The organism is Methylobacterium nigriterrae, assembly GCF_037106235.1.
GTDB classification, from domain to species: Bacteria; Pseudomonadota; Alphaproteobacteria; order Rhizobiales; family Beijerinckiaceae; genus Methylobacterium; species Methylobacterium nigriterrae.
In genome coordinates, this window is the sequence record NZ_JBAWTG010000018.1 from 1 (window position 1) to 53,230 (window position 53,230).

Annotated in this window: 57 protein-coding genes (1 of these 57 cut by a window edge); 37 read left to right on the top strand and 20 right to left on the bottom strand. The window is 71.9% G+C overall.

What is annotated here, in order from left to right; all coding sequences use genetic code 11:
- The 3 genes from WDW90_RS11975 to WDW90_RS11985 all read left to right on the top strand — a co-directional run.
- Positions 1–340 (top strand): hypothetical protein (locus tag WDW90_RS11975; RefSeq protein WP_336487611.1); only part of this gene is annotated, 340 nt, incomplete at its 5' end.
- Between the two features lie 147 nt (positions 341–487).
- Entirely contained in the window at positions 488–754 is a 267-nt protein-coding gene (locus WDW90_RS11980) for a hypothetical protein (RefSeq protein ID WP_336487612.1), read from the top strand.
- A 55-nt stretch (positions 755–809) separates the two neighbouring features.
- Positions 810–2,639 (top strand): DEAD/DEAH box helicase family protein, encoded by a 1,830-nt coding sequence (locus tag WDW90_RS11985; protein WP_336487613.1) that lies wholly within the window; start codon positions 810–812, stop codon positions 2,637–2,639.
- A 4-nt stretch (positions 2,640–2,643) separates the two neighbouring features.
- Here WDW90_RS11985 and WDW90_RS11990 read toward each other — a convergent pair whose 3' ends face one another.
- Positions 2,644–2,949, bottom strand: coding sequence for a hypothetical protein (locus tag WDW90_RS11990; protein WP_336487614.1), 306 nt, complete (start codon positions 2,947–2,949; stop codon positions 2,644–2,646).
- 137 nt (positions 2,950–3,086) lie between these two features.
- Here WDW90_RS11990 and WDW90_RS11995 point away from each other — a divergent pair, with 137 nt between their 5' ends.
- From WDW90_RS11995 to WDW90_RS12010, 4 genes are all read left to right on the top strand, one after another.
- On the top strand, positions 3,087–3,509 hold the full coding sequence (locus WDW90_RS11995) for an FKBP-type peptidyl-prolyl cis-trans isomerase (RefSeq protein WP_336487615.1): 423 nt from the start codon (positions 3,087–3,089) through the stop codon (positions 3,507–3,509).
- A 68-nt stretch (positions 3,510–3,577) separates the two neighbouring features.
- Positions 3,578–4,954 (top strand): Wadjet anti-phage system protein JetA family protein, encoded by a 1,377-nt coding sequence (locus tag WDW90_RS12000; RefSeq protein ID WP_336487616.1) that lies wholly within the window; start codon positions 3,578–3,580, stop codon positions 4,952–4,954.
- Positions 4,947–5,573, top strand: a complete 627-nt coding sequence (locus WDW90_RS12005; protein WP_336487617.1) for a DUF4194 domain-containing protein — start codon at positions 4,947–4,949, stop codon at positions 5,571–5,573. Before WDW90_RS12000 ends, WDW90_RS12005 begins: the two co-directional genes overlap by 8 nt.
- Positions 5,574–5,805: 232 nt before the next feature.
- Entirely contained in the window at positions 5,806–9,246 is a 3,441-nt protein-coding gene (locus WDW90_RS12010; protein WP_336487618.1) for an SbcC/MukB-like Walker B domain-containing protein, read from the top strand.
- A 200-nt stretch (positions 9,247–9,446) separates the two neighbouring features.
- Here the strand turns inward: WDW90_RS12010 and WDW90_RS12015 are convergent, their stop codons facing one another.
- Positions 9,447–10,193: a Crp/Fnr family transcriptional regulator gene (locus WDW90_RS12015; RefSeq protein WP_336487619.1), complete on the bottom strand. Its 747-nt coding sequence runs from the start codon at positions 10,191–10,193 to the stop codon at positions 9,447–9,449.
- 135 nt (positions 10,194–10,328) lie between these two features.
- Between WDW90_RS12015 and WDW90_RS12020 the strand changes: the two genes are divergently transcribed.
- Positions 10,329–10,724: a response regulator gene (locus WDW90_RS12020; RefSeq protein ID WP_336487620.1), complete on the top strand. Its 396-nt coding sequence runs from the start codon at positions 10,329–10,331 to the stop codon at positions 10,722–10,724.
- Between the two features lie 11 nt (positions 10,725–10,735).
- Here WDW90_RS12020 and WDW90_RS12025 read toward each other — a convergent pair whose 3' ends face one another.
- The gene (locus WDW90_RS12025) at positions 10,736–10,999 is read right to left on the bottom strand and encodes a DUF6894 family protein (RefSeq protein ID WP_336487621.1); all 264 of its coding nucleotides are present in this window, start codon (positions 10,997–10,999) and stop codon (positions 10,736–10,738) included.
- Positions 11,000–11,452: 453 nt separating this feature from the next.
- Positions 11,453–11,668, bottom strand: coding sequence for a hypothetical protein (locus tag WDW90_RS12030; RefSeq protein WP_336487622.1), 216 nt, complete (start codon positions 11,666–11,668; stop codon positions 11,453–11,455).
- 448 nt (positions 11,669–12,116) lie between these two features.
- Between WDW90_RS12030 and WDW90_RS12035 the strand changes: the two genes are divergently transcribed.
- From WDW90_RS12035 to WDW90_RS12045, 3 genes are read left to right on the top strand one after another with little or no spacing between them, the layout of a single operon-like run.
- Complete coding sequence (locus WDW90_RS12035; protein ID WP_336487623.1) at positions 12,117–13,256, top strand: S1C family serine protease; 1,140 nt, start codon at positions 12,117–12,119, stop codon at positions 13,254–13,256.
- A 59-nt stretch (positions 13,257–13,315) separates the two neighbouring features.
- Positions 13,316–13,561, top strand: coding sequence for a hypothetical protein (locus WDW90_RS12040; protein WP_336487624.1), 246 nt, complete (start codon positions 13,316–13,318; stop codon positions 13,559–13,561).
- 4 nt (positions 13,562–13,565) lie between these two features.
- Entirely contained in the window at positions 13,566–14,273 is a 708-nt protein-coding gene (locus tag WDW90_RS12045; RefSeq protein WP_336487625.1) for a DnaJ domain-containing protein, read from the top strand.
- A 145-nt stretch (positions 14,274–14,418) separates the two neighbouring features.
- Here WDW90_RS12045 and WDW90_RS12050 read toward each other — a convergent pair whose 3' ends face one another.
- On the bottom strand, positions 14,419–15,918 hold the full coding sequence (locus tag WDW90_RS12050; protein WP_336487700.1) for a serine hydrolase: 1,500 nt from the start codon (positions 15,916–15,918) through the stop codon (positions 14,419–14,421).
- A gap of 299 nt (positions 15,919–16,217) precedes the next feature.
- Between WDW90_RS12050 and WDW90_RS12055 the strand changes: the two genes are divergently transcribed.
- The 5 genes from WDW90_RS12055 (at position 16,218) to WDW90_RS12075 (ending at position 21,612) form a co-directional block, all read left to right on the top strand.
- Positions 16,218–16,550, top strand: a complete 333-nt coding sequence (locus tag WDW90_RS12055) for a phasin family protein (RefSeq protein WP_336487626.1) — start codon at positions 16,218–16,220, stop codon at positions 16,548–16,550.
- Between the two features lie 480 nt (positions 16,551–17,030).
- Complete coding sequence (clpS, locus tag WDW90_RS12060; protein WP_336487701.1) at positions 17,031–17,366, top strand: ATP-dependent Clp protease adapter ClpS; 336 nt, start codon at positions 17,031–17,033, stop codon at positions 17,364–17,366.
- Between the two features lie 24 nt (positions 17,367–17,390).
- Positions 17,391–19,877, top strand: coding sequence for an ATP-dependent Clp protease ATP-binding subunit ClpA (gene clpA / locus WDW90_RS12065; protein ID WP_336487627.1), 2,487 nt, complete (start codon positions 17,391–17,393; stop codon positions 19,875–19,877).
- A gap of 99 nt (positions 19,878–19,976) precedes the next feature.
- Positions 19,977–20,246 (top strand): hypothetical protein, encoded by a 270-nt coding sequence (locus WDW90_RS12070; protein ID WP_336487628.1) that lies wholly within the window; start codon positions 19,977–19,979, stop codon positions 20,244–20,246.
- A gap of 52 nt (positions 20,247–20,298) precedes the next feature.
- Positions 20,299–21,612: a flavin monoamine oxidase family protein gene (locus tag WDW90_RS12075; protein WP_336487629.1), complete on the top strand. Its 1,314-nt coding sequence runs from the start codon at positions 20,299–20,301 to the stop codon at positions 21,610–21,612.
- A gap of 87 nt (positions 21,613–21,699) precedes the next feature.
- On the opposite strand, the gene egtD is transcribed toward WDW90_RS12075, so the two are convergent.
- Together egtD and egtB are read right to left on the bottom strand one after the other, a co-directional pair.
- Entirely contained in the window at positions 21,700–22,638 is a 939-nt protein-coding gene (gene egtD / locus WDW90_RS12080) for an L-histidine N(alpha)-methyltransferase (protein ID WP_431311026.1), read from the bottom strand.
- Positions 22,639–22,719: 81 nt separating this feature from the next.
- On the bottom strand, positions 22,720–24,003 hold the full coding sequence (gene egtB / locus WDW90_RS12085) for an ergothioneine biosynthesis protein EgtB (protein ID WP_336487631.1): 1,284 nt from the start codon (positions 24,001–24,003) through the stop codon (positions 22,720–22,722).
- A 316-nt stretch (positions 24,004–24,319) separates the two neighbouring features.
- Here egtB and murI point away from each other — a divergent pair, with 316 nt between their 5' ends.
- On the top strand, positions 24,320–25,198 hold the full coding sequence (murI, locus tag WDW90_RS12090; protein ID WP_336487632.1) for a glutamate racemase: 879 nt from the start codon (positions 24,320–24,322) through the stop codon (positions 25,196–25,198).
- Between the two features lie 6 nt (positions 25,199–25,204).
- Here the strand turns inward: murI and WDW90_RS12095 are convergent, their stop codons facing one another.
- Positions 25,205–25,438: a hypothetical protein gene (locus tag WDW90_RS12095; RefSeq protein ID WP_336487633.1), complete on the bottom strand. Its 234-nt coding sequence runs from the start codon at positions 25,436–25,438 to the stop codon at positions 25,205–25,207.
- A gap of 277 nt (positions 25,439–25,715) precedes the next feature.
- Here WDW90_RS12095 and rpsD point away from each other — a divergent pair, with 277 nt between their 5' ends.
- Positions 25,716–26,333, top strand: a complete 618-nt coding sequence (rpsD, locus tag WDW90_RS12100; protein ID WP_336487634.1) for a 30S ribosomal protein S4 — start codon at positions 25,716–25,718, stop codon at positions 26,331–26,333.
- A gap of 172 nt (positions 26,334–26,505) precedes the next feature.
- Here the strand turns inward: rpsD and WDW90_RS12105 are convergent, their stop codons facing one another.
- A complete protein-coding gene (locus tag WDW90_RS12105; RefSeq protein WP_336487635.1) occupies positions 26,506–26,799 on the bottom strand; it encodes a hypothetical protein in 294 nt (97 codons plus the stop codon).
- A gap of 180 nt (positions 26,800–26,979) precedes the next feature.
- On the opposite strand from WDW90_RS12105, the gene WDW90_RS12110 reads away from it, so the two are divergent.
- The 9 genes from WDW90_RS12110 to WDW90_RS12150 all read left to right on the top strand — a co-directional run bounded on the left by WDW90_RS12110 (position 26,980) and on the right by WDW90_RS12150 (position 33,103).
- A complete protein-coding gene (locus WDW90_RS12110) occupies positions 26,980–27,327 on the top strand; it encodes a DUF2293 domain-containing protein (protein ID WP_336487636.1) in 348 nt (115 codons plus the stop codon).
- A 97-nt stretch (positions 27,328–27,424) separates the two neighbouring features.
- Positions 27,425–27,634 carry a TOBE domain-containing protein gene (locus WDW90_RS12115; protein ID WP_336487637.1) on the top strand — a complete coding sequence of 70 codons (210 nt, stop codon included), beginning with the start codon at positions 27,425–27,427 and terminating at the stop codon, positions 27,632–27,634.
- Between the two features lie 5 nt (positions 27,635–27,639).
- A complete protein-coding gene (locus WDW90_RS12120) occupies positions 27,640–28,167 on the top strand; it encodes a hypothetical protein (protein ID WP_336487638.1) in 528 nt (175 codons plus the stop codon).
- A gap of 116 nt (positions 28,168–28,283) precedes the next feature.
- Positions 28,284–29,324, top strand: coding sequence for a tRNA (adenosine(37)-N6)-threonylcarbamoyltransferase complex transferase subunit TsaD (tsaD, locus tag WDW90_RS12125; RefSeq protein ID WP_336487702.1), 1,041 nt, complete (start codon positions 28,284–28,286; stop codon positions 29,322–29,324).
- A gap of 71 nt (positions 29,325–29,395) precedes the next feature.
- Positions 29,396–30,313 (top strand): GNAT family N-acetyltransferase, encoded by a 918-nt coding sequence (locus WDW90_RS12130; protein WP_336487703.1) that lies wholly within the window; start codon positions 29,396–29,398, stop codon positions 30,311–30,313.
- A gap of 10 nt (positions 30,314–30,323) precedes the next feature.
- Positions 30,324–31,325, top strand: a complete 1,002-nt coding sequence (locus WDW90_RS12135; protein ID WP_336487639.1) for an NAD(P)H-dependent glycerol-3-phosphate dehydrogenase — start codon at positions 30,324–30,326, stop codon at positions 31,323–31,325.
- Positions 31,322–31,786, top strand: coding sequence for a hypothetical protein (locus WDW90_RS12140; protein ID WP_336487640.1), 465 nt, complete (start codon positions 31,322–31,324; stop codon positions 31,784–31,786). Before WDW90_RS12135 ends, WDW90_RS12140 begins: the two co-directional genes overlap by 4 nt.
- Positions 31,787–31,969: 183 nt before the next feature.
- Entirely contained in the window at positions 31,970–32,386 is a 417-nt protein-coding gene (locus tag WDW90_RS12145) for an EVE domain-containing protein (RefSeq protein ID WP_336487641.1), read from the top strand.
- Between the two features lie 102 nt (positions 32,387–32,488).
- Positions 32,489–33,103 carry a ParB-like protein gene (locus tag WDW90_RS12150; RefSeq protein WP_336487642.1) on the top strand — a complete coding sequence of 205 codons (615 nt, stop codon included), beginning with the start codon at positions 32,489–32,491 and terminating at the stop codon, positions 33,101–33,103.
- 3 nt (positions 33,104–33,106) lie between these two features.
- On the opposite strand, the gene WDW90_RS12155 is transcribed toward WDW90_RS12150, so the two are convergent.
- Entirely contained in the window at positions 33,107–33,484 is a 378-nt protein-coding gene (locus tag WDW90_RS12155; protein WP_336487643.1) for a PRC-barrel domain-containing protein, read from the bottom strand.
- Positions 33,485–33,649: 165 nt separating this feature from the next.
- On the opposite strand from WDW90_RS12155, the gene mepA reads away from it, so the two are divergent.
- On the top strand, positions 33,650–34,582 hold the full coding sequence (mepA, locus tag WDW90_RS12160; protein ID WP_336487644.1) for a penicillin-insensitive murein endopeptidase: 933 nt from the start codon (positions 33,650–33,652) through the stop codon (positions 34,580–34,582).
- Between the two features lie 7 nt (positions 34,583–34,589).
- Here the strand turns inward: mepA and WDW90_RS12165 are convergent, their stop codons facing one another.
- A complete protein-coding gene (locus tag WDW90_RS12165) occupies positions 34,590–35,093 on the bottom strand; it encodes a TIGR00645 family protein (protein WP_336487645.1) in 504 nt (167 codons plus the stop codon).
- Between the two features lie 254 nt (positions 35,094–35,347).
- On the opposite strand from WDW90_RS12165, the gene WDW90_RS12170 reads away from it, so the two are divergent.
- Entirely contained in the window at positions 35,348–36,541 is a 1,194-nt protein-coding gene (locus WDW90_RS12170) for a GGDEF domain-containing protein (protein WP_336487646.1), read from the top strand.
- Positions 36,542–36,563: 22 nt separating this feature from the next.
- On the opposite strand, the gene msrA is transcribed toward WDW90_RS12170, so the two are convergent.
- Positions 36,564–37,220 (bottom strand): peptide-methionine (S)-S-oxide reductase MsrA, encoded by a 657-nt coding sequence (gene msrA, locus WDW90_RS12175; RefSeq protein ID WP_336487647.1) that lies wholly within the window; start codon positions 37,218–37,220, stop codon positions 36,564–36,566.
- 87 nt (positions 37,221–37,307) lie between these two features.
- On the bottom strand, positions 37,308–37,628 hold the full coding sequence (locus WDW90_RS12180; protein ID WP_336487648.1) for a PetM family of cytochrome b6f complex subunit 7: 321 nt from the start codon (positions 37,626–37,628) through the stop codon (positions 37,308–37,310).
- Between the two features lie 170 nt (positions 37,629–37,798).
- On the opposite strand from WDW90_RS12180, the gene WDW90_RS12185 reads away from it, so the two are divergent.
- Both WDW90_RS12185 and WDW90_RS12190 read left to right on the top strand, forming a co-directional pair.
- Positions 37,799–38,497, top strand: a complete 699-nt coding sequence (locus tag WDW90_RS12185; protein WP_336487649.1) for an HAD family hydrolase — start codon at positions 37,799–37,801, stop codon at positions 38,495–38,497.
- A gap of 407 nt (positions 38,498–38,904) precedes the next feature.
- A complete protein-coding gene (locus WDW90_RS12190) occupies positions 38,905–39,246 on the top strand; it encodes a hypothetical protein (protein WP_336487650.1) in 342 nt (113 codons plus the stop codon).
- 14 nt (positions 39,247–39,260) lie between these two features.
- On the opposite strand, the gene WDW90_RS12195 is transcribed toward WDW90_RS12190, so the two are convergent.
- Complete coding sequence (locus tag WDW90_RS12195; RefSeq protein WP_336487651.1) at positions 39,261–39,971, bottom strand: invasion associated locus b family protein; 711 nt, start codon at positions 39,969–39,971, stop codon at positions 39,261–39,263.
- Positions 39,972–40,321: 350 nt separating this feature from the next.
- Positions 40,322–41,239, bottom strand: a complete 918-nt coding sequence (locus WDW90_RS12200) for a hypothetical protein (RefSeq protein ID WP_336487652.1) — start codon at positions 41,237–41,239, stop codon at positions 40,322–40,324.
- A gap of 379 nt (positions 41,240–41,618) precedes the next feature.
- Between WDW90_RS12200 and WDW90_RS12205 the strand changes: the two genes are divergently transcribed.
- The 4 genes from WDW90_RS12205 to WDW90_RS12220 all read left to right on the top strand — a co-directional run bounded on the left by WDW90_RS12205 (position 41,619) and on the right by WDW90_RS12220 (position 45,378).
- Positions 41,619–42,218, top strand: coding sequence for a superoxide dismutase (locus WDW90_RS12205; RefSeq protein WP_336487653.1), 600 nt, complete (start codon positions 41,619–41,621; stop codon positions 42,216–42,218).
- A 405-nt stretch (positions 42,219–42,623) separates the two neighbouring features.
- Entirely contained in the window at positions 42,624–44,153 is a 1,530-nt protein-coding gene (murJ, locus tag WDW90_RS12210) for a murein biosynthesis integral membrane protein MurJ (RefSeq protein WP_336487654.1), read from the top strand.
- A 59-nt stretch (positions 44,154–44,212) separates the two neighbouring features.
- Positions 44,213–44,887, top strand: coding sequence for a haloacid dehalogenase type II (locus WDW90_RS12215; RefSeq protein WP_336487655.1), 675 nt, complete (start codon positions 44,213–44,215; stop codon positions 44,885–44,887).
- A gap of 143 nt (positions 44,888–45,030) precedes the next feature.
- Entirely contained in the window at positions 45,031–45,378 is a 348-nt protein-coding gene (locus tag WDW90_RS12220; protein WP_431311024.1) for a hypothetical protein, read from the top strand.
- A 6-nt stretch (positions 45,379–45,384) separates the two neighbouring features.
- On the opposite strand, the gene WDW90_RS12225 is transcribed toward WDW90_RS12220, so the two are convergent.
- From WDW90_RS12225 to tlpA, 3 genes are all read right to left on the bottom strand, one after another.
- On the bottom strand, positions 45,385–47,139 hold the full coding sequence (locus WDW90_RS12225) for a carbamoyltransferase family protein (protein WP_336487656.1): 1,755 nt from the start codon (positions 47,137–47,139) through the stop codon (positions 45,385–45,387).
- Positions 47,140–47,202: 63 nt separating this feature from the next.
- A complete protein-coding gene (gene nhaA, locus WDW90_RS12230; protein WP_336487657.1) occupies positions 47,203–48,390 on the bottom strand; it encodes a Na+/H+ antiporter NhaA in 1,188 nt (395 codons plus the stop codon).
- A 130-nt stretch (positions 48,391–48,520) separates the two neighbouring features.
- Positions 48,521–49,171, bottom strand: a complete 651-nt coding sequence (tlpA, locus tag WDW90_RS12235; RefSeq protein WP_336487658.1) for a thiol:disulfide interchange protein TlpA — start codon at positions 49,169–49,171, stop codon at positions 48,521–48,523.
- Positions 49,172–49,219: 48 nt separating this feature from the next.
- On the opposite strand from tlpA, the gene argH reads away from it, so the two are divergent.
- Both argH and WDW90_RS12245 read left to right on the top strand, forming a co-directional pair.
- Positions 49,220–50,611 (top strand): argininosuccinate lyase, encoded by a 1,392-nt coding sequence (argH, locus tag WDW90_RS12240; protein ID WP_336487659.1) that lies wholly within the window; start codon positions 49,220–49,222, stop codon positions 50,609–50,611.
- A 95-nt stretch (positions 50,612–50,706) separates the two neighbouring features.
- A complete protein-coding gene (locus WDW90_RS12245) occupies positions 50,707–50,961 on the top strand; it encodes a hypothetical protein (RefSeq protein ID WP_431311025.1) in 255 nt (84 codons plus the stop codon).
- Between the two features lie 159 nt (positions 50,962–51,120).
- Here the strand turns inward: WDW90_RS12245 and WDW90_RS12250 are convergent, their stop codons facing one another.
- Both WDW90_RS12250 and trmB read right to left on the bottom strand, forming a co-directional pair.
- Complete coding sequence (locus tag WDW90_RS12250) at positions 51,121–52,848, bottom strand: PAS domain-containing protein (protein ID WP_336487660.1); 1,728 nt, start codon at positions 52,846–52,848, stop codon at positions 51,121–51,123.
- Positions 52,849–53,062: 214 nt separating this feature from the next.
- Positions 53,063–53,230, bottom strand: the end of a protein-coding gene (gene trmB, locus WDW90_RS12255; RefSeq protein WP_336487661.1) for a tRNA (guanine(46)-N(7))-methyltransferase TrmB. The gene runs 582 nt beyond the window's last position; 168 of the gene's 750 nt are visible here — the last part of the coding sequence; the start codon falls outside the window, past its right edge — the gene reads right to left on this strand; it ends in the stop codon at positions 53,063–53,065.

Below are 53,230 nucleotides of genomic sequence, written 5' to 3' on the forward strand. Positions count from 1 at the left end.
GAAACCGCCCGCCGCCCCCGCACCAACCCGCGCCGAAAACCCGCCCCGAGCCAGGCCAAACCCCAACGCCCCAAAACGCAAACGGCGGCAAACCTGCAATCGGTCCGTGCGCAGGGAACAACGTTCGCTGGCATGCAATATTCCAGAACGTGGGGCAGGCATGCTTGCGGCCGCCTGCCGGGCAGGCCTCGCCATCGTCCAGGACGGGACGCGTCGGGACGAGATCGCGATCCTGCTGTTGGTCGCTCTCGGCCTGTTCTCGTCCTTTGTCGCGATCTTCGGCGACAGTTCCGACGTTTCGCGCATCTTTCTCGACGCGGCCCAAGCCTATCAGAACTGAGTGCCCGCCGAGTGCGAGGCCCGGTATTCGATTGCTTAGCGTGAATCGTCATCCCGTTACACGTTGCGCGGGTCTTGGCAGGCCGGCGCGCAGGGTTCATCCTCGCCGCGAAGAGCCGCGTCAGCGGCCACACGCGGAGGTGCGTCCATGCTGTCGAACAGTCGTCTGGTGAAATCCGCCTGGATCGCCGTCGAGGTGACCCGGGAGCGCGCCGAGCGCGTGCTCGTCGTCGAGACCTACATCGCCGTCAGCCCGCTCGAGCAGAATTACGATTCCGGCAAGTACGAGAAGGTGGTGGATTGCGTCCGCCAAGTGCTGGCCAAGAATCCCGAGATAGACCGGGCCTCGATCCTCAGCATGCACCGCAGTTCGAGCTGCACCAGCCTGTTCCGGGCCGAGCCCGCCGCCGCCTGAGGCGCAGCCCGGCCGGTGGGCCGGGAGCGCGACGCTGCGAGAACTGCGAGGGCCCATGTCGGCATCGGGCACGATCGCCGAGCGCGAGACGGCCGGTCGGGGATCCCTCGGGCGGGGTCCCTGGAATCCGGGCATCGAATCCGCCCTGCCGCGGGCCTTCCTGCCGCTCGCCTCCCTGTACCGGCCCGAGAACGTCTCGACCCGTCTCGACGACGCGCTGGAGCTGAGCGCGTTCTCCGGCCTGCCGCTACAGGACCTTGTCGCCTTCCGGCCCGAGCGCCTCGTCGTGCACGCGCTCCTGATCCGCGTGATGGCGGATCTCTCGGTGCCGGTTGGGGAGAAGTACGCCGACCTCGGCGTCAACTTCCGGCGGATCGTCGCGACGATCCTCTCGGATTTCATCGAGCCGCACGAGGCGGAGATCAGGGACGCCTTCGAGGCGGTGCGGGCGGAAGCCGATTCCATCCTCGAGCGGGAGATCGCCGCGATCCTGTCGCCGCCGGGCCCCGAGCCTGTCTCCGAGAAGACCGGATCCTGGCGGGCGTGGCTCGGCCTCGGTTCCCGCGCGCCCGCGCCCGCGCCGGCCCGCGCCGAGTCCACCGAGGAGCGGGCCTCGCGCCACCTCGCGGCGTGGCGTGCCCGCGAGGCCGCCGACGAGGCGTCGCTCGCGGCCTGTGCCAGCGCCGCCCTGCAGCGGGTCGTCTCCGCCATCATTCGCCATCGCGGCAAGCTCATGGGCGACCGCGCGCTCCTGCGCTCCCTCGCCTGCACGCTCGTGACGAACGATTATGGCAGCCGCCGGATCGGGAGCCTGATCGAGCCCTGGTTCCGGGAGGCGGTGGCGCGGGAGGGCTACCATGTCCTGGCGGCCCAGGAGCACCCGATCGTCATGAACGTGAAGGGCGCCTCGGCCTCCGGCAAGAGCACGATGCGCCCGCTGCAGCGGGCGCTCGCGGGACGCATCGGCGTCGCCTGGTCGGACTTCGCCGTGATCACGCCGGACATCTGGCGGAAGTACTTGCTCGACTACGACGCCCTCGGGCCGGCGCGCGGCTATGCCGGCACGCTGACGGGCCACGAGGTCGAGATCGTCGACAAGAAGCTCGACCGCTACATGGCGCGCAAGGCCGGCGAAGGGCGGATGTCGCATCTGCTGATCGACCGCTTCCGCTTCGACAGCTTCAACGCCGATGCCAGCAGCGAGGACGGCAGCCAGCTCCTCACCCGGTTCGGCCATCTCGTCTTCATGCTGTTCATGATCACGCCCCCGGACGCGACGGTGGAGCGGGCCTGGAAGCGGGGCGAGCAGTTCGGCCGCTACAAGGCCGTCGATGACCTCCTGGCGCACAACGTCGAGGCCTATACCGGCATGCCGCGCCTGTTTTTCACCTGGGCGCTCAAGGCCGAAAAGCGCGTCCACTACGAGTTCCTCGACAACAGCGTTCCGGAAGGCGAGCGCCCGCGCACCGTCGCCTTCGGGGTGAACGGCGTGATGACGATCCTCGACCTGAAGTTCCTGCTCGACGTCGACCGCTTCCGGAAGATCAACATCGACGCGGGCGAGCCCGGCGCCGTCTACCCGGATGCGGGCGCCATGGCGCCCGAGCGCAACACCGACTTCCTGCGCCAGTGCGCCCGCCGAATGGCAACGATCCGCTTCGCCGAGCACGGGACCGGACGGGTCTATGCCCGCCTCGACGGAGGGCGCCTGCGCTGCCTCGACCGGGAGGCCTATGCCCGCGCGCTCGGCGATCCGGACATGCGTGCGGCCTTCGCGGCGCTCGGCGGAGAGCGCCTGTGCGAGGATGCGGCGCCCGAGACTGCCGCCGAGACGATCCGGCGCGACGAGACCGAGACGCTCGGCGCCTGGGGCGGATGCCGCTGAGCGCTCAGGATTTCCGCCACGCCTGAAAGCGCGCCCATCGCGTCTCGATCCAGCGCGCCGCCCTCTCCATCGGCACCTTGAGCCCCGGCACGTCCTGCGCGAGCAGCGCGAGCCCGAGGGGCAGCATCCAGAGACCGAGCACCGGCAGGATGGAGAAGATGCCGCCGAGGATCAGCAGGAACGCGGCGATCAGGCGGATCCAGAGGCGGGAGGGCTCGCGCAGCCAGTCGACGCCCCGGCGCAGGGTGTCGGGCATCTTCTCGGACAGGCGCGTGACGCGCGCGTCCCAATCCTCGGCCGTGACGCTCATCGGTCCGACTTCCTCCGTCAAAGGCGGGGAAACGCGCGAGCGTCGCGAAGCGCTCCGCACGGGGCCGGCTGGCGTCCGGAGGCCCGAGCCCGTAAGAGGCGCGCGAAGGCCCGCGCCGCCGGGCTATCGGAGGAAGCATGCCTCGCCCGTTCCTTTCCCTCGCCGGAGCCGCGCTGATCGCCATGACCGCAACCGCAAACGCCGCCGACTACGTCACCCTGCCGTCGGGCCTGAAATACAAGGACGAGGTGGTGGGCACCGGCCCCGAGCCGAAGGCCGGCCAGAAGGTCACCGTCCAGTACACGGGCTGGCTCGACCAGGGCGGCGAGAAGGGCAAGAAGTTCGATTCCTCGCGCGACCGCAACCAGCCCTTCACCTTCACCCTCGGCCAGGGCCAGGTGATCCAGGGCTGGGACGTCGGCGTCGCCACCATGAAGACGGGCGGCAAGCGCACCCTCGTGATCCCGCCCGATCTCGGCTACGGTGCCCGCGGCGCCGGCGGCGTCATCCCGCCGAACGCCACGCTGATCTTCGACGTCGAGCTGCTCGGCGCCAAGTAGGCCAGCGCCGAGTAGGTCGGCGTCACGCGGCATAGACGGGCGGGCCCGGTCCCGGCGGGGGCGACACGATGCTGTTCACGCACCTCGCCGACGACCTCTTCCGGCCTCTCGCCTCTCCGAGCCGCGCCTTCAACGCGGCGCTCCTCCTGCACCTGCACCGGCGCGTCATGGGCGCGTCGGTGGAGCCGATCCGCAAGAGCGAGCTCCTCGCGGCGATCGGCGATTTCGCGGCCGGATGGACGCAGGCGCAGATCGCCGACGACGAAACAACGCCCGTCGACCCCGCGGAGCGGCGCTCGGCCCTCTACCGGCGCTTCACGGAATCCGGCTGGCTCGTGGAGCGGCGCGAGCGCTACGTGCCCGTGGTCGATTTCGATCCCGAGGCGCGCCTTCTGCTCGAGGAGCTGTCGCGCCTCGACCGCGGCGAGACCCGCTCCTATGGCGGCGCCGTCCTCGACGTGCTCGGCAGCCTCGAGAGCGCGGTGGCCAACCCCTCCGACCGCTCGGAGGCGCTCTCGAACGCGGCCAAATCCGCCCGCACCTTCCTCGGTCACGTGCGCTCGCTCGCCGGCTCGATGCGCAAGATCGAGGAGCGGATCCTGCGCGAGGAGGACCTGCGGGCGGCCTTCCGGCTCTATTTCGAGGATTTCGTCGAGCGCCACCTGATCAGCGACTACCGGACGCTGCACACCCGCTTCAACCCGTTCCGCTTCCGCTCCGCGATCGTGCGTGAGGCGGGCCAGGCGCTGCGCGACGCCCTGCTGATCCGCGGGCTCGCCGAGGCGCTGGTGCGCGAGGGGCGCGCCCCGGACCTCGCTTCGGCCGAGCGCAGGGTGCGGGTCGACCTCGCCGAGATCCTGGCGGTGTTCGAGGGACTTGACCGGCATCTCGAGGCCGTCGACGACATCGTCGCGCGGCTCGAGCGGCGCATCGCCTCGGCCGTGCGCTACCTGGACCGGCCGGATTCCCTCGGCATCGAGCGCAGTGCGGCGGCCCTGCGGGCGGCCGGCGCCGCCGCGGAGGCTCCGGATCTCCCGGCCGGCCTCTCGCTCCTGCGCCCGCCGATCGGCGAGGCGCATCTCTACACCCCGCGCCTGCGCCGGCCGCCGATCGAATCCGAACCCCTGCCGGAGATCCGGCTCGACCCTGCGATCGAGGCCTTCGTCAACGCCAAGGCGGAGTTCCGCCGCCGAACGACCGTCACCCCCGACACGATCGCGGCCTTCCTGGAGGTCAAGCTCGGGCAGAGGGCGGCGATCCGCGGCTCCGAGATCCCGGTGGCGGATGTCGACGAGTTCGTGATCTTCCAGCGCCTGCGCGAGATCGACGTCCTGTTCGACGGGCACCTGATGGAGCGCTACGCCCTGTCGCGCACGGACGGCCGCGTCTCGAACGGCTGGCTCGAATGCCCGGACTTCGTGGTGGAGCGGCGCCCCCATGCTTGAGCCCTTCCGCGCCATCATCGACGGCGACGAGCCGCCGCCCCCGGGCGCCCGCGCGCCGGACGCGGACGAACTCGCCCGTGCCCTCCAGGTGATGCTGAAGGGTCAGGTGATCTACAGCGACACGCCGGGCATCGGCCGCTCCTACGAGCTTGCCCGCCACTACGCGCCCTTCTTCAAGGACTACTTCGCCTGCCTCGGCTACGCCTTCGAGGTCTCGCACCGGGACCAGATGGTCTCGCTGCGGCTGCCGCCCGGTGGCGTGCGCCACGACATGGCCTCGGAGCGCCTGCGCAAGGACGAGACCCTGGTGCTGCTCGCCCTGCGGCTCGCCTACGAGGAGGGCCTGCGCGACCACCGAGTCACCACGGACGGCCTCGTCGAGTGCACCACCGACGACATCGCCGACCGCATCCGCACCGCGGCGCGCACGGAGCCGCCCGAGGAGGCGCGCCTCGTCGAGATCCTGCGCCTGTTCTCCCGCCGCGGCGCTCTTCGGCTCGGCGAGCGCGACCGCAGCGAGCGGGTCACGCCCCTCGCCGTGCTGCCGGGCATCGCCGTGGTCGCGCCCGATGCCTGGCTCGATGCGATCCGGGCCTGGGCGGAGGCGGGGGAGGTCTGAGAGAGACATCCTCCGCACGGGCGAGCGGGTCTGTCTCGCGCCGCCGCGGACCCCGGCGAGCTCGTCCGCGGCCGGCCCCGGACGGTGCGGCGGCGCGCGGACCGAGGAGGCGGGAGGGCTGCCCGGCCGCCTCATTCGCCCGCACCCGTGTCCCGGCTGCCCTTGTCTCGCCGGGAATCTCCGGCCAACTGGGCGCTCCTGACCTCGCGCCGTCCCGGCCGGACCATCCGGTTTGTACCTCCTCACCGACATCGCCCTGTCCAACTGGTACCTCATCCGGCGCGAGCAGATCCGGATCCGGGGGGCGGCGGCGCTCGTCGGGCCGACGGGGGCGGGCAAATCCACGATTTTCGACGCGGTCGGCACGGTGCTGGCCGGCAACAACGCGAGCCGGCTGGCGCTGAACGCCTCGGCTTCCGGCCGGAGCGCCCGGACCGTGCGCGACTATTGCCTCGGCTGGATCAGCGACCCGGCCGAGGGCGGGCGCCCGACCCGGGAGGCTTGCGAGACGGTGATCTGCCTGACCTTCGAGAACGAGGTCACAGGCCGCATCGTCTCCTTCGGCCTCGCGCTCGCCGCCCGCTCCGACGAGCAGAAGGAGGAGGTGCTCTCCCGCTTCATCGCGACGGGCCACCGCTTCGAGATCGCCGACTACGCCCGCACGACGCATGAGGGCAGCTTCACCGCGCCCTGGGCCGAGATCGCCGCGGACCTGCGGGCGCGCGCCGAGCGCTTCGAGGAATTCCGCACCTCGGGCGAGCGCTTCACCGCCGAGGTGCTGGCGACGCTCCGCGAGGGCGCGCCCGCGCCGGATCCGCGCCACTTCCTGCGCACGTTCTCGAATGCCGTCGCGTTCAAGCCAATCTTCGATTCGAGCGCCTTCGTGCGCTCCTTCGTGCTCGATCCCGAGCCACTCGACGTCGCCCGGATCCGCCAATCCGTCGAGAACTGGCGGCGCCTGCTGGAAACGATCGAGGAGCTCGAGGCGAAGCTGCAGCGTCTCGGCCGCCTCGTCACCCGCTACGAAGCCTGGGGCGACGGGGTGCTCGCCGCCGCGACGCACGAGGCCCGCGCGGCCTTCGCGGACCTGCGCCGGCGCAGCCTCGACTTCGTGGCGATCCGCACGCGGCTGCGCGACGGCAGCGAGGCGCTGCGAATCGCCCGCGAGAGCGTGCGCTCAAGCCAGGGCTTCGTGCGGGAGATCGACGGGGAGATCGCCGAGCGCAAGGCCCTCGTCGCGGGCAGCGCCCAGGAGGGGCGTCTCGCCGCCTCGAATGCCGGCCTCGCCATGCTGGAGCGGGACCGGCGCGAGCTGGCCGCCCGCGTCGCCGACCTCGTCGGCCTCGTCCAGCAGATGGGCAGGCTCAGCGCGGTGGCGGCGACGCTCCGGCAGGCCGCGCCGCAGGCCGCCCGCCTCGCGGAGGCCTGCGCCCGTTCCGGCCTGCGCAAGGAAGCGCCCCTCGACGAGACCCTGCGGGCGGATGGACTCCTGGCCAGCCTCCTCGACGGGCTCGCGCGGCTGCCCGCCTTCGACGAGGCCCTTGACCGGGCCGCGGAGGACGCGGCGCTGAAGGCCCGCGCCGAGGAGCTCGAGGCGGAGCGCACCGCCCCGCCGGTCGGCGGCGGGGGCGCGGCTGCGCGCCTGTCCTCCGACACGCTCGCGTTCCGGGCCGAGCTCGCACGCCGCGGCATCGACGGCGTGCCGATCTGCGAGCTCGCCGAGATCGTCGATCCGGTCTGGGGACCGGCGCTGGAGGCCCTGCTCGGGCGGGCGCGGGAGGCCCTGGTCGTCTCGCCCGACCGCCTCGAGGAGGCGCTCGGCATCCTGCAGGCCGGCCGCAACCAGTTCCACCGCTGCATCCTCGTCAAGACCACCGACACGGCGCGTCAGCGGGCACGGCGCTTCGACGAGGGGGCGCTGTCGATGATCGAGACGCGGGACGCCCATGCCGAGGCCTTCCTCGCCGTACGGCTCGGCGGCTACGATCTTGCCGAGAACGACGCGCAGCTCGCCCGGATGAGCCGGGCGGTAGCGCCGAGCGGGCGCACAACCGCCGGCATGGCCTACTCGGTGACGCGCTCGGTCGACCTCCTGATGACCCGCGGCCAGCAAGGTCCGACCCCGGAGAGCCGGCGCCGGCACGAGGCCGCGGTGGCGGAGGCGCGGCGCCTGCGCCAGGAGGCGTCGCTCCTGCGCGAGGCCGCCCGGGCGGCGGCGCAGATCCGCGCCCGCATCGCGCGGGGCGACCTCGACGTCGACGCGCTTCGGGAGGAGGCCGACGGCATCGAGGGACGCCGCCGGACGCTCGCCACCGAGCGCGAGGCCATCGAGAAGCGCGATACCGACGGGCTCGCGGCCGAGATCAAGGCGCTGAACGCCGAGCGCGTCGCCTATCTGCGCGAACTCGCCGAGGTGCTCGAGCCGAAGCTCGACGCGCTGCTCAGCGAGGAGGCGCAGCTTCGGGCGCGCCTCGCCTCCGGCAGGGAGGCCGTCCGTGCCGCCCTGTCGGCGCGACGCGGCGCCCTGAACCGTCTGCGAGGCGGTGATGCCCAGCGCGTGCGCCTCGCCCGCGCGCAGGCCCTCGACCCGGCCGAGGCGGCCTGCATCCGGCACGATTTCGCGGGGCTCGACGCGAAGGCGGTCAGCGCGCTCGCGGCGGCCGAGCGGAATGCCGCCCGCGAGGCCGGCGAGAGCGCGCGCTCGCACGGGCGCGCAGCCGAGCGGGACCTCGCCGAATACTGCGCGCAGTGGCGCATCGAGAACCCGCTCGCCAAGGGCGATGCCCTCGCGACCTCCGGCTACGACTGGGCGCGGCGCGAGCACGACGAGGTGGCGGGCCACGAGCTGCGGCGCTACCGCGCCCAGGCCGAGCGCGCCGAGGGCGAGATGCGCCGCCTGATGACCGAGGACCTGCTGACGCGCCTTGCCGACAAGTTCGAGCGGGTCCGGGCCCGCCTCGACGCGCTGAACGAGCGCCTCTCCTCCCAGACCTTCACGGGCCAGACCTACGCCTTCGAGGCCACCGTCGACCGGCGCTACGCTGCCGTCCACGCCCTCGCCACGGAGGTCGCGCGCTCGCCCGATGCGGCCCAATCCCTGCTGCCCGCGGCCGGGGAGGGACCGATGGCGGCGGCGCTGGAGGAGATCTCGGAGCTGATCGCCGGCAGCGAGGACGCGGCGCGGCTCGCCGATTACCGCAACTACTTCGTCTACGAGATCGGCATGCGGGACCGCGCGGGCAACCGCACCACCATGTCGAGCCGGGCGCTGCGCGGCTCGGGCGGCGAGGCCCAGGCGCCGTTCTATGTGGCGATCGCGGCCTCGCTCGCGAGCGCCTACTACCCGGGCGACCGGCCCGGCGACGAGAATCCCGGGCTCGGCCTGTGCCTCCTCGACGAGGCCTTCTCGAAGCTCGACGTGCGCAACTCGCAAGGGCTCGTCGATCTCTACCGGGCCTGGGGACTGCAACTCCTGATCGCGGCGCCCGAGGACAAGCGCACCACCCTCACGGAGGTGATGGACACGATCGTCACGGTCTACAAGAGTCCGGACCTGTCCTCGGTGCGGATTGAGTCCGAGCATCCGCTCGAGGCGGCCAAGCGCGCGCTCGCGGCGATCAATCCGGAGCGGCAGGGCATCGAGCGGTTCCGGGAGCGCGACGCGGCGGAGTGAGGCGCGCGGGGAAGTGCGAAAAAGGCACCGCCGGCTCAAGCGATCGGGGGAAAGTTCGACCGGCGGTGCCAGCCGGACGAGAGGGGGGTTGGCTCCTCCGGCCATCCCATGCCTACGGCCCGCCGCCGAGGGGAGCATTCACATACGTGAAGAGGGGCTGAGAAACTCGGTGACCGGGCCTCCTGCGTCCGCCGGGAACCCTACCGCGCATCGTTGGCGTCGAGCGTCCGGCCCTCGCGGTCGAGATGCAGATAGGCCGCGTTGAACAGTGCGACCGCCTGCAGCCTCTGCAGGTCGTGAATCGTCAGGACGCGCCCCTTCAGCGAGATCAGTCCCGATCCACGCAACTCCTGGAGGACCCGGTTGACATGGACGTTCGAGAGGCCGGTGGCCTCGCCGAGATCGACTTGCGTGAGGGGCAGCTCGCAGCTCGGCCCGTCGGTTAGGCCGACGGCGCGCAGGCGCAGGAACAGCTCGCACAGGAGATGCCCGAGGCGTTCGACGGCGGTGCGCTGGCCGAGGCTGACGGTCCATTCCCGCTGGACCGCCGCCGTGACGAGCATCGTCCAGATCAGGGCCCGGGCGAGGCGCGGGCTTGCATCGACGATGTCCTGAAGGGTGTCGCGCGCGATCTCGGCGATCGTTACCGGCGTGAGCGTGGCGAGCGAGTGGTCCATCTCGCGGACGGCGAAGGCATGCGGGTCGCAGGTATCGCCGGGAAGGAAGAAGGCGATGATCTGGCGGCGCCCGTCCGCGAGGGTCTTGTAGCGGCAGGCCCACCCGTCGAGAACGAGGCTGACGTCGCGGGGCGGATCGCCCTCCACGACGATGTCCTCGCGTGGACCGAGGCGGCGAACGCGCTGGGACGCCGCTGTGGCCAGGAGGCGCTTGTCGTCGTGTGACAACCGCACAAAACACTCCAGCCTGCGGATGAGTGGGTTTTCCATTGGCATGACCCCTGACGATCCGCAGCGCGTCGTCATGCCCTTAGACGCTTCGCCACGAAGGGGGCTTAACGTGCGTTATTTCAACGGCCCGCGCCGCCCCTTACTGCGGGCGAAGCGGGAGACGAGGCGGATTCGATGAGCGGTTCTGCGTGCCCCGCCGACCTGAACCGCGCGCGCGTGCTCGTGGTCGAGGACGAGTTCTTCCTTGCCGACGATCTCGCCCGTACGCTCGCTCGGTTCGGAGCGGACGTGGTGGGTCCGGTGGCGAGCGTCGGCGAGGCCCTCGACATCGTGGCCAGCGAAGCGCTCGACGCCGTCGTGCTCGACATCAATCTCCAGGGCGAGATGGCCTACCCGATCCTCGACGCGTTGCAGGCCCGCGGCACACCCCTCGTCATCGCCACGGGCTACGACCGGGGCGAGATCCCGTCGGCCTACGCGCAGCTTCCGCGCTGGGAGAAGCCGTTCAGCTACGACGCGCTGGTGGCGACGCTGCCCGCCCTCATGCGGCGCGGCGGCAGCGGCGATTGAGGCGGCGGGGCTCAGTGCAGAATCGGCGGACCGGGCGCCTCGATCCATCGGCTCGTCACGGAAGCGAAGGACAGGTGCAGGACGAGGCGCTGCTCGCAATCCTCCACCGCGAAAGCGCTGCGGCTCCAGTCGCCGACCCAGCCCGTCTCGTCGATCAGCCGGCGGGCGAGGCCGGCGGCATGCCCGAGGATATGCGCCGGGTCGCCGATCTCGACGCCCTCGTCGTCCCGGGTGAAGGTGCGGCCGGTCTGGAAATGGAAGAAGTAGCGGGCCATCGCGGTCTCCTGTCCGGACCTGCCGGAACAACGAGGCTAGCGCGGCGGCAGATCGACGTCCTTTACGTCTGCTAAAGATCAGACATCCGAAGCAATGGTGTTTCCGGAGCGCTTCGGGCTGCTTCCCGCCGCGCTTCATGTATGTAAATGCGCAACAAATCGGATTTCGAAAGTCTCGGCGCGTCGGATTCGTTTCCTCGTCCGACAGGCTCCGTCGGCTGTTCCTGCCCACATCCTGCCGACGGAGCCGCCTCGTCCACCGATCGCCCTCCGTGCTCGGTCCGGGCGCTCGGCGCGGCCCCGGCATCCGGCCGGCACCGTGCCGGCGGGCCCGCGCTCACGACCGGGCCGCAGGCTTCCGAGGCGCTCGCGCGGGCCGTGCTGCGGCGAGGGCAGGGGCCGCCGGCGGCTCGTCGCCGCCGAACCATTGTCCCCGCAATCCTCGCTCCGCGCTCAGTTCAGGTAGGTGCGGATCCAGTTCGGGGAGAGGATCTCGCCCTCCTCGGTGATGATCCAGGGCTGCTTGGCGGGATCGCTCAGGGCGCCGGCCGCGGCGGCGATCGCCTCGCGCAGCGTGTCGAACCGCTCAGGATGCGCCAGCGGTGAGCTCGCCGGCACGGTGCGCCAGATCGTCAGATCGGCGGGTCGTTCGAGAGCTTCGGTTTCCATGTCCAAATCGTCCTTCCGAACCATGTTCGTCCGCGCCGGTCCGGCCGTTCGACCGAGGAGGCGGGCCAGCCAGGGCGGACCATGCTTGCCCGAGAATGGAAGCATCTCTGGGGCGGCTTTGCGATCATTCCAGCCGCATTGCTGCGGCGAGACACACTATTGACGCAAGTTACACGCGGCGCTGTCCATGATTTTGACACAAACGACGCCGCGCCCGCTCCGGAAATGCTCTCCCTTCACTTGATGAAGATCGTGCACCCGAGGGGTGACCATTTCGTTAGCTTGAGTGCCGCGAGGCAACGGTGCGCTGTCACACCTCGGCGCTCATGCTTGACCAAGCGTTGAAGCCGGCAGCCTGAACGCCCAGTTAAGGGCGGCCGTCTCCGGCGGGGCCGGCGGCCGCGTGTGTCTTTCCGGCCTCAGAGCAGGCCGCTTGGGGAGTCGTGTCGTGCCGGATCGGTTCGGGCGCATCGTGCTGGCGGCGGTGCTGGTGCTCCTCGCGCTCTACGTCGCGCAGCCCTACGTCACGGCCCTCCTGTTCTCCGCCGAGACGCCGCGCGCCGTCACCGCACGGGGCGACCTCGCGCCCGCCGAGGCGACCACCGTCGCGCTGTTCGAGCGGGCGAGCCCCTCCGTCGTTCACGTCTTCGCCCAGGCCGCCGCCCAGGGCCGGGCCCTGATGAGCCTCGACGACGAGGACGAGCAGGGCCAGGGGCAGCAGGGCGGTACCCAGACGGGGACCGGCTTCGTCTGGGACGCGGCCGGCCACGTCGTGACGAACAACCACGTGGTCCAGGCGGCCACGCAGTCGGGCGGCTCGATCTCGGTGCGCCTGTCCTCCGGCGAGGTGGTTCCGGCCCGCGTCGTCGGGACCGCGCCCGCCTACGACCTCGCCGTGCTGCAGCTCGGGCGGACCTCCGCGGCGCCGCCGCTCGCTATCGGCACGTCGGCGGACCTGAAGGTCGGCCAGTCCGTCTACGCCATCGGAAACCCGTTCGGCCTCGACCACACCCTCACGACGGGCGTGATCAGCGCCCTGCAGCGGCGACTGCCGACGGGAGAGGGGCGTGAGCTCTCCGGCGTCATCCAGACCGATGCGGCGATCAATCCCGGCAATTCCGGCGGTCCGCTCCTCGATTCCGCGGGCCGGCTGATCGGCGTCAACACGGCGATCTTCTCGCCGTCGGGAGCGAGCGCCGGCATCGGCTTCGCGGTTCCGGTCGACACCGTGAACCGGGTGGTGCCGGACCTCATCCGCAACGGGCGCGTACGCAATCCCGGCATCGGCATCATCGCCGGGCAGGAGGCGACCGCGGCCCGCCTCGGCATCGACGGTGTCGTGGTGCTGCGCGTGCTGCGCGGCTCGCCCGCCGCGCAGGCGGGCCTGCGCGGCGTCGATCCGCAGACGGGCGAGATCGGCGACGTGATCGTGGGCATCGGCACGACGCCGGTGCACAGGCTCGCCGACCTCACGGCGGCGATCCAGGCAGCGGGCCTCGCCCAGGCGATCGATCTGATCGTGGAGCGCGACGGCCGCACCCGCACCGTCCGGGTGACCACGGCGGACGTGGCGGAGAACCGGCTGTGATACCGTTTCCGATGAAGCCGTCCGGGATGGGCATCCCGACGGGACCGATCGGATGTCCCATGAGATCCTGCCTCGTCGCCGTCATGCTCCTCGCCGCGGTCCCGGCCCCGGCCGGCGAGCCCTCCGCCCGCCCGCGGCTCTGCCCCGAGGATGCGCCCGAGGGCGTCCGCCTGCCGCCCCGGCGCGGCTGCGACCGGCCCGGGGGCCGGACCGCGACCGCGCCGGACGGGTTCCGGGACCTTGGCAACGGCGTAAAGCTGAAGATCGGCGGGCGGGTCGGCGCCGAGTACGACGTGCGGCGCTAGAGCCGTGGCGCTCGTCCTCGGCCTTCTCGCCTGTCTCGGGCTGTGGTGGTTCTTGAGGAACCGCGGTCGCCTCGCCCCCTCGGTCACGAGCGTGCTGCCGCGGCGCGCCGGCGCCTGGAGCGCGCTCCTGCTCGCGGCCCTGCTCCTCGTCCGCGGCCAGTTCGGCCCGGCGCTCGTCCTCGGCCTCGCCGGCGTCTGGCTTCTCGAGGGGCCGGAGCGCCTCGGCCGTCGCCTGCGCGACCTCGTCGGCCGCCGGTCGGCGAACATGCGCCGCCGGTCCGCCGTGATCGAGCTGGAGATCCGGCCGGACGGCAGCCCGGGCGAGGGGGTCGTGCTCGCCGGCCCGCTCGCGGGGGAGCGCCTCGAGGCCCTGGCGCCCGCCGCGCTCCTCGACCTTCTCGCCCTGTGCCGCGCGCAGGATCCGGAGGGCGCGCGCCTGCTAGAGGCGTATCTCGACCGCTGGCACCCCGGCTGGCGTGTAGACGCTGAGCGCGATGGCGACGCGCGGCCGCGCCGCCCGCCGGACCCAGGGGCGATGACGCAGGAGGAGGCCTATCAGATCCTGGGGCTTCAGAGCGGGGCGACCCCAGAGGAGGTCCGGGCGGCCCACAGGGCTCTGATGAAGCGGCTTCACCCTGACCAGGGCGGAAGCGCCGAGCGCGCCGCGCGCGTCAACGCGGCTCGAGACAGGTTGTTGAACCGACATCGCTGAGACTCCACGCGCGTTGCCAGATGCTCACATCGCGCCGCATACGCCGCGGCGCCGTGCCGCCGGCGCGGGCGGCAGGCGCGTCTTGCGTCCGCTGCCGCGAATCTCGTCGGCGCGGCGGGACAGGGCCGCGCGGGGACCCGGATGCTCAGCTCCGGGTCGCGAAGCAGTTGAAGCCGCTGCGCTTCAGCACCTTGCAGGCATCCTGGGCCGAATCCTGCTCGGAAAAGCCCGAGAAGCGGGCCCGGTACAGGGTCGCACCGCCGTGCTCCACCTTGACCGTGTAGGGGGCCGCCTTGGCGAGGGTGCCGCCGCCGCTCCTGCGGGCATCCGCGAGCATCGACTTCGCCTTGTCCTCGTCGTCCATCGCACCGAGCTGGATCACCCAGGGAGTCGGCACGACGCGCGGGCCGGACAGCGCCTTCGGGGCCTCGGTGCGGGCGGGGCCGCCATCGACGGAGGCGAGGCGCGCCTCGGACTTGCCGGTTCCCGGGAAGGGAGCTTGCCCGCCGCCCGGCGCCGCGTAGGCCTGGGCCGCCTTCGGCAGGGCCTGCGGGCCGGGCTTCCAGCCCGGGCCGGCACTGCCGGGCGTAGTGGTGGCGCGGTTCGGGGTGATGTCGAGGGGCTGGCCGCGCGCCGTCGAGGCGGTGGTCTCGATCTCCTCGTCCTCCGCCGAGGCGACCTGGGTGCGGGTGCGCGAGACGGCATCGGCCACGACCGCCGGGCGCGTGCGCTCGGCGATCTCCGTGGTGGGCGCCGCCTGCCGGGCGCCCGCATAGGCACGCGGCAGGCTCGCCCGAACGAGGTCGGCCATGATCCGGTCGCGGCTCGCGCCCGACTTGCCGCCGAGCACGATCGCGACGATCTGGCGATCGTCGGACTTCGCCGCCGTCATCAGGTTGAAGCCCGAATCGCGGGTGTAGCCGGTCTTGATCCCGTCCACGCCCTCGACTCGGCCGAGGAGATGGTTGTGGTTGCCGATCACCCGCCCGCGGAAAGCGAAGGAGCGGGTCTGGAAGTAGCGGTAGTAGCGCGGGAAGCGGTCCTGGATCGCGCGTGCCAGGATCGTGAGGTCGCGCGCCGTGGTGACCTGATCCGCGTCCGGGAGGCCGGAGGCGTTGGCGTAGTTCGTCCGGCTCATGCCCAGAGCATGGGCCTTGGCGGTCATCAGCTGCGCGAAGCGCTCCTCGGAGCCCGCGATGTTCTCGCCGATGGCGCAGGCCACGTCGTTGGCCGATTTCGTGACGATGGCCTTGATGGCATCTTCAACCTCGATCGTGGAGCCGGGGCGCAGCCCGAGTTTCGAGGGGGCCTGCGCGGCCGCGCGGGCCGAGATCGTGAGCTCGGAATCGAGTGCGAAGCGACCCTTCTCCATCTGCTCGAAGAGCATGTAGAGGGTCATCACCTTGGTGATCGAGGCCGGGTGGCGCAGCGAATCCTCGTTGACCGCGTGGAGGGTCTTGCCCGTCTTCACGTCCACCACCATCGCGGCATAGGGCGGGTTGTAGCCGCCGCCTCCGCGGGCGTGGGCGTGGCCGTGGCGCCGGCGGGCCTCGGCGGGCGAGGCCAGAGCCGTGAGGACGGCCGCGGCGACCAGCGCGGCGGGAATGGCACGGGACGTCCGGGAGCCGCTCACTACGCTACGCATCACGACCGACCGCCCCTGACCCTCCGGCATCGCCGGTTTGCATCGCACCATCCAGGCGAGGGCCGCCGCACGCCGTGCCCTCGCAACGTCTGTCAAATACGGTAGGCCGACGCGGTTACGGGGCGGTTAATGGATTCGGGCGCTTTCGTGGTCTCTTATCGCACCGCAGCATAGACTTGACGCTTCATGTTGCAGTGCACATATTTGCCGCGCCGGCAGTCCGATTCGTAGGGGTCCGATCCGGCACCTTTGCAACGCGAACGCGGAAGGGGTGCCCGAACGGGCGCCGGAGACGAGACATGACCCAAGCCACCGAGAAGACCGAGGCCGCCCTCAAGACCGGCATGGACGCCGTGATGAAGAGCTTCGGCGCCGCCTCGAAGACCGCCCAGACCATCGGCGTCGAGTGGGTGGATTTCACCAAGCAGTCGTTCGAGCACACCGTCGCGACTGCCGAGAAACTCGCCAAGGCCGGCACGCTGGGCAAGGCGATGGAGATCCAAGCCGAGTACGTGAAGGGCTCCTACGAGCGCGGGCTCGCCCAGGCCGCGACGCTGCGCGACCTCTACGCGGCCCTCGCCAAGGACGTGGCGAAGCCCTTCGAGGGTCTGACCCTGACGAAGGCCGCCTGACGCCGAGGCCCGGCCGCGCCTCCTGCGGGCGGCCGGGACGCCCCGTCGAGGCGGATACCGGTTCGGCGCGGGCAGCGGGGGCCAGACGAGTACCCGAGGCGTGATCGGCCCGAGACGGTCGGGCATGGCTCGAGGATCATGCGAGGCGCCAGCCCGCCGCCCGCCCTCGCGTTGCCGTCGCCGCTCTGTTGCGGCGATCGCGCGCCGATTCCATGCGGGGTACGCCCATTGCGCAGGCGGCGCGGCGCCGACGATCGCAGGGACACCGCGACAGATACGGACAAGTGCGCGCAGCCGACTGGCGAAGTCGCGCCCCGACCTATAGATTGCCGTCGAAGCGAGCGCGCCTCGCCGGCGCGCCCCGCGAGCACCTCTGCCGCTGATGGGGTAGGTTCGATTCAGATGTCTCACGTCCCGACGATGCGGGGCTCCGCATTCCTGCCCGTCGCGTCCCGGCCGGGCATAGAGCGGACCACGGTCATGGCCGCCTCGGGTCCGCGCGCGCCGGGGGGCGACGACCGCTCGAACACCGCAATCATCACCCGGACCAAGCCGCGCACGAAGCGGCCGAGCCTCTACCGGGTGCTGCTCCTCAACGACGACTACACGCCGATGGAGTTCGTGGTCCACGTCGTGGAGCGCTTCTTCAACAAGAGCCACGAGGACGCGTATCAGATCATGATGCACGTCCATCAGAACGGCGTCGGGGAGTGCGGCGTGTTCACCTATGAGGTCGCCGAGACCAAGGTGACGCAGGTGATGGACTTTGCCCGCAAACACCAACATCCTCTCCAGTGCGTTATGGAAAAGAAATAGGCATCCCAGACAGAGGCCAGAGCTTTGCCAAGCTTCTCACGCAGCCTAGAACAAGCCCTTCACCGCGCCCTGGCGCTCGCCGGGGAACGCCGGCACGAATACGCGACGCTGGAGCACCTGCTCCTCGCCCTGGTGGATGACCAGGACGCGGCCGCCGTGATGCGGGCCTGCAACGTCGAGATCGATGCGCTGAAGCGGAGCCTCGTCGAGTACGTCGATACCGAACTCTCGAACCTCACCGGCGACGGGCGCCAGGATGCCAAGCCCACGGCCGGCTTCCAGCGCGTGATCCAGCGGGCGGTGATCCACGTGCAATCCTCCGGCCGCGAGGAGGTGACGGGGGCGAACGTGCTGGTGGCCATCTTCGCCGAGCGCGAGAGCCACGCTGCCTACTTCCTGCAGGAGCAGGACATGACCCGCTACGACGCGGTCAACTACATCAGCCACGGCATCGCCAAACGGCCCGGCGCCTCCGAGTCGAAGCCCGTCCGCGGCGCGGACGAGGAGGGCTCGGGCGAGCGTCCGAGCAGCGAGGAGGGCGAGAGCCGCGCCAAGAAGAAGGGCGATGCCCTCGACGCCTACTGCGTCAACCTCAACAAGAAGGCCCGGGACGGCAAGATCGACCCGCTGATCGGCCGCGAGAGCGAGGTGCAGCGCACAATCCAGGTTCTCTGCCGCCGCCAGAAGAACAACCCGCTGCTCGTCGGCGATCCGGGCGTCGGCAAGACCGCGATCGCGGAAGGGCTCGCGCGCAAGATCATCCAGCACGAGGTGCCGGAGGTCCTGGCCGACGCCACCGTCTTCTCCCTCGATATGGGGACGCTGCTCGCCGGCACACGCTACCGCGGCGACTTCGAGGAGCGCCTGAAGCAGGTGATGAAGGAGATCGAGGCGCATCCGAACGCCATCATGTTCATCGACGAGATCCACACCGTGATCGGCGCGGGCGCCACCTCCGGCGGCGCGATGGACGCCTCGAACCTGCTCAAGCCTGCGCTGGCGTCGGGCACGCTGCGCTGCATCGGCTCGACCACCTACAAGGAGTACCGCCAGTACTTCGAGAAGGACCGCGCGCTGGTGCGCCGCTTCCAGAAGATCGACGTTAACGAGCCCTCGATCCCGGACGCGATCGAGATCGTGAAGGGGCTGCGCCCCTACTTCGAGGAGTTCCACAAGCTCAAGTACACGACCGACGCCGTCAAGGCTGCCGTTGAGCTCTCGGCGAGATACATCAACGACCGCAAGCTGCCCGACAAGGCGATCGACGTCATCGACGAGACCGGCGCCTCGCAGATGCTGCTGCCGGAGGCGCGCCGCAAGCGCACCATCGGCGTCAAGGAGATCGAGGCGACCATCGCCACAATGGCCCGTATCCCGCCGAAAACCGTCTCGAAGGACGACGCGGTCGTCCTCCAGAACCTCACCGAGAACCTGAAGCGGGTCGTCTACGGCCAGTCGAACGCCATCGAGGCCTTGACCTCGGCGATCAAGCTCGCCCGCGCCGGCCTGCGCGATCCCGACAAGCCGATCGGCTCCTACCTGTTCGCCGGACCGACCGGCGTCGGCAAGACGGAGGCCGCCAAGCAACTCGCCGCATCGCTCGGCGTCGAGATGCTGCGCTTCGACATGTCGGAGTACATGGAGCGGCACACGGTGAGCCGCCTGATCGGTGCGCCACCAGGCTATGTGGGCTTCGACCAGGGCGGCCTGCTCACCGACGGGATCGACCAGCACCCGCACTGCGTGCTTCTCCTCGACGAGATCGAGAAGGCGCACCCGGACCTGTTCAACATCCTCCTCCAGGTGATGGACCACGGGAAGCTGACCGACCACAACGGCAAGCAGGTCGATTTCCGCAACGTGATCATCATCATGACGTCCAATGCGGGCGCCTCGGATCTCGCCAAGTCGGCCTACGGCTTCACCCAGACCAAGCGGTCGGGCGACGACGTCGAGGCAATAAACCGGCTGTTCGCGCCGGAATTTCGCAACCGTCTCGACGCGATCATCTCGTTCGGGCACCTGCCAAAGGAGGTCGTCGCCAAGGTCGTCGACAAGTTCGTCCTGCAGCTCGAGGCGCAGCTCGCCGACCGCAACGTGACGATCGAGCTCTCGGACGAGGCCCGCGACTGGCTGGTCGAGCACGGCTACGACGACGCGATGGGCGCCCGGCCCATGGCACGGCTGATCCAGTCGACCATCAAGACTCCGCTGGCCGACGAGGTGCTGTTCGGCAAGCTCAAGGACGGCGGCGCGGTGTGCGTGGTGGTGCGCAAGCCCGAGGATGCGGAGGCCAAGGCCGGCGCCAAGGACAGCCTCGGCTTCGAGTTCCCGGCCGGCCCCGTGACGCCGAAGCCCGAGAAGGACGTGACCAACGCGGCCAAGAAGCACAAGCGTTCGAAGCCGCGCGCGGCGACCCGCAAGAAGGCCCAGAAGGACGACAAGGGCGGCGGCTCCGGCGGGTCGGGCGGCGTGCGCACCGTCCCGAAGGTGCCGCTGGTGCGGGCCTGACCGCGCCGCGTCGCGCCGCGCGAGGCTTCTGTCTCTCGCCACGAGAGAGTAAGAGCGCGGCGCGCCAAGTGCCGCGCGTGACACGAAGGGGGCGACAGGATGAGCGAATTGCATGAGGGCCCCCTCACGCCCATCTCCCACCCGGCCCCCCCTCCGCAGAAGCAGACGCTGACCGCGCGCGAGGAGCGCCGGCGCCGGCGCAAGCGCCGCCGCCGGGGCGAGGAGATCCTGGGCTGGTTCCTGGTGCCGGTGATCATCTTCGGGATCTACTGGGGCATCAGCGCGGGTTTCGAGTTTCTCGGAACCTCGCCGGGGCAGGTCTGGGATCAGCTCATGCAGGTCAAGGCGATGATGGAGAAGCGCGCCTGATCCCCGGGGTGGACGCGCACGGGCGCCGCGCGTCCTGATCGGCGGACCGCTCATGCCGCTCACCCGCCGCAGCCTTCTCGCCGGAGCCGCCCTTCTCGCGGCACCGCCGCTGCGCGCGGCTCCCCGGGACGGCCCCGTCATCGTCGTGGGCGCTGGAGCGGCCGGGCTCGCGGCCGCGGCGTTCCTGGGCCGCGCCGGTCACGCCTTCGTGCTGATCGAGGCACGCGGGCGCATCGGCGGGCGGGCCTTCACGGACCGCAGCCTCGGCCCCGACGCCGCCTTCGACGCCGGCGCGCAGTACATCCACTGGGCCGAGCGCAACCCCTGGCGGGCGGTAGCCGAGCGCGCGCAGGCCAGGATCGGCGCGGATTCCGGCTGGGCGCGCACCCTCCTGATCGACGGACGGCCCGCCACCGAGGCCGAGCGCAGCGCGCGGCGCGCGGGCTTCGCGGCGCTCGACGCACTGCTCGCGCCGATCGACGCCACCGACCGTTCCGTCCGCGAGGCGGCGCAGGCGGGCGGGCCGGATGCGGCGCAGGCCGCCGCCAGCCTCACCCGCATGTCTCTCGGCGAGGAGCCCGAGCGCGTCTCCGTGGCCGATTACGCCCGGCTCTGGTCCGGTGTCGATCTCTGGGTCGACGGCTACGGGGACCTCGTGGCGCGCCACCACGCGGATCTGCCGGTCAGCCTCGACACGCGCGCCACCGCGATCGACTGGTCGGGAACGGGCGTCGCGGTCGAGACGAGCCGGGGCAGCCTGGCGGGCGCCGCCGTCATCGTCACAGTGCCGGTCGGCGTGCTCCGGAGCGGCGCCGTTCGCTTCACCCCGACTCTGCCGGTGACCGCGGCGGAGGCCCTCGATGGTCTCGGGATGGGAGCCTACACCAAGATCGCGCTGCGCCTCGATCCCGCGCGCCTCGATATCCGGGAGGTGGGCGATGCCGTGTCGGTCGCGCGGCGCGAGAGCCGCGATCTCACGATGTATCTCGAGATGGCGCCCTTCGATCGGCCGCTCGCCGTCGCCAATCTCGGCGGCGACGGCGCCCGCGCCCTCTGCGAGGCCGGGGAGGCGGCGGCGATCGCCGAGGCGACGGACCGCCTCGCCGCGATCCTGGGGAACCGGGCGCGCGAGGCCGTCACGGCCGGGCGCTTGGCCGGGTGGTGGAATGATCCCCTCGCGCACGGGGCCTATTCCATCGCGCGTCCCGGTCGCGCCGAGGCGCGCCTCGCCCTGCGGCGGCCGGTGGCGGACCGGGTCTTCTTCGCCGGCGAGGCGCTCGGCGAGGGCGGCGCGATGACGGTCGGCGGCGCCACCCTCGACGGCGAGCGCGCGGCCGCCGCGGTCCTGCGGGCCCTGGCGAGCTGACCGGTCCATCGGCGCGCGGGGTCGCGCGTCGAGGCCGCGTCGGCGGACCGGGCGAGGGATCAGGTCTCTCCGGAAAGGTCGCGCCCTTCACCCTCGCCTGAGCGCATGCACGGCGAACAGACGCTCCGGATCGGTCCAGACGGCGCCCGGGACCCAGCCGGCCGCCGCGGCGAGGGCGCGGAAGCTCTCAACAGTGTACTTGTAACTGTTCTCGGTGTGGATCGTCTCGCCCTCCGTGAAGGCGAAACACCGCCCGGCCACGCCGACGGTCTGAGCCCGCGTGCTGACGAGATGCATCTCGATGCGCGAGGCGTGCCCGTTGAACAACGCCCGGTGCCGGAATGACGCGAGGTCGAGATCGCCGCCGAGCTCGCGGTTGATCCGGGCCAGAAGATTGAGGTTGAAGCGCGCCGTGACCCCCGCCGCATCGTCGTAGGCCGCCTCGAGCACGGTCCTGTCCTTCACGAGGTCGACGCCGACGATCAGGGTCGCGCCGTTCCCCAGGACGCGGCCGAACTGCGCGAGGAGCCGGCTCGCCTCCGGCGGCTCGAAATTGCCGATGGTGGAGCCCGGGAAGAACCCGGCGACCCCCTCGGTCCCGACCCCCGCCGGCAGGGCGAAGGGCTGCGTGAAATCGGCCGCCACCGGCTCGACCCGCAGCTTCGGGAAATCCGCTCTCAGGACCGCCGCCTCGCTCAGCAGGAAGCTCTCCGAGACGTCGACCGGCACGTAGGCCCGGAGGTCCGGCAGATGGCGCAGCAGGCGCCGCACCTTCACGGTCGAGCCGCTGCCGAACTCGACGAGGGTCGCGCGCGGCGGCAGCGCGGCGGCGATCTCGGGCCCCCGCGCGTCCAGGATGCCGAGCTCGGTCCGGGTCGGGTAATATTCCGGCAGCCGCGTAATCTCCTCGAACAGGTCGGAGCCCGCCGCATCGTAGAAGTACTTCGCCGGCAGCACCTTCTGGGGCTTGGCGAAGCCCGCCAGTACGTCCTCGAGGAAAGCCCGGTCGTCCGGCAGGCGGCTCAGCGGGGTCGCGTCCTTGAAGACGGGCTTGACGGTCACGGGCTCACTCCGGGGAACGCTGCGGGGATGATGGAAAGGCGCCGGTCAGCCGCGAACCTGCGCGAGGCGCAGGCCGGTGAACTGCCAGCGCTGATGCGGGTAGAAGAAGTTGCGGTAGGGCACCCGCGCGTGCCCCTCCGGCGTCGCCACCGACGAGCCGCGCAGCACGAACTGGTTCGACATGAACTTGCCGTTGTACTCGCCGAGAGCCCCGGCGATCGGCCGGTAGCCCGGATAGGCCGCGTAGGCGCTGCGGGTCCATTGCCAGACAAGGCCGAAGGCGTCGTCGAGGGCGCCGTCGCGCGCGGCGACCTCCCAATCCTGCTCGGTCGGCAGGTCGCGCCCGGCCCAGCGGGCATAGGCGTCGGCCTCGTAGTAGCTGATGTGGGTGACGGGGAGCGCCGGGTCCACGGGCCTGACGCCGGCGAGTGTCATGGTGGCCCAGCCCTCGCGCTCGCACGCGCCCTCGCGCCGCCAGTAGCCTGGCGCTTCCCAGCCCTCGGCCTGCGCGGCGATCCAGCCGTCCGAGAGCCAGAGCTCGGGCCGCGCGTAGCCACCATCCTGCATGAAGGCGAGCCACTGCGCGTTCGTGACCAGCGCCCGGTCGATGCGGCAGGGCAGGATCAGCGCGTCGTGGCGGGGCGATTCGTTGTCGAAGGCGAAGCCGTCGCCCGCATGGCCGATCTGCGTGATGCCGCCGCGCAGCTCCGCGGTGCCGCCGCGCCCCTGCGGCCGGGGAAAGCGCCAGTCCGGGTCATAGGCCGGCCCGAGCGGGTTCTGCGCGAAGGCGTGCAGGATGTCGGTGAGGATGAGCTCCTGGTGCTGCTGCTCGTGGTAGAGGCCGATCTCGACGATCGCCAGGATCCGCTCGAGCGCCGCGGGCGACGCTTGCATCAGGAGGGCCTCGACCGCCCCGTCCACGTGAGCGCGGTAGGCCGCGACCTCCCCCGCCGAGGGCCGGGTGATCAGGCCGCGGCTGATCCGCGGCTGGCGCGGACCGGCGGCCACGTAATACGAGTTGAACAGGTAGTGCAGGCGCTCATCGTAGATGGCGTAGCCGGCCGCGTGCTCGCGAAGCAGGAACTGCTCGAAGAACCAGGTCGTGTGGGCGCGGTGCCACTTGGTCGGGCTCGCATCCGCCATCGACTGGATCTGCTGGTCCTCCGGGGAGAGGGGTGCGGCGCGCCGCTCGGTCTCGTCGCGCACCTGGCGGAAGGCCGCGATCCAGGCCTGCCGGTCCGCCGGACGGGCCGACAGGTGGGGCGGCGGGAAGGCCGGGCCTCCCGCCCGCTGCGGGGCCGTGTCGCGGATCGCCGCCGTCGCTGCCATGCCGTTTGTCCCTGATTGCCCTCGCGACGGAGAAAGCCGTCCCAAGAGAAGGCGCGGACGAGGGAAATATGTACCGTGCCGCCCACGGCAACGCTGGAGGGCCCGGTTCTGTTCGTCGCAGCCAGGCCCTGCGTCGCCTCCCGTGCAGTCGCGCACGTGGACTCGTGCATTAGGGCTCGCACACGGAGCTTCGGGGACGGGCTCCGGGTTGCGGATTCGTTACCGCGTTCCGCAGCCATTTTGCGGCCGCAGTGAGATGGCCTTAACCCTCGCAGGCCGACACTGCGCCACGCGTACGCTGCCGGACCTGTTTCTGATGCGGATCGATCTCATGGCCGGGGCCAGCCTGTCCGCCGTCGCCCTTCGCGCGGCGCCGGAGCCCACCATCCTCGTGTTCGATTCCGGGCTCGGCGGCCTCACCGTCCTGGAGCAGGTGCGCCGCGCGCGGCCCGACGCCCGCTACGTCTACGCCGCCGACGACGCGGCCTTCCCATACGGCCGGCTGTCGGAGGCGACCCTCGTCACGCGCGTTCTCGCCGTGATGGAGCGCCTTCTGGCGCGCCACCGCCCTGACCTCGTGGTGATCGCCTGCAACACGGCCTCGACCCTCGTCCTGCCAGTGCTGCGCCAGACCTTCCCGACGCCCTTCGTCGGCGTCGTCCCGCCGATCAAGCCGGCGGCCGAGACCACGCGCTCGCGCCTCGTCTCGCTGCTCGCCACGCCCGGCACGGTCGCCCGCGCCTACACGCACGACCTGATCCGGACCTACGCGAACGCCTGCCGGGTGTTGCTCGTCGGCTCGCCGAACCTCGCGAACTACGCCGAGGCGGAACTCGCCGGCACGCCGGTATCGGACACGGCGCTCGCGGCCGAGATCGCGCCGTGCTTCGTCAGCGCGGAGGACGGGCGGCGCACGGATGTCGTCTGCCTCGCCTGCACGCATTATCCGCTGCTGCTTGGCCGCTTCGAGCGCCTCGCGCCCTGGCCCGTGACCTGGATCGACCCGGCCCCCGCCATCGCCCGGCGGGTGGTTCAACTCCTCGGCCCGGCGGACCGGGCCTCCCGCGCGGCCGAACCGTCGGTCCTCGGGGCCTTCACGGGCGGCGAGGGCCTGAGCGCTCCCCTGCGCGCCTCGCTGGCGGGGCGGGGCCTCGGCGAGGTCGGCATCGAGGCGATGCCGCTCGCCATGCAGTAGCGGCGGCTACCACCGCATCGACCTGAGGCGGCAATACCCACCCATATTCTGGTAGCCCGCCGGGCAGCGCCGAACGCAGGCCCCGGCCGCGAACTTGAGCGGCGGCGGGCAAGCGTTGCGGAAGCGCTGCTCCCGGTACACGTAGGATTGCGCCGGGCCGGCCAGGGCGGGAACGGCCGCGCCGGCCGGCAGCGCGACGGCGAGGACGAGGAGGGCGGCGCGCGCGAGGCGAGTGGACATCGGATCATCCGGGCGGGTTCGTCGCTCAACGCGACCGATCGCGATCCGTTCGGTCACGTTTCCGTCGCGGCGCCTCGGCCCATCGCTGTCGGCGAGGATTGACCATCCGGCGCGCCTGCACTAAGGACGCCGGGTTCGCGGGGCTCCGATGAGGGGCCCCGTGGCTTTTTCATACGCACCCGCGGGTGGGCTCATCCCCGCCCTGTCGTCCCGAGGGCTCGGTCCCCGGGGAGAGGAGGGCGCGTTCCTCGTATGTGACACGTTGAGAGGATACGCGATGTCGAAGCGCGTTCAGGCGAAGCACAAGCTCGATCGCCGCATGGGCCAGAACATCTGGGGCCGCCCGAAGAGCCCCGTGAACCGCCGCGAGTACGGTCCCGGCCAGCACGGCCAGCGCCGCAAGGGCAAGATGAGCGACTTCGGCACGCAGCTGCGCGCCAAGCAGAAGCTCAAGGGCTATTACGGCAACATCACCGAGAAGCAGTTCCGCCGCTACTACGCCGAGGCGATCCGCCTGCGCGGCGATTCCGGCGAGAACCTGATCGGCCTTCTCGAGCGCCGCCTCGACGCCGTGGTCTACCGCGCGAAGTTCGTCGCGACCCCGTTCGCGGCGCGCCAGTTCGTCAACCACGGCCACATCAAGGTCAACGGCCGCCGCGTGAACATCCCGAGCTACCTCGTGAAGCCCGGCGACGTGATCGAGGTGAAGGAAGCCTCGCGCCAGCTCGAGATCGTCGTGGTGGCGAGCCAGCTCGCCGAGCGCGACGTGCCGGACTACATCGAGGTCGACCACCAGAAGATGACCGCCCGCGTCACCCGCGTGCCGGGCCTCTCCGAGGTGCCCTACGCGGTGCAGATGGAGCCGAACCTCGTCATCGAGTTCTACTCGCGCTGATCGCGGTCAGGTAGCCGCGTTGTTCGAAGGGCCGTCCGCGAGGGCGGCCCTTCTGCGTTGGGGGGCGGTCTCTCCCGGCCGGGCGACGGGATCGTCGCCGCCCACGCGATGCAGCCGTGTTCGCCCGGACCGCGGAGGGGCCGGGGCGCGCCGGCCGGGTCCACTCGGGGCTTCAGCAGCCCCGGCAGATCGAGCCCATCGTCGTGCGCATCTTGGTGTCCCAGGCCTTGTCGCGCGCGGCCGCCGCCTTCTGGGCCTTGGCCATCTCGGCCTGCGTGGTCGGGTTGAGCGGCGTGGCCGCGGCGGCGCCGGGCGGCGGCTTGGTGACGCCGGTCGCCGTGATGTTGCGCCCGGGCCTCTGCGCGGAGGCGCCCGGCGCGGGTTGCTGGGCCAGGACCGGCAGGGCCAGGATCGGCAGGGTCAGGAGGGGGGCGGCGAGGGTGGTCGCGGCCAGGATGCGGCGCATGGACAGGTGATCCCCGGAAGATAAGCTCCGCCGCGATCGCGTCCCGAACCCGGGTTCGGGACGCGTCTGCCCGGCTGCGATCCGAACGTTAACGTTCGGGATGGCAGGAATTATGGCGTGCGATTCATGGCTAAAGCGTTCCCTGCGGGCTCGGATGCCGCCGGATCTGTGGACGATCCGATGGCCGCGACACACCGAGCGCGGCCGGCCAACCGGCGGGAGGCGATCGCCGCGGCGCTGCGCCGCCTCGCCCCGCGCCTGCCCGCCTTCGAGGCCGAGGCGGCTCTCGACCGGGCGCTGACGAGCGCGGGCCTGCGCCGCGCGGCGCCCGAGACGGCCGCCCGCCTCGCGCTGACCGCCTATGCCCGCCACGTCTTCACCGACTACGACGATCTCCTCGCCGAGGGCTACGATCGCGACAGCGCCCGCCACTTCGTGCTCGAGGACCTCAACGCCGTCCTGATCGCCTGGGGCGCCCCCGCGATCCCCGAGGAGGAGGCGGGTTCCGAGGGCGATCACATCTCCTGAAACGTCCGGAATCCAGCGCGGCGGGAGATCGAACCGTCACGCCGGGAGGTGTAGGGTCCGTCCGCCGCGATCCGCGGCGAGCAGAGGAGTCCGGAGTATGAAGATCAGCGCGCGCAACGTCCTGAAGGGCACCGTCGTCTCCATCGAGAAGGGCGCCACCACCGCACACGTGAAGATCGAGATCTCGCCCGGGCAGGTCGTCACCGCCGCGATCACCAACGAATCCGTCGAGGCCCTGAAGCTGGTCAATGGCGGCCAGGCCTACGCCGTCGTGAAGTCCTCCGACGTCATGGTGGCGGTGGATTGAGGCGGATGCGTACGCGCGCTGCCCTCAGCCTCGCCCTCTGTCTCGCCGCCGGCGCCGTCGGGGCGCAGGAAGGCCAAGCCGGCACCGCGGTGCCGCCGGCCTGCATGGATTTCGCGTGGCCCCTGCTGCGCGAGCAGGCCTGGTTCGCCGCCCCGGGCCTCGCGGAGGTCGCCTCCGGCGCGACCGTCCAGGCCGACATGCCGGGCGCGGTGCTGCGGCTCAAGCCCGATGCCGAGGTCCAGTACACGGTCCCGCCCTCGCGGACGCCCGCGCCGGGCAGCTACGGGGGGGGGCTGCGCTTTCCGGCGCCCGTGATGGCCGGGATCTTTCAGGTCACGCTCTCGGGCGAGGCCTGGATCGACGTGAGCCAGGACGGCGAGACCACCAAGACTCCCGTCGCGCACACGGGCGCCCGCGGCTGCCCGACGATCCGCAAGAGCCTGCGCTACCAGTTCGGAGGCAGCCCGGTGATCATCGAGATCAGCGGGGCGAAGCGCGACTCGATCAAGATCGCGATCGCGCCGGTGGAGTAGGATGGGACGAGGATCTCCGGCCGGCGCCCGCCCGTCGTTGCCCCGACCGGGGCAGGGCGGGTAGGGTGCCGGCCCGTCCCCGCCAGCGGAACCGACCCGATCCCATGAACGTCCCCATGAACGTCCTCGGCATCGAAACCACCTGCGACGAGACCGCGGCGGCCATCGTGGCGCCCGGCGAGGACGGGCGCGGGCTGATCCTGGCCAACGAGGTGCTGAGCCAGATCGCCGAGCACGCGGCCTATGGCGGCGTCGTGCCGGAGATCGCCGCCCGCGCGCATGTCGAGGTGCTCGACCGGCTGATCGATCGGGCGCTGGGCACGGCCGGGATGCGGCTGTCCGATCTCGACGGGATCGCGGTGGCGGCGGGTCCCGGCCTGATCGGCGGCGTCCTGATCGGCCTCGTCACGGCCAAGACCCTGGCGCTCGTCGCCCGCAAGCCGCTCCTCGCCGTGAACCACCTGGAGGCGCACGCGCTCACGGCGCGGCTCACCGACGGGCTGCGCTTCCCCTACCTTCTGCTGCTCGCCTCCGGCGGCCACACCCAGCTCGTCGCCGTGAAGGGCGTCGGCGACTACGTGCGGCTCGGCACCACCATCGACGACGCCATCGGCGAGGCCTTCGACAAGGTGGCCAAGCTCCTGGGACTCGGCTACCCGGGCGGCCCCGAGGTCGAGCGCATGGCCGAGGCCGGCAATCCCGAGCGCTTCGCCCTGCCGCGGCCGATGATCGGGCGGCGCGAGGCGAACTTCTCGCTCTCCGGCCTCAAGACGGCCCTGCGGATCGAGGCGGAGCGGATCGCGCCGCTCGCCGAGCGCGACGTCGCCGACCTCTGCGCGAGCTTCCAGGCTGCCATCGTCGACGTCGTGGTGGACCGCGTCCGCGTGGCGCTGCGGACCTTCGGGGCGGTGGCGGGCCACCCGACGGCGCTCGTGGCGGCGGGCGGCGTCTCGGCCAACGGCGCGGTCCGGCGGGCGCTCGCCGCGCAGGCCGGCGAGGCGGGCCTCGCCTTCGTGGCGCCGCCGCTTGCCCTCTGCGGCGACAACGGCGCCATGATCGCCTGGGCCGGGCTCGAGCGCCTGCGCCTCGGGCTCGTCGACGACCTCACGGCGCCGGCCCGCGCCCGCTGGCCCTTCGCGGAGGCGCCCGCGGCGTGAGGGGCGGCGGCCGCCTCGTCCTGCCGCGCGGCAACCTTCCGGAGGTCGGCCCGTCCGCGCACGCGCCGGACCTGTTCCCGGGCGACCCCGCCGCCGAGGTCCGGGCCCGCTGGCGCGACCTCGTGGACCGGCGCCTGCCCGCGGCCGCGCCGGGGCGTCCCGGCTGGCCGGTGCGCCTCGACCATTGCTTCGCCCGCATCCTCCTCGACAATGCCTGCGGCGGTCCCTGGCGCGAGCGCGTGGCCGCGCCCGCCTGGGCCAACATGCCGCCGGCCAGGCTCAGCGCGGCGATCGAGCTCGGCGAGGCCGTGCTGGCGGCCCGCGCCGACCTCGACCTGCTCGACCGGCGCTCCCTGCACTGGCGCGGCAAGCGGACGAGCGAGTCCGCGCCCGACGGCCTGCGGGACGGCACGCTCCTGCTCCGGCGCTGGCGGCGGGCGGACGACGCGCCCTTCGCGGCCCTCAACGCCGACCCCGCGGTGATGCGCCACTTTCCCGATGTGAAGAGCCGGGCCGAGAGCCTGTGGGAGGCCCGCGCCCTCGACCGGCGCTTCGAGGCGGACGGGTTCGGCCCCTGGGCGCTCGCCGCCGAAGCGGGGCCTGGCGGTCAGGCCGAGCCCTTCCTCGGCTTCGTCGGCGCCATGCGGCTGATGCGGCCGATGCCCTTCGCGGGCGGCGACCGGCCGGGCCACCTCGTCGAGGTGGGCTGGCGGCTGGCGCGGGCCGGCTGGGGCCGGGGCCTCGCCACCCGGGCGGCACGGCTCGCCCTTCACGACCTGTTCACCCGCTGCGGGGTCGAGGCGGCGGTGGCCTTCACGGCGGCCGGCAACGCACCCTCGCGCCGCGTGATGGAGCGCCTCGGCATGAGCCGCGACCCGGCCGAGGATTTCGATCACCCGGCGCTGTCCCCGGGTGATCCCCTGCGGCGCCACGTGCTGTATCGTCTGGCGGCCGCGGATTTCCTCGCCTCGGGGGAGGCGGCGGCATGAGGGCGACGGCATGAGCCAGCAGGATGAAGCGGTCGCGGTCGTGGGCGGTGGCGCCTGGGGAACGGCGCTCGCGAACGCCGCGGCGGCGGCCGGGCGGCCGGTCGTGCTCTGGCTGCGCGACGCCGAGGCCGCCGCGCGTCTGGAGGAGACGCGCGAGAATGCCCGCTATCTGCCGGGCGTGCCGCTCCATCCCCGTATCCGCGCGACCGCGAACGGCGCCGACCTGCGCGGTGCCGGGGCCGTCCTCCTGGTCTCCCCGGCGCAGACCACGCGCGCGGTGCTCGGGCAGCTCGGTCCCGATCTCGCGCCGGGAGCGCCGGTGGTGCTGTGCGCCAAGGGCATCGAGCGCGGCAGCGACGCCTTCATGAGCGCGGTCGCGGCCGAGACCCTGCCGCCCGGCACCCCGGTCGCCGTCCTCTCCGGTCCGAGCTTCGCCGCCGACGTCGCCCGGAATCTCCCCACCGCGGTCACGCTCGCGGCCGAGGATGCCGGCCTCGCCGCCGGTCTCGCCCGGATGCTGTCCGGCCCGAGCCTGCGCCTGTACCACACCGACGACGTCCGCGGCGTCGAGATCGGGGGAGCGGGCAAGAACGTGCTCGCGATCGCCTCCGGCATCGTCGCGGGCCGCGGCCTCGGCGAGAGCGCGCGGGCGGCGCTCATCGCCCGCGCCTTCGCGGAGCTGATGCGCTTCGCCCGCCAGTACGGCGGCCGGCCCGAGACCCTGATGGGCCTGTCGGGCCTCGGCGACCTCGTGCTCACGGCGTCCTCGCCGCAATCGCGCAACTTCGCCTTCGGACAGCGCCTCGGGGAGGGCGCGAGCCCGCAGGACGCTTCCGGCGGCAAGCTCGCGGAGGGCGCCTTCACGGCCGCCGCCCTGGTGGCGCTCGCCCGCGCCCGCTCGGTCGAGATGCCGGTGGCCGAGGCGGTCGCGGCCATCGTCTCGGGCGGGGCGAGCGTCGAGGGCGTCGTCGCCTCCCTCCTGGCCCGGCCCCTGCGCGGGGAGGCGGAGTGAGCGGCGGCCGCATCCACGCCTTCCCGGCGGGCACGGGCCGCGACGGCTCCGGCCGCACGCTGGCGCAGGTTCTCGCCTTCGACGACGCCCGCATCGAGGGCGTGCACGACTTCATCCAATGGTGCTTCCCCCTGCCGGAGGCGAGCCGGGCCGTACCGGGGGCGCCCGTGCTGAGCGCGCGGGAGGCGGAGGCGATCCGCGCCGACCCGGCCGCGCTGGCGGGCCTGCGTGCCGCGCTCGCGCGCATGCGGCGCTTCTACGACGAAACGGAGTTCTGGCTGCGCGCCCACGACCACAACCACCTGCGCATCAGCCGCATCCTCTCGGCCGTCCGGGCGCTCCTCGGGCCTGCCGAGGCCGAGGCGTTCCTCGCCCTCGTCACCGCGCGCAACGCGGAGCGCGGCGCGCCCGTCAACGCCGACAGCCTGCGCTACTGGCGCGATGCGCTCGGCCGGGGATGACGCCGCCGGGGCGATGGGAGCGCCCCGCGATCTCCGCTCGATCATGCTGCGTTTTGACCGAATCGGTCAAAACGCAGAAAACATGATCGATTCAATAAGTTAGAGCATGCTTTGAGCGAAAAGCCGTTGCCACTTTTCCGCGGCATGCTCTAAGCAGCCTCCCGCATCCGCGAGGGGACCCGCATGGCGCACTGGCTCTACAAGTCCGAACCCGAGGCGTGGTCCTGGGAGCAGCAGGTCGCGGCGGGGGAGGGCGGCACCTGCTGGAACGGCGTGCGCAACCACCTCGCCAAGAAGCACCTGATGGCCATGCAGGTCGGGGATCTCGGCTTCTTCTACCACTCGAACGAGGGCAAGGCGGTCGTCGGCATCGTCGAGGTGATCCGGCCCTACTATCCCGACCACACCGACGAGACCGGACGCTTCGGCATGGTCGACCTGCGCGCGGTCGAGGCGTTGCCGCGCCCCGTGAGCCTCGACGCCATCAAGGCGGAGCCCGGCCTGAAGGACATGGTGCTCGTCAACAATTCTCGCCTCTCGGTGCAGCCGGTCACGCAAGCCGAGTGGGCGCTCGTCCGCAGGATGGCTGGCCTGACCTGATGGGCTGCCCGGAACACGAAAGCGTGAGCGGCCGCCCACTTCCCGAGCGGGGCGGGCGGGTGTCTCTGGCAACGCTTGCCCGCTCAGGACGAGGAGGACACCATGACCATTCGCGAGCCGCTGCTGAAGCCGGTCCCGATCGCGGAGCTGCGCCCCACGCAGGTGACGGTCGGCTACCGCGAGGTCGAGGAGAAGCGCCGCCGCTGGCGCGAGCACGACCCGGACAAGCGGGCCGAGTTCCTCGGCGCCCACATGATCCCGACGCTGCTCGGGCCGAAGAAGCGCCACTACGTGATCGACCACCACCACCTCGCCCGCGCGCTTGAGCTGGAGGGGGTCGAGAACGTGCTGGTCACGGTCGTGGCCGACCTGCACAAGCTCGACAAGGACGCGTTCTGGACGGTCTGCGACCACAAGGCCTGGGCGCATCCCTACGATTCCGAGGGCGTGCGCGTCGGCTTCAAGGACATCCCGAAGGCGATCGCCGACCTCGCCGACGATCCCTACCGGAGCCTCGCCGGAGAACTCCGCCGCGCCGGCGGCTTCGCCAAGGACACCACGCCCTTCAGCGAATTCCTGTGGGCCGACTTCCTGCGCCGCAATGTCAAGGCGAAGCGCATCCAGCACGACTTCTCGCAGGCGATCGAAGAGGCGATGGCGCATGCCAAGTCGCCGGAGGCCGGCTACCTGCCGGGTTGGTGCGGCCCGGCGGAGTAGATCTCATATCCCCCAGTAGGGCGTCGCGTTGTAGTAGCGATGGACGTGCTCCTCCCAGTCCCGCTCCTGCGAGGGATCGGTGCCCTCCGGCGAGCGGGGCGGGGCGTCGCGCAGCTGCTCGGCGGTGATGTCCACCACGTAGGCGTCGAGTTCCGGCTCGAAGCGCAGCACGCTCCAGGGCAGGGTGTGGTAGCCCTCGCCGAGGCCGAGGAAGCCGCCGAAGCTCATCACCGCGTAGGCGACGCGGCCCGACTTCTTGTCGAGCATGAGCCGCTCGATCGTGCCGACGCGCTCGCCGTCGGGCCGGCGCACGTCGGTGCCGATCACCCGGTCGCTGGCGATCAGGCTGTGCGACCCCGTATCGGTGGTTGCGGATTCCATGACGTTACTCCCCACAAGCTGCGGTGCCTGCCCGAAAAACGCCGTCCGCGACGGCGACGTTCCGGCCTGTCCCGGGCGAGGATTCGCGAGCGCGATCCGGCCCGGGACATCGTGACGGCTCCCCGCCCCTCGACGCCTCCCCGCCCGACCGGATAGCTTGGCCCCATGCCGACACAGCCGCGCTTCGTCCTCGCCGCCACCGCCCTGGCGCTCCTCGCACTGACGGCCGGGGCGCGGGCCCAGGACAAGGGCAGCGTCAACCCGAAGCCCCTGCCGCCGCTCGCCGACCCGGATGCGCCGACGACGCCCGCCAAGGAGCTGTTCGGCCGGGCGACGGGTCCGGCGGCGGGCCCGGCCCATCCCTACGGCTCCTACGCGAAGGGCTGCTTCTCGGGTGGCGAGGCCCTGCCCGTCGACGGCGCCACCTGGCAGGTCATGCGGCTGTCGCGCAACCGGATGTGGGGCACGCCCTACCTCGTCGCCTTCCTGGAGCGGCTCGCGGCCAAGGCCCCGAAGGTGGGCTGGCCCGGGCTCCTCGTCGGCGACATGTCTCAGCCCCGCGGCGGCCCGATGCTGACCGGCCACGCCTCGCATCAGCTCGGGCTCGACGCCGACGTCTGGCTCACCCCGATGCCGGGTCACCGCATGAGCCGGGTCGAGCGCGAGGAGATCTCGGCCACCGACATGGTGCGGGCCGACCGTCTCGACATCGACCCTCAGGTGTGGACGCCCGAGCACACGCGGCTCATCCGCCTCACCGCCCAGCAGCCCGAGGTGGCGCGCATCTTCGTCAACGCCGCGATCAAGAAGGCGCTGTGCCGGGAGGCCGGCGGCGACCGCGGCTGGCTCACCAAGGTGCGCCCGATGTACGGGCACAATTACCACTACCATATCCGCCTCGCCTGCCCGGACGGGGCGGAGAGCTGCGGCGACCAGGCCCCGCCGCCGCCCGGCGACGGCTGCGGCGAGGAGCTGGCCTACTGGTTCAGCGACGCGGTCCTCCACCCGAAGCCCCCGAAGGTGAAGCCGAAGCCCAAGCCTCCGATGACGCTCGCGGCGCTGCCCGCCGCCTGCCGGGCCGTCCTGAAGGCGCGCTGAGCCCCGCCTACTTGTCGTGGTGGCCGGCCGCGACGCGGTCGGTCAGGGCCATCAGGAGCCCCGAGACCACGAAGATCATGTGCAGGCCGACGAGCCAGGCGAGGTCGCGGTCGGAACTGGCCTTCACGTCCATGAAGGCCTTGAGGAGCTGGATCGCCGAGATCGCCACGATCGAGGACATCAGCTTGAGCTTCAGTCCCGTGAAGTCGATCGTGCCCATCCATTCGGGCCAGTCCTTGTGGTCCGAATGGTCGAACTTCGAGACGAAGTTCTCGTAGCCCGAGAACATCACGATGATCAGGAGCGAGGCGGTGAAGGACAGGTCCACCAGCGTCAGCACGCCGAGGATCGTCTGCGACTCGTTCGATTCGAGAGCGTGGAGCGCGAAATGGGCGAGTTCCTGGAGGAGCTTGACCAGCAGCACGAACAGGCCGATCGCCAGCGCCCCGTAGAACGGGGCCAGCAGCCACCGGCACGCGAACAATGCCTTCTCGAAGGCTCTCTCCAGCATCCGTCTCTCGATTCCCGTGCACGACGGCGCGCTGTGTCGCATGCACCCGCGGGGGCGGCAAGCCGGTCGCCGCGACGGGCTGCTCGAGGATCGACCTGAACAATCCAGAGTCGTTGTCCGTAAGTCGGCGCCTTCGCGACTTGCAATCCCGCGCATCGATTGGTTGATCCGGGGCCATTGCAGATTAACCGGCAATAGAGCACTGTCTGGCAGGCTCGGTCCTGTTGGCACACCATCAGGTCGGATCGGGTCGCATGAGCGGGGAGACAGACGAAGCGCGGAATGTGGTCCTGTCCTTCTCGGCCCCGCGCACGCGGGTCGGGCGCTGGCTGATGCGCCCGCATCGCGCGCTCTCGCCGGCCGTCCACCACATCCTCCTGTCCAACTACTTCGCGAACCTGAAGGCCCTCGTGCTCGGCGGCCTGAACTCCGTCCTGGTCGCCACCGTCATCGCGCTGTGGCTGCGGAGCCCGGGCGTCGCTGCGCTGGCCGGACTCGACGCCCTGCTGCTCGTCCTGCGCGTCGTCGTGCGCGCGGGCTGCCACCGCAACGCGGCGCGGGGGCTGCCAACCGCGACGGACCTCTACGTCGGGATGAACCTGCTCTGGCCGACGCTGCAGGGACTCGTCACCCTGTGCGTCTTTCTGAGCGGCGACTGGCCGAGCATCCTGCTGGCTTCCGTATCCGCGGTCGCGGTGATGGGTCCCCTGTGCGTGCGCAACTTCAGCGTCCCGAACCTGGCGACGCTGCAATGTGCGGTGCTCGTTCTGCCGAACGTCTTCGCCGCGTTCTTCGTGCGGGAGCCGGTCCTCGGCCTGTTCGCGGTGCAACTGCCCTTCGCGGTGCTGGCCGTGCGGGGCGTCACCGAACAGGTGGCGCTCCTGGCGGGCGGCGCCTTCCAATCGACCCTGGAGAACGAGCGCGCCGCCCTGCGCGATCACCTCACCGGGCTCGGCAACCGCCGCGCCTTCGAGCGCGCCTGCCGGACGACGTTCGCGGGCGGCAGGAGCGCGCACATCCTCTGCCTCGACCTCGACGGCTTCAAACCGGTCAACGACCGGTACGGCCACCCGGCCGGAGACGCCGTCCTGACGGTCGTCGCGGGGCGCCTCAGGGCCGCGTTCGCGGGTGCGGCCGAGATCTTCCGCCTGGGCGGCGACGAGTTCGCGGCGGTCGGCAGCGGGCTCGACGGCGCGGCCCTGCGTGCCTTGGGCGAGCGCGCCATCACGGCGGTCGGCGAGCCGATCACGCTGCCCGGCGGCACGCAGGTCGAGGTGGGCATCACGGTGGGGGCCGCGGCCGCGTCGGCGGCCTCGATCACCCCCGGCGGCCTGTTCGAGATCGCCGATGCCGCCCTCTATCGCGCCAAGGCCGCCGGCAAGCGGCGCGTCGAGATCGGCACGCCGGGCTGGCCGCCCGCCACGGCCCGGGAGCGCCGGGCCGCCTGACCGCCCGCGCGCAGCGCTACCCTCAGGCTGCGACGCCGGTCCCGACGGGGCAGGAGACGCCGGTGCCGCCGAGCCCGCAATAGCCGCCCGGGTTCTTGGCGAGGTACTGCTGGTGGTAGTCTTCCGCGAAGTAGAAGTGCTCCAGCGGCTTGATCTCGGTGGTCACGTCGCCGTAGCCGCGCGCCTTCAGCGCCTCGGCATAGGCCGCGCGCACGCGCCGTGCGGTCTCGGCCTGCGCCTCGTCCGTGACGTAGATGCCGGAGCGGTACTGGGTGCCGACATCGTTGCCCTGGCGCATCCCCTGCGTCGGGTCGTGGCTCTCGAAGAAAGTCCCGAGCACGGATTCGAGGGGCAGCACGGAGGGGTCGAAGGCCACGAGCACGACCTCGTTGTGGCCGGTCATCCCGGTGCAGACCTCCTCGTAGGTCGGGTTCGGCGTGTGGCCGCCGGCATAGCCCACCGCCGTCACGACGATGCCCTCGGGCAATTGCCAGAACTTCCGCTCGGCGCCCCAGAAGCAGCCGAGGCCGAGCACGATCGTCCGCGTGCCCTCCGGGTAGGGGCCCTTGAGCGGGTTGCCGTTGACGAAGTGCCGCTCGGCGGTCGGGATCGGGTTCGGCCGGCCCGGCAGCGCGTCGGCGGGGCTCGGCATCTCGGGGCGCTTGCGGAACAGGAACATCGGGCATCCTCGCCGGCTCGGGAACGGGTCGCTGAACCGGAATATGGGGTGGCGCCCTCCATCCCGGAAGCGTGCCCGTCGCCGCGGTCACGGCCGCGTCAGGAAGCCGATCGGCTCGCGTGCGGGTTGGCCGAGCCAGAGGAGGATCGCGCCGAGCCCGAGCCCGAGCAGCGAGGCGGGCGCCAGGGTGAGCGGCAGGACGAGGAGCTGCCAGAGCCAGGGGGCGACGCCCTCGACCGTGCCCTGCAGCGCGCTCGCCTTGTCCTTGAACAGGGTGAAGAGGAGTTCGCTCAGCGGCGTCACCCGCAGGCCGTTATTCGCGATCGAGCGGGCGCCGTCGTAGACGAGGGCCACGAAGCCTCCGGCGAGGAGCAGGAGGCCGAGGAAGCGGCACAGGAAGCGGAACATCGCGTCTCTTCGGTCTCGCGCTCGGGGGCGGCCCGTGGCCGCCAGGGGTGGAGTAGGGGCCGGGCGGTTCCGGTGCAAGCGACGACGCGCGCGATTGCCGCCCGCAGGCCGCCCGTGCGAGAGGAGCGCCGCACGGAGACGCGGGACATCCCTTGGACATGGACGCAGGCATGAGCGGGAGCGGGCGGACCGTCGCGGCGGAGGTCCGGCCCATCGGGCTCGTCATCTTCGATTGCGACGGCGTTCTCATCGACAGCGAGCCGATCAGCCTCGCGCGCCTCACCGCGGGCCTCAACGGGATCGGCGTTGCCATCGACGTCGAGACCGTGCGGGCGCGCTTCGCCGGCACCTCGATGGCCTCGATCATGGGGCACGTCGCGCGCGATTACGGGGTCGCCGCGCCCGAGGGCTTCGTGGAGGCCGTCAAGGCCGACACGCTGCGAGCCTTCGACCGGGAGTTGCGTGCCATGACGGGCGTCGCGGCGGCGGTCTCCGCCCTCGGCATCCCGCACTGCGTCGCCTCGAGCAGCGATCCCGTGCGGCTGCGCCATTCCCTCGGGCTGACGGGCCTGCTGCCGCTCTTCGAGGGACGGATCTTCTCCTCGGTCGAGGTGGCGCGCGGCAAGCCGTTCCCGGACCTGTTCCTGCATGCCGCCGCCCGGATGGGCTCCGCCCCGGAAGCCTGCCTCGTCATCGAGGACAGCGTGCCGGGCGTCACGGCGGCGCGCGCCGCCGGCATGAGCGTCGTCGGCTTCACGGGAGGCGGCCATTGGCGGCACGACCCGGCGGGCGCCGACCTCACGGCGGCCGGGGCCTCGCGGATCTTCCGTGACTATTCCGACCTAGACCGAATGGTCGGGTTCGCCTGAGACCGAAGGAAGCGTCTGCTCGAATGTGGTCCTGGGCCGTACGTCTCCCACGGCCGAGCTTCTTTTCGAAAGAAATATCCCGTTGACGGAACGGGTTCGCGGCACCATCCTGAAGACGTCGAGCGATGTCCAGCTGCCTCGCTCGCCGCGGTGATTTGAAGTGTAGCTTGCGCCGCGTCACCAAACGCTAAAGCACCGCGAAGCGCTCGCGCATCGTGGTCCTTCGTTGAAAGGATGACTTGCCGTGACTGTTTCCACCGCCGTCCCGAGACTCCCCTATGCCTGCGCTTGGCCGTGCAGCGCGCGCGATTGCTGTCGAGGCTGACCCGCCCGCGAACCCTCCCGTCAGCCCGCGATCCGACCGCAAGGCCGCCCGTGAACGGACGGCCGCAGGAGTCCCGTGTCCGATGCCCCAGTTCCCCTCAGCCGAGAAGCCGCTCGCCCTCCAGTTCGCCGACCCCTTCGTCGACCATCTCCCGACGCTCGCCCGCCTCGATGGCCAAGCGGTACCGACGACGGCGGCCCGCATCATCGAGGTCGGCGAGGTGACGGCCGGCATCGCCGTGCCGGAGCCCGGCGGCGTCCGCTTCTTCTCCTCGTCGCGCGATTTCGATCCCCTGGACGGGGCGGTGTTCCGCAGCGTCGAGCAGGCCGCCAAGGCCGCGCGCGAGCGCCTCCGCCGGCGCGGTGGCCCCCGCGCCCGCCACGGCCTGCGCCACGAGGCGGGCCGGCGGCTCGTGGCCGTCTGATCGCGGCCGCGGCCCTACTTGCATTCCTCGCGGGTGCGCTTCATCGCCTCGCCGAACCCCGCCAGCGCGTACTCGTCGCTCGTCGGCTTGCCCCGCAGCGAGGTCGTCTTGACGAAGAGCTTCGGCGTGCGCCCGCTCATCTCGGCGACGACCCGCCCCTCCTCGGCCTGGTTCTGCAGCCAGGCGTTCCCGTCCTTCAGGACGAGCGGGTATCGGGTGTTGCCGAGGGTGAGGATCGGGTCCGTGGCGGCCGGCGGGGCGCCCGGCTTCGACTGGCTCGCGGCCGGCTTCGAGGGGAAGCCCAGCATCACCGCCACCTCGTTCTGCACGTTCTCGCCCTTGCGGACGGTGACGAACAGGTAGGCCTCGTCGCGCTTGAGGCTGCTCGGCACGCGCGCCGTCGGCTGCGCGATGGCGTAGCAGAGCCGGGTCTTGCCCTGGCCGCTCGCGAACACGTTCCAGTCGCCGATCACGGCCACCGGCGTCGCCTGCTGCATGCCGGGAGGCGTGACGGGCGCCTTGGCTGGCGTCTTGGCGGCCTGCGCCCGGCCGTGCCCCCGCCTCCGGCGGCCCCCGGCCTCCTCGGACGCGCCGTCCGCCTCCTGGGCGACGGCGCCGGTCAGGGCGAGGCCGAGCCCAGTGCCGCCCGCCGCGGCGAGGAGAGGGATGCCGGGGGCCGGCAGGGCGAGGGCTCCGACGAGGAGGCAGCGCAGGGCACGAAGCATCGACAGGTCCTGAGGGCGCGTCGGGCGCGACGAGAGGCGTGACCCGCCGCCGGGAGCGGCGGCCTGAGCGCGCGGGCGCGTCGGCGGACTCAGGGCGCAACTTGTGAAGCTTGAGCGCGGGTTCGGCAAGAGGCAGGCGCAGGGCAGACAAGGATCGCTGCCGGGCAGCGTCCAGCCGCGGCGGCGATTTGCCCCGCCGCCCCGGCCGCCCGTCCTGCGAGAGGCTTCCCCGCGCGGGCTCGTGGATTCGCGCATCGGCGCCGGTGCCACGTCGGCCGGACCGGGCGCGCCTCACCCGTCCCGCTCAAGGGGCCGTCGGTGCCGGCGGGCGAGAATCTGGCAGCAGCGGCTCAGGCGGCGCCCCGCGCGTCCGACTCGCCGCCGGATTCCACGAAGGCCTTGAGCTCGTCGAGGGAGCCGAAGGTGAAGCGGCCGCGCGGAGTGTCAGCCTCGATCGCGCCGTTGGAATACATCACGTAGGTGTTGCCCCCCGACGCGTAGGTGCCGACCACCTCGAGCTTCGGCTCGGTCTCGGCGGGTTCCTGAGCCGGCTCCGGCTCGGAGGGGGCTTCGGGCTCCGGCGCGGTGTCGAGGGCCGGGCGCAGCGGCGGCGCCACCTCCGCCTCGCTCGCGGCGGGGCGCACGGGCTCGGGTGCCGCGAACAGGTCGTCCTCGGGAGCGATGCCGTCATCCGGCTCGGCCGCGGGCGAAGGCTCGGTCGAGCCCGTCCCCGGCTCCGGCATGGCCGCGGAGGGTTCCGTCAGCGGCTCCGCCAGGGGCAATTCGGGCTCTGCCGGGTCGGGCCGCGCCGCGGGCTCGTCGCGGCGGGCGACGAGCGCGTCCGCGAAGGTCGGTTCGGTGGGCGTGCGGCCCGTCGCCGGCGCGGCGCCCCCGAGCGTGGCGGCCCCGAGAGCGGCACCTCCGAACGCGGCCCCGCCGAGGATCGGACGCGCCGTGCCGAAGGCCGCCGCCGGGGCTTCCGGCAGGATCGGATCGAGCCGCGGCGGCGCGGCCTGCGGCCTCGTCCCGAAATCCGGAGCCGGAGCGGCGTCGAGCCCGCGCCGCGCGGCGAAGGCCCGCTCCACGTGCTTCAGGCCGAGCGCCACGGCCCCGAGACCGATCAGGACGGCGCCGGCCGAGGCCACGGTCGCGCCCGCGATCACCATCGCGAGACCGCTCTCGAGACGGACGAATGGAAAGCCCTGGATCACGGACGCGGTGCCGCCGATGATCATGAGGGCGGCGAGCGCGAACAGCGCGAGGATCATGGAACTCTCTGACTGACAGGCCGGGAACGCGGGCTCCGGACAGTAAGGCGCTGGCGCCGTTTTGCAAAACCGCGCCGGGCCCCCGGGCCGGCAAACGGCCGGTCATCCACGGGGATGTCGCCTGGGCAAGCCGGTCCGCACAGGCCGGCCGGCTCCGAGCACCGGGATACCGCGGCTGCCGGCGGGCGCAAGCGTTCTTTCGCACAGCCTGTTCGCCGGGGCGGCGTTGCCCTGGCCAGGGCACCGACTTACCTAAGCGGCCGTTGCCTTAAGTGCGGCGCGCGCCCCGCGTGGCCGCCGGCGAGAGACGTCACCCCGCGCGTTTCAGGAACGTCCCCCGACCGTCCCTGAAGCCGCCTTCCATCATGGAGAGATGCCGATGACCTTCACCCTGCCGGAACTCCCCTACGCCTACGACGCGCTCGGCCCCTACATGTCGAAGGAGACGCTCGAGTTCCACCACGACAAGCACCACAAGGCTTATGTCGACACGGGCAACAAGCTGCTGGAGGGCACGGACCTCCAGGGCAAGAGCGTCGAGGAGGTCGTCAAGGCGAGCTACAACACCAACCAGGCGCTCTTCAACAACGCCGGCCAGCACTACAACCACATCCACTTCTGGCAGTGGATGAAGCCGAACGGCGGCGGCGCGATCCCGGGTGCGCTTGCCAAGAAGATCGACGAGGATCTCGGCGGCGCGGAGAAGTTCAAGGCGGACTTCATCCAGGCGGGCGTCGGGCAGTTCGGCTCGGGCTGGGCCTGGCTCGCGGTCAAGGACGGCAAGCTCGCCATCATGAAGACCCCGAACGGCGAGAACCCGCTCGTGCACGGCGCCAAGCCCATCCTCGGCGTCGACGTGTGGGAGCACTCCTACTACATCGACTACCGCAACCGCCGCCCCGACTACCTCAAGGCCTTCGTCGAGAACCTCGTGAACTGGGAGCACGTGGAGGCGATGTACGCCGAGGCGTCGAGATAGGCGCTTTTGCACGTCGCGCCGCAGGCCGCCGGCCCGCGGCGCGCGTCCCTCGCGATTCGCCCCTTGAGACGGCGCTCAAAACGGGCTCTTGATGCGCCCCGCCGGGCCGACCCGGACGAGATGAGGCGCCAGGGCCATTCCCACAGGATCGAACGAACGCCGCGCCGCGGGGGCGCAGCCATGGGTCACGCGGACTGGCCGCGCATCGAGCGCGGATCACCTCTCCCGTGCCGGAGAGGTCGAGTCCGCGCCGGAGGACCGGGTGAGGGATGAGTCCTTTCCGGAGAGGTCGCATCCCTCACCCCAACCCTCTCCCGAACGGGAGAGGGGGCCTGTCGCGTCCATGCGTCTGCCACGGGTGTCGATCTCACCGGCCGCCGCTCCCGAGCAGCCCGTCGCCCGCCCATGATCCGCTCCATCCTCTCGGTCGGCGGCTGGACGCTGGTCTCGCGCGTCACCGGCTTCGCCCGCGACGTGGTCATGGCCGCCGTGATGGGCGCCGGGCCGGTCGCCGACGCCTTCGTGGTCGCCTTCCGGCTGCCGAACCATTTCCGGGCGATCTTCGGCGAGGGCGCCTTCAACACCGCCTTCGTGCCGACCTATGCCGGCCTCGAGGAGGCCGGTGCCGTGGGCGAGGGCCGGGCCTTCGCCGACCGCATCTTCAGCCTGATGCTGATCACGCAGATCGTGCTGCTGGCGCTGGCGCTGCCGGCGATGCCGTGGGTGGTGCGGGCGCTGGCGCCGGGCTTCTCGGAGGATCCGGAGCGGTTCGCGCTCGCCGTCTCACTCACCCGCATCACCTTCCCTTACCTGCTGTTCATGACGCTGGTGACGCTGCTCTCGGGCGTGCTCAACGCGCATCGGCGCTTCGCGGTGGCGGCCGGCGCGCCCGTGCTCCTCAATCTCGCGATGCTGTCCGCCCTCGCGCTCGCCTTCCTGTTCCCGAATGCCGGCTACGCGGCGGCCTGGGGCGTGGCCGTGTCGGGCCTGCTGCAGTTCGGGCTGCTCTGGTGGGGCTGCCGCCGGGCCGGCGTCGCCCCGCGGCCCGCCGCGCCGGGCCTGCGCGACCCCGCCATGACCCGCTTCTTCCGGGTGCTGGGCCCGGCCGTGATCGGCTCGGCCGGGTTCCAGATCGCGGCGTTCGCCGACACCATCATCGCGAGCCTCCTGCCCACGGGCGCCGTCTCGGCCCTCTACTACGCCGACCGGCTCTACCAGCTGCCCTTCGGGGTGATCGCGATCGCGGCCGGCACCGTGCTGCTGCCCGAGATGAGCCGGCGCATCGCGGCCGGCGACGTCGCGGGCGCGCACGCGGCGCAGAACCGGGCGGCTGGTTTCTCGCTCGCGCTCTCGGCCCCCTTCACGGTGGCCTTCCTGACGCTGCCCGGCCTGATCATGGCGGCCCTGTTCCAGCGCGGCGCCTTCAGCGCCGAGGATGCCGCACGCGCGGCCTCGGTGCTCGCCGCCTACGGCCTGGCGCTGCCCGCGGTGGTGCTGGTGCGCAGCGCCGTGGCGAGCTTCTACGCCCGCCAGGACACCGCGACGCCGCTCTACGCCTCGCTCACCGCCATCGCGGTCAACGTCGCGTTGAAGCTCCTGCTCACCGGCCCCTACGGCGTCACCGGCCTCGCGCTCGCCACCGCGGTGAGCCAGTGGGTGAACCTGATCCTGCTCGTCGCCCTCGCCTGGCGCCGGGGCTGGACCGCGCCGGGGCGCAGCCTCGGCGTCACCGTGCTCGGCGTCGCGCTCGCCTGCCTGGGGCTCGCCGCGACGGCCCTGGTCGGCCTGCCGCTCGCCGAGCGAATCGTGCCGGCCCTGCCGCACCTGCGCGAGATCGCCGTGCTGAGCCTTCTGGGGCTCGCGGGCGCCGCGGTCTACGGGCTCCTGCTCGTCGCCACGCTCCACCTGTTCGGGCTTCGTCTGCGCCGCGCCTGACGCTCTGGAAGCGGGGCCGCCCCGCGCCAGATGTGAGGACGACACGCGCGAGAACCAGCATGGGCGAGCAGACCCTCACCGCCGGCAGGAAAGCCGCCGTCTTCGATGCCTACGGCACCCTGTTCGACGTCCATTCCGCCGTGCAGCGCCACGCGGAGGCCGTGGGGCCGGACGCCGCCCGCCTCTCGGAGGCTTGGCGCAGCAAGCAGCTCGAGTACAGCTGGGTCCTCGCCCTGATGGGGCGCTACCGGAGCTTCTGGTCGCTGACCGAAGCTGCGCTCGACCATGCGCTCGCCCTGCATCCGGGGGTGGACCGGGCCTTGCGCGAGCGGCTCCTCGACGCCTATCGCGACCTCGACGCTTATCCCGAGGTGCCGGCCGCTCTGCGGGCCCTCCAGGCCCGAGGCATCCGCACCGCGATCCTGTCGAACGGCAATGCCGAGATGCTGGAGCGGGCGGTCTCCTCCGCCGGGCTCTCCGGCTGCCTCGACGCGGTCCTGTCGGTCGACGCGGCGAAGACCTTCAAGACGGCGCCGGCCGCCTACCGGATCGCCCTCGACCGGTTCGGGATCGGAGCGCACGAGGTGCTGTTCTGCTCCTCGAACCGCTGGGACATCGCCGGCGCCGCCGCCTTCGGCTTCGCGACCGCCTGGGTCAACCGCAAGAGCCTGCCGGACGAGTATGCCGACCTGCCGCCGACGGCCGTGATCGGCAGCCTCGACGCGCTCGTCTGAGGCGCGCGGCAGGTGCCGCTGCGCACGGGACGCCGCGGCGTACCGTCACGTGCGCGGAAGGAGCAGCTCTCGCCGGGCTCCGTTCGGCGATTCTTAAGCATCCTGCTGTTCTTCTCGCGCAGAGGTTTCGGGAGATCACGACCGTGCGCGCCACCACCCCATCACTCGGATTCCGGGCTGCCTTCCTCGGCGCCCTGCTGCTCGCGGCCGGCCTTCAGGGGGCCAGCGCCCGCGACGGCGTCAACGCCGCGATCCTCGGCGGCGTCGCCGGCGGCGTGCTGGGCGGCGTCGCGGCGGGCGCCATCATCAACGGCGCCCAGCCCGCCCCACCCCCGCCGCCGGCCTACCGCCCGCGCCCGGTCTACGTGGAGGAGCAGCCCGAGGTCGTGTACGAGCGCCCGCGCCGCGCGCCCGTCTGCCACTACGAGCGCCGCAAGGTGTGGATCGACGACGCCGAGTTCACCTATAAGCGCGTCGAGATCTGCGAGTAGGATCCCTCACTTCACGAGAAGCCAGTCCTCCACCACGAGGGCGTCGAGCCCCGTGGTGTAGAACATCAGGATCGCGTCCTCCGCCGTGTGGAGGATCGGCTTGCCCATCACGTTGAAGCTCGTGTTGAGAAGGCAGGGCACGCCCGTGCGCTCGGCGAAGGCGGCGATCAGCGCCGCGTAGGCCGGGTTGCGCTCGGGCGTCACGCTCTGCAGCCGCCCGGTCCCGTCCGCGTGCACCACCGCCGGGACCCGGCCCCGCACCGCCTCGCGCCAGACGAGCGTGCGTTCCATGTAGGGGCTGTCGGCGTAATCCTCGAACCAGTCCGGCCCGGCCTCGGCCAGGATCGAGGGCGCGAAGGGCCGGAAGGCCTCGCGGTACTTCACCTTGGCGTTGAGCGCGTCCTTGGCGTGGGCCGGGCGCGGGTCGGCCAGGATCGAGCGGTTCCCGAGGGCGCGGGGCCCGAACTCGGCCCGCCCCTGCACCCAGCCGACGAGCCCGCCCTCCGCCAGGATGCGGGCGGCCTCCCGGGTGACGCCGTCATGGCCGAGGCAGCGTGCCCTCGGCTCCCAGGCGGCCATGCGCTCGAAGGGCTCGGTGGAGACGCGCGCGCCGAGATAGGGGGTCAGCGGCCGCGCTTGCCGGTCCGGCCCGGCCCAGTCCGGATGGTCTTCGGCATAGGCGAGCCAGGCGGCCCCGATCGCGGTGCCGTCGTCGCCCGGCGCCGAGGGCACGTGCAGGCGCCGGAACCCCGAGCGGCCGAGCACCCGGCCATTATACGAGGAGTTGAGCCCGCAGCCGCCCGCGATGACGAGGTTCTCGTGGGGGGCGAGCGCCTCGGCCTCGGCCACGAGCACGTCCATCATCTCGGCAAAGACGTCCTGGCCGCAGCGGGCGAGGTCGGCCCAGCCGGCCTCCCGCGCGTCGGCGGGGCGACGCGACAGGATCTCATCCGCGACCGCCCGCACGGTGGCGTCGTCGGCGAACCGCAGCCGCCCGCCCTCGGCCGAGAACAGGCGGCGCAGGAGCCCCATCAGCTCCGGGTCCTGCCGGCCGTAGGGGGCGAGCCCCATGATCTTCCATTCCTCGCCCTTGACCTGGTCGAAGCCCGCGAGATCCGTCACGAGCCCGTACAGGAAGCCGACCGAGCCGCGCCCGCGATGGCGGCGCACCTCCTCGATGCGGTTGGCGCGCATCCGATAGATCGCGGCCGCCCCTGTCTCGCCCATGCCGTCGACGATCAGCGCCGTCGCCTCGTCGAACGGGCTGCCCCAGAGCCCGTAGGCCGCGTGGGTCAGGTGATGCGGGTAGCGCCGCTGCGCCGCGATCGCGGCGCGGGGCGTGCCGGTCCAGCGGGTCTCCTGGTCGAGCGCCAGCAGGGTGCCGTAGCCGGCCCGCATCTGCGCGAGGTTGAGCTCGGCGATGAAGACACGCTCGGCGCGCTCGGGCACGAAGGACCGGTTCAGCGCGGTGCCGTGCTGCCTCAGCGCCTCGACCGTGAAGGCTCCGGCCTGCGCCTGCCCGTGCAGGAACGCGGTGAATTGCGGGCCCCAGGTCGAGGCGAGCACGATCTCGGAGCCGCGCGGCACGTGCTCTTCGAGGAGCCCGATCATCCGGGTCGCGGCGTCGGGCTCGCAGTTCGGCGCGCGCTTGTACTGCAGGAACCGCTCGGCGGCCTCCGCGAAGAGCACGCGCCCGTCCGGGCCAACCAGGGCGAGGGCCGGGTCGTGGAAGGTGGTGGCGAGGCCGAGATAGTAGCGCATCGGGTCTCCGTTCGGGCGGGCCGGGTCGCACGGATGAGGCCGGGGCGGGGTTACAGGGCGTGCTCAGCCCTCGCAATGCCCACGCCGGAGTCGGACCGGCGGGGCCGACATTGCGAGGATCGCGGCGCCCGCGATGCCGGAGGCCAGCGAGCCCGCCAGCACGCCGAGCTTCGTCTCGAGCCCATGCTCGCCCGACGCGAAGGCGAGGCCCCCGATGAACAGGCTCATGGTGAAGCCGATGCCGCACAGGACGGCGACGCCGTAGACCTGGCCCCAGCCCGCACGGGCCGGCCGCGCGGCCAAGCCCATCGCCACCGCGAGCCGCACGCTCGCGAACACGCCGGCCTGCTTGCCGAGAAACAGCCCGAGCGCCACGCCGAGCGTGACGGGATCGATCAGCGCGCCGAGCGGCAGGCCGACGAGCGTCACGCCGGCATTGGCGAAGCCGAAGACCGGCACGATTGCGTAGGTGACCCAGGGCGTCAGGGCGTGCTCCAGGATGTGGAGCGGCGAGGTCGGGTCGTCGGTCCGCGCCGGGCTCGTGCGGATCGGAACCGTGAGCGCGAGAAGCACCCCCGCCACGGTCGCGTGGACGCCCGAGCGCAGCACGAAGAACCAGAGGGCGAGGCCGAGCACGAGGTAGGGGCCGAGCGCCGACACGCCGAAGCGGTTGAGCAGGACGAGCAGCGCGAGGGTGGCGGCGGCAAGCCCCAGCATCAGCGGGTCGAGGCCGGCCGTGTAGAACAGCGCGATGATGATGACGGCGCCGAGATCGTCCACGATCGCCACGGCGCTGAGGAAGATCTTGAGGGAGACCGGCGCCCTGCGCCCGAGCAGCGCCAGCACGCCGAGCGCGAAGGCGATGTCGGTGGCGGCGGGGATCGCCCAGCCCCGCAGGGTGCCGTTGTGCCAGTTGAGCGCGACGTAGACGAGGGCCGGCACCAGCATGCCGCCGAGGGCGGCGATTCCTGGCAGCGCCCGGTCGGGCCAGGTGCGCAGCTGCCCGTCGAGCGCCTCGCGCTTGATCTCCAGGCCGACGAGCAGGAAGAACACGGCCATCAGGCCGTCGTTGATCCAGTGCAGCAGGCTGAGGGGGCCGAGATACAGGTGGAGCGCGCGGTCGTAGCCGGCCGCGAGCGGCGAGTTCGCCACAGCGAGCGCGAGGGCCGCAGCCGCCATCAGGACGAGCCCGCCGCCGGCCTCGCTGGTGAGCGCCGTGCGGATGACGGAGAGGGGACGGCGGCGATCCATGCCGCACCGGTTGCCCGCTCGCGGCGCCGCGATCAAGCCCGGGCAGACCGGCGCGCCCCGATTGCCCGCCGCGACGCGTGGGCCGCCGAGCCCGAATGGAGAGGGGGCCGCGGGCCCGGACCGTTTCCCGTCAGGATTTGCCGGCGTCGCCGAGCAGGGCCCGGATCAGGCGCTTGCCATCCTCGCTCGCCCACTCGGCCGGCCCCTTCATCACGCCGACCTCGCAGCCCTGCGCGTCGATGAGGAGCGTCGTCGGCAGGCCGGTCGAGCCCGTGTCCCGCTGCACCGCCGGCAGGACGCGCCCGCCGGGATCGGCGTAGTAGGCGAGCCGGGCGATGCCGTTCTCCCGCATCCAGGCGGGCGGCCGGTCGAGGTTGCGCGTGTCGACGTTGATGGCGACGACCCCGAAATCCGGGCCGCCGAGCTCGGCCTGCAGGCGGTCGAGGGCGGGCATCTCGGCCTTGCAGGGAGCGCACCACGTCGCCCAGAGGTTGACGAGGAGGGTGCCCCCCTTGAGGTCGGCCAGGGTCGCCTCGGCCCCTTGCGCGTCCTTGAAGCGCAGGGCCGGCGCGGGCCTCGGCCGGTCGAGGACCTGCATCGCCGCGACCTCGCCGCGGGCGAGCGGCGCGATGCGCCGGGCCGCCGCCAGCGAACCGGCGCAGGGCTCGCCCGGCCCGAGGCCGTTGCTCCCGATGGAGCCCGTCCCGTATAGGGCGAGGCCGGCGCCGAGCGCCGTCACGAGGACGGCCCCGACGGCGAAGGATGTCAGGCGGCCGGGCATCAGCGTCGCCTCCCCGGGGCGCGGTGTGGCTGGAAGGTGTGGTGGATCATGAGCAACCGGATGTGGGGCGGGCGCTTCGCGAGCGGCCCCGCCGAGATCATGGAGGAGATCAACGCCTCCATCGGATTCGACAAGCGCCTCGCCCCCCAGGACATCCGCGGCTCGCTGGCGCATGTCGCGATGCTGGGAGCCGCCGGCATCCTGCCCGCCGATGATGTGAGCGCGATCGAGGCCGGGCTCAAGGCGGTCCAGGCGGAAATCGAGGCCGGGCAGTTCGTGTTCAAGCGCGAGCTCGAGGACATCCACATGAGCGTGGAGAGCCGGCTCACCGAGATCGTTGGGCCGGCCGCCGGGCGCCTGCACACGGCCCGCTCGCGCAACGACCAGGTCGCCACCGACATGAAGCTCTGGGTGCGCGACACCCTCGACAGCCTCGACGCGCAGGCGGTCGAGCTGCAGCGCGCGCTCGCCGAGAAGGCGCTCGCCCACGCCGCCACCGTGATGCCGGGCTTCACCCACCTGCAATCGGCCCAGCCCGTCACCTTCGGGCACCATTGCCTCGCCTATGTCGAGATGCTCGGGCGCGACCGGGGCCGGTTCCGCGACGCCCGCGCGCGGCTGAACGAGTGTCCGCTCGGCGCGGCGGCGCTCGCCGGTACCTCCTTCCCGATCGACCGCCATGCCACGGCCGCCGCGCTCGGCTTCGACCGGCCGACCGCGAACTCCCTCGATTCGGTGGCCGACCGCGACTTCGCGCTGGAATCCCTCGCGGCGGCCTCGATCTGCGCCGTGCACCTCTCGCGCTTCGCCGAGGAGCTGGTCGTGTGGACCTCGGCGCAGTTCGGCTTCGTGAAGCTGTCGGACGGCTTCACCACCGGCTCCTCGATCATGCCGCAGAAGCGCAACCCGGACGCGGCCGAGCTGGTGCGCGCCAAGGCCGGCCGGGTAATCGGAGCGCTGACCGGCCTCCTCATCGTCATGAAGGGCCTGCCGCTCGCCTATTCGAAGGACATGCAGGAGGACAAGGAGGGCACGTTCGACGCGCTCCAGGCCCTCTCCCTGTGCCTTGCCGCGATGACCGGCATGGTGCGCGATCTCGAGCCCGTGCCGGATGTCCTGGCGCGCGCCGCCGGCTCCGGCTACGCGACCGCCACCGACCTCGCCGACTGGCTCGTGCGCGAGCTCGGCCTGCCCTTCCGCGACGCGCACCACGTCACCGGCCGCCTCGTCGGCGCGGCCTCCGCGCGCGGCGTCGGCCTGGAGGCGCTGTCGCTCGCCGAGATGCGGGAGGCGGAGCCCCGCATCACCGACGCGGTCTACGCGGTGCTCGGCGTCGAGAACTCGGTCACCAGCCGCACGAGCCACGGCGGAACGGCGCCGGACAATGTGCGCGCCCAGGCGCAACGCTGGCTTGCACAGCTTGAACGCGCATCGGCCTGAAAAAGGAGCAGCCCGCACGCCCGAATGGGCGTGCGTTCACGGTCCAGCTATGTGAACCTCGCTAAAAGGCGTGCCGAGCGCATCGGAGTTCGTTTATGCCCGTGGAAAGTTGGATCACGCCGGAGGAGACCCCTGCGCTCGCCGCAGCCGCGACCGCGCAGATCGATGCAATCCTGAGCGACCTGAGCGCGGCGGAACGGGACGCGTTCTGGACCTCGGTGCGCAAGTGCTACAACACCCCCTACAACGACCCGCTGCCGCGCAAGCGCCCCCAGCCCCAGCCGGACGAGCCGGCACCCGTGGCCACGCTGCCGCCGGCTGAGAGCGCGCTCGACATCCAGGCGGCTTAGCGCGCTGTCCGCCAAAGTGGTTGCCGGTTCGGCTATCAGAACGCGCGCCAGATCAAGGGTTCGGAGCATTTTCCGTGATCCGGAAATCACGGAGAATATTCTGCGCCTCGTCCGCCGAGCCTGCGCGCCGCCGCCCTCGGATGCCGGCCGGGGCGTGCGTCAGGCCACGGGGTTGAGGGCGTCGTTGCGCCGGGGCAGGGGCGCCAGCATAGTCAGGCGGAAGCCTTCCGGCAGATACTCGGTCTCGACCTCGGCCTGGACCTGCGTGGTCAGCACCCGCTGCAGGAGACGCGAGCCGAAGCCCTGACGGCGCGGCGGCTCCACGGTCGGCCCGTCGCTCTCGCGCCACTCGAAGCGCAACGTTCCGGCGGGGCCGCCGGGCATGAGCGCCCATGTCACCGCGACACGCCCGCCGCGGGTCGAGAGGGCGCCGTACTTCGCCGCGTTGGTGGTCAGCTCGTGGATCGCCATGCCGATCGGCACCGCGATCTCGGAGGCGAGATCGACCGGCGGCCCGCTCAGGGAGATGCGCCCGTCGATCGCGCCGTCCATCGCGCCGTCGGCGTAGGGCCTGAGCTCGTTGACGAGGAGAGAGCGCAGGCTCGCGGTCTGCCAGGTATCTTCGGTGAGCACCGAGTGGGTGTGGGCGAGCGACATGATGCGGCCCACGAAGGCCTCGTAGAAGCTCTCGATGCTGGAGGCGGTGCGGGCCGTCGAGCCGACGATGGCCTGCACGGTGGCGAGCGTGTTCTTCACCCGGTGGTGCAGCTCGCGGATCAGGAGTGTCTGGCGCTCCTCGGCGTGGCGCCGGTCGGTCACGTCGGCAACGACCCCGATCAGGCGGCGCGGCAGGCGGTTCGGGGCATCGCGCTCGAAGCGCCCCGCCATGTCGATGGTGCGCCAGGCGCCGTCGCTCTTGCGGCGGATGCGGCCGGTCACGTGCAGGATCACGTCGTCGCGGAGCGCCCCCGAGATCGCCTGGCGCACGGCCGCGCGGTCGTCGGGGTGGAGAAGCTCGTTCAGGAACTCCGTCTTGCCGACGGTGCCGTCCTCGGCCGTGCGGCCGAAGATCTCGAACATGCGCTCGTTCTCCCAGATCGCGTGGTCCTCGAGCATGTGCCACTCGAAGATGCCGAGCCGGGCGAGAGAGGTGGCGACCCGCAGGCGCTGCTCGCGCCCGAGCAGGGCATCGCGCGCCTCGACCCGCGTGGTGATGTCCTGCACCACCCCGACCATGCCCTCGAGCGTCCCGTCGGGCCCCGCCACGGGCTGGCCGCGCGCGCCGACGATGATCTCGCGCTCCTCCCCGGCCCGGCGCAGGCGGCACTCGAAGGCGTAGGGCCTGCCGCGCTCCAGCGCCTCGCGCACGACCGATCCGACGCGCGCTGCCTCGTCCGCCTGGATCAGCGGGCGCAGTGTCTCCCAGGTCAACGAGGGGCCGGGCGGATGGCCGAGGATCTGCGCGGCGCGGCGCGACAGGGTGATCAGGCCCGTGGCCTTGTCCCAGCGCCACTCGCCGAGACCCGCCGCGATCAGCGCCTCGCGGTTCTGCTCCGCGCGCACCGCCTCGTCCGCGTCGACGGCCTCGACCACCAGCGTGGTGCCGCCGTTCGAGCGGCGCACGCGCACGTCGATCGTGCGCCCGTCGGCGCGGCGCCAGCGCTGCACGCCCTCCGCGAGGGCGGTCCGTTCGAGGAGGTCGGCGAGCGACATGCCGACGAGGTCGCCGGCACCGTAGCCGAGCAGGCGGCAGAGGTGCCGGTTGGCGTCCAGCAGGGCGTCGCCGCGGGTCGACAGGATCGCGAGGCCGATCGCGGCCTCCTCGAAGGCCGCGCGATGGAGATCGACCGAATCCGCTTGCGGAGCGTGGTCCACCCTGTCGCCCAATCCGAATCCTCGCTCGCGCGCCGCAGCGGGTCGTCGCGCCCCGTCCGACCGTCCCTGCCCGAGGCGTCGGCAGGATGAACCCCAAGCTCGGCAGCGGCAAGGCCGACGCGGCGCACGCCCTGTGCGCCGCGGCACGCCCTGCGCCGAGAGCACTTCGCCACCGCCCGTTCCCCTTCCGCACGCGACGGCCTAGCGGGCGTCCGGCGAGAGGCTCTTAGATGCGCTCGGCGCGGGCGAATTCCAGATAGGTGGGCCGCCGCCCCGCCGCGACGGCCTTGGCCTCGTAGCGGGTGCCGGACCAGTCCGGATAGGGGGCGGTCCAGTCGGCTGCCCGCTCGGCGGTCCAGCGCAGGTCCGGGCAGCGCGCGGCGCGCGCCAGCGT

What these genes read in the sequence shown, in the direction of transcription:
- murI (WP_336487632.1), top strand. Translation starts at nt 24,320, where the DNA reads ATGCGGATCGATCTCATGGCCGGGGCCAGCCTGTCCGCCGTCGCCCTT.
- egtB (WP_336487631.1), bottom strand. Translation starts at nt 24,003, where the DNA reads ATGGCAGCGACGGCGGCGATCCGCGACACGGCCCCGCAGCGGGCGGGA.
- argH (WP_336487659.1), top strand. Translation starts at nt 49,220, where the DNA reads ATGAGCAACCGGATGTGGGGCGGGCGCTTCGCGAGCGGCCCCGCCGAG.
- WDW90_RS12000 (WP_336487616.1), top strand. Translation starts at nt 3,578, where the DNA reads ATGCTGTTCACGCACCTCGCCGACGACCTCTTCCGGCCTCTCGCCTCT.
- WDW90_RS12040 (WP_336487624.1), top strand. Translation starts at nt 13,316, where the DNA reads ATGAGATCCTGCCTCGTCGCCGTCATGCTCCTCGCCGCGGTCCCGGCC.
- WDW90_RS12170 (WP_336487646.1), top strand. Translation starts at nt 35,348, where the DNA reads ATGAGCGGGGAGACAGACGAAGCGCGGAATGTGGTCCTGTCCTTCTCG.
- WDW90_RS12015 (WP_336487619.1), bottom strand. Translation starts at nt 10,193, where the DNA reads ATGGAAAACCCACTCATCCGCAGGCTGGAGTGTTTTGTGCGGTTGTCA.
- WDW90_RS11995 (WP_336487615.1), top strand. Translation starts at nt 3,087, where the DNA reads ATGCCTCGCCCGTTCCTTTCCCTCGCCGGAGCCGCGCTGATCGCCATG.
- WDW90_RS12135 (WP_336487639.1), top strand. Translation starts at nt 30,324, where the DNA reads ATGAGCCAGCAGGATGAAGCGGTCGCGGTCGTGGGCGGTGGCGCCTGG.
- WDW90_RS12195 (WP_336487651.1), bottom strand. Translation starts at nt 39,971, where the DNA reads ATGCTTCGTGCCCTGCGCTGCCTCCTCGTCGGAGCCCTCGCCCTGCCG.
- WDW90_RS12005 (WP_336487617.1), top strand. Translation starts at nt 4,947, where the DNA reads ATGCTTGAGCCCTTCCGCGCCATCATCGACGGCGACGAGCCGCCGCCC.
- WDW90_RS12070 (WP_336487628.1), top strand. Translation starts at nt 19,977, where the DNA reads ATGAGCGAATTGCATGAGGGCCCCCTCACGCCCATCTCCCACCCGGCC.
- WDW90_RS12025 (WP_336487621.1), bottom strand. Translation starts at nt 10,999, where the DNA reads ATGGCCCGCTACTTCTTCCATTTCCAGACCGGCCGCACCTTCACCCGG.
- WDW90_RS12190 (WP_336487650.1), top strand. Translation starts at nt 38,905, where the DNA reads ATGCCCCAGTTCCCCTCAGCCGAGAAGCCGCTCGCCCTCCAGTTCGCC.
- WDW90_RS12180 (WP_336487648.1), bottom strand. Translation starts at nt 37,628, where the DNA reads ATGTTCCGCTTCCTGTGCCGCTTCCTCGGCCTCCTGCTCCTCGCCGGA.
- WDW90_RS11990 (WP_336487614.1), bottom strand. Translation starts at nt 2,949, where the DNA reads ATGAGCGTCACGGCCGAGGATTGGGACGCGCGCGTCACGCGCCTGTCC.
- clpS (WP_336487701.1), top strand. Translation starts at nt 17,031, where the DNA reads ATGGCCGCCTCGGGTCCGCGCGCGCCGGGGGGCGACGACCGCTCGAAC.
- WDW90_RS12055 (WP_336487626.1), top strand. Translation starts at nt 16,218, where the DNA reads ATGACCCAAGCCACCGAGAAGACCGAGGCCGCCCTCAAGACCGGCATG.
- WDW90_RS12200 (WP_336487652.1), bottom strand. Translation starts at nt 41,239, where the DNA reads ATGATCCTCGCGCTGTTCGCGCTCGCCGCCCTCATGATCATCGGCGGC.
- msrA (WP_336487647.1), bottom strand. Translation starts at nt 37,220, where the DNA reads ATGTTCCTGTTCCGCAAGCGCCCCGAGATGCCGAGCCCCGCCGACGCG.
- WDW90_RS12020 (WP_336487620.1), top strand. Translation starts at nt 10,329, where the DNA reads ATGAGCGGTTCTGCGTGCCCCGCCGACCTGAACCGCGCGCGCGTGCTC.
- WDW90_RS12095 (WP_336487633.1), bottom strand. Translation starts at nt 25,438, where the DNA reads ATGTCCACTCGCCTCGCGCGCGCCGCCCTCCTCGTCCTCGCCGTCGCG.
- WDW90_RS12245 (WP_431311025.1), top strand. Translation starts at nt 50,707, where the DNA reads ATGCCCGTGGAAAGTTGGATCACGCCGGAGGAGACCCCTGCGCTCGCC.
- WDW90_RS12120 (WP_336487638.1), top strand. Translation starts at nt 27,640, where the DNA reads ATGCGTACGCGCGCTGCCCTCAGCCTCGCCCTCTGTCTCGCCGCCGGC.
- WDW90_RS11985 (WP_336487613.1), top strand. Translation starts at nt 810, where the DNA reads ATGTCGGCATCGGGCACGATCGCCGAGCGCGAGACGGCCGGTCGGGGA.
- murJ (WP_336487654.1), top strand. Translation starts at nt 42,624, where the DNA reads ATGATCCGCTCCATCCTCTCGGTCGGCGGCTGGACGCTGGTCTCGCGC.
- WDW90_RS12105 (WP_336487635.1), bottom strand. Translation starts at nt 26,799, where the DNA reads ATGCGCCGCATCCTGGCCGCGACCACCCTCGCCGCCCCCCTCCTGACC.
- WDW90_RS12075 (WP_336487629.1), top strand. Translation starts at nt 20,299, where the DNA reads ATGCCGCTCACCCGCCGCAGCCTTCTCGCCGGAGCCGCCCTTCTCGCG.
- WDW90_RS11980 (WP_336487612.1), top strand. Translation starts at nt 488, where the DNA reads ATGCTGTCGAACAGTCGTCTGGTGAAATCCGCCTGGATCGCCGTCGAG.
- tsaD (WP_336487702.1), top strand. Translation starts at nt 28,284, where the DNA reads ATGAACGTCCTCGGCATCGAAACCACCTGCGACGAGACCGCGGCGGCC.
- WDW90_RS12110 (WP_336487636.1), top strand. Translation starts at nt 26,980, where the DNA reads ATGGCCGCGACACACCGAGCGCGGCCGGCCAACCGGCGGGAGGCGATC.
- WDW90_RS12030 (WP_336487622.1), bottom strand. Translation starts at nt 11,668, where the DNA reads ATGGAAACCGAAGCTCTCGAACGACCCGCCGATCTGACGATCTGGCGC.
- WDW90_RS12050 (WP_336487700.1), bottom strand. Translation starts at nt 15,918, where the DNA reads ATGCGTAGCGTAGTGAGCGGCTCCCGGACGTCCCGTGCCATTCCCGCC.
- tlpA (WP_336487658.1), bottom strand. Translation starts at nt 49,171, where the DNA reads ATGCCCGGCCGCCTGACATCCTTCGCCGTCGGGGCCGTCCTCGTGACG.
- WDW90_RS12145 (WP_336487641.1), top strand. Translation starts at nt 31,970, where the DNA reads ATGGCGCACTGGCTCTACAAGTCCGAACCCGAGGCGTGGTCCTGGGAG.
- WDW90_RS12165 (WP_336487645.1), bottom strand. Translation starts at nt 35,093, where the DNA reads ATGCTGGAGAGAGCCTTCGAGAAGGCATTGTTCGCGTGCCGGTGGCTG.
- WDW90_RS12225 (WP_336487656.1), bottom strand. Translation starts at nt 47,139, where the DNA reads ATGCGCTACTATCTCGGCCTCGCCACCACCTTCCACGACCCGGCCCTC.
- WDW90_RS12115 (WP_336487637.1), top strand. Translation starts at nt 27,425, where the DNA reads ATGAAGATCAGCGCGCGCAACGTCCTGAAGGGCACCGTCGTCTCCATC.
- mepA (WP_336487644.1), top strand. Translation starts at nt 33,650, where the DNA reads ATGCCGACACAGCCGCGCTTCGTCCTCGCCGCCACCGCCCTGGCGCTC.
- WDW90_RS12215 (WP_336487655.1), top strand. Translation starts at nt 44,213, where the DNA reads ATGGGCGAGCAGACCCTCACCGCCGGCAGGAAAGCCGCCGTCTTCGAT.
- rpsD (WP_336487634.1), top strand. Translation starts at nt 25,716, where the DNA reads ATGTCGAAGCGCGTTCAGGCGAAGCACAAGCTCGATCGCCGCATGGGC.
- WDW90_RS12155 (WP_336487643.1), bottom strand. Translation starts at nt 33,484, where the DNA reads ATGGAATCCGCAACCACCGATACGGGGTCGCACAGCCTGATCGCCAGC.
- WDW90_RS12205 (WP_336487653.1), top strand. Translation starts at nt 41,619, where the DNA reads ATGACCTTCACCCTGCCGGAACTCCCCTACGCCTACGACGCGCTCGGC.
- WDW90_RS12150 (WP_336487642.1), top strand. Translation starts at nt 32,489, where the DNA reads ATGACCATTCGCGAGCCGCTGCTGAAGCCGGTCCCGATCGCGGAGCTG.
- WDW90_RS12185 (WP_336487649.1), top strand. Translation starts at nt 37,799, where the DNA reads ATGAGCGGGAGCGGGCGGACCGTCGCGGCGGAGGTCCGGCCCATCGGG.
- nhaA (WP_336487657.1), bottom strand. Translation starts at nt 48,390, where the DNA reads ATGGATCGCCGCCGTCCCCTCTCCGTCATCCGCACGGCGCTCACCAGC.